General features: G+C 65.7%; 59 protein-coding genes (1 of these 59 cut by a window edge). 31 read left to right on the top strand and 28 right to left on the bottom strand.

Annotation, left to right across the window (positions count from 1 at the left end; translation table 11 throughout):
* The 5 genes from ACFWFP_RS31210 to ACFWFP_RS31190 all read left to right on the top strand — a co-directional run.
* Positions 1-297: the final stretch of a hypothetical protein gene (locus ACFWFP_RS31210; protein ID WP_379301054.1), read on the top strand. 330 nt of this gene lie to the left of the window's left edge; only the last 297 of its 627 coding nucleotides appear in the window; its start codon lies off the left edge, out of view; its stop codon occupies positions 295-297.
* A gap of 76 nt (positions 298-373) precedes the next feature.
* Complete coding sequence (locus ACFWFP_RS31205; RefSeq protein WP_379301052.1) at positions 374-838, top strand: hypothetical protein; 465 nt, start codon at positions 374-376, stop codon at positions 836-838.
* A 107-nt stretch (positions 839-945) separates the two neighbouring features.
* Positions 946-1,512 (top strand): hypothetical protein, encoded by a 567-nt coding sequence (locus ACFWFP_RS31200; protein WP_379301050.1) that lies wholly within the window; start codon positions 946-948, stop codon positions 1,510-1,512.
* Between the two features lie 146 nt (positions 1,513-1,658).
* A complete protein-coding gene (locus ACFWFP_RS31195) occupies positions 1,659-2,405 on the top strand; it encodes a hypothetical protein (protein ID WP_379301048.1) in 747 nt (248 codons plus the stop codon).
* 2 nt (positions 2,406-2,407) lie between these two features.
* On the top strand, positions 2,408-2,770 hold the full coding sequence (locus tag ACFWFP_RS31190; RefSeq protein ID WP_379301046.1) for a hypothetical protein: 363 nt from the start codon (positions 2,408-2,410) through the stop codon (positions 2,768-2,770).
* Between the two features lie 253 nt (positions 2,771-3,023).
* Here the strand turns inward: ACFWFP_RS31190 and ACFWFP_RS31185 are convergent, their stop codons facing one another.
* A complete protein-coding gene (locus ACFWFP_RS31185) occupies positions 3,024-3,476 on the bottom strand; it encodes a hypothetical protein (protein ID WP_379301044.1) in 453 nt (150 codons plus the stop codon).
* 150 nt (positions 3,477-3,626) lie between these two features.
* Here ACFWFP_RS31185 and ACFWFP_RS31180 point away from each other — a divergent pair, with 150 nt between their 5' ends.
* From ACFWFP_RS31180 to ACFWFP_RS31165, 4 genes are all read left to right on the top strand, one after another.
* Positions 3,627-3,860: a hypothetical protein gene (locus tag ACFWFP_RS31180; RefSeq protein WP_194829261.1), complete on the top strand. Its 234-nt coding sequence runs from the start codon at positions 3,627-3,629 to the stop codon at positions 3,858-3,860.
* 23 nt (positions 3,861-3,883) lie between these two features.
* Positions 3,884-4,177, top strand: a complete 294-nt coding sequence (locus tag ACFWFP_RS31175; protein ID WP_379301042.1) for a hypothetical protein — start codon at positions 3,884-3,886, stop codon at positions 4,175-4,177.
* Positions 4,178-4,182: 5 nt separating this feature from the next.
* Positions 4,183-4,548: a hypothetical protein gene (locus tag ACFWFP_RS31170; RefSeq protein ID WP_379301040.1), complete on the top strand. Its 366-nt coding sequence runs from the start codon at positions 4,183-4,185 to the stop codon at positions 4,546-4,548.
* Positions 4,549-4,708: 160 nt separating this feature from the next.
* Entirely contained in the window at positions 4,709-5,173 is a 465-nt protein-coding gene (locus tag ACFWFP_RS31165) for a hypothetical protein (RefSeq protein ID WP_379301038.1), read from the top strand.
* Positions 5,174-5,206: 33 nt separating this feature from the next.
* Here ACFWFP_RS31165 and ACFWFP_RS31160 read toward each other — a convergent pair whose 3' ends face one another.
* Entirely contained in the window at positions 5,207-6,133 is a 927-nt protein-coding gene (locus tag ACFWFP_RS31160; protein WP_379301036.1) for a helix-turn-helix domain-containing protein, read from the bottom strand.
* Between the two features lie 17 nt (positions 6,134-6,150).
* Here ACFWFP_RS31160 and ACFWFP_RS31155 point away from each other — a divergent pair, with 17 nt between their 5' ends.
* From ACFWFP_RS31155 to ACFWFP_RS31120, 8 genes are all read left to right on the top strand, one after another.
* Entirely contained in the window at positions 6,151-6,348 is a 198-nt protein-coding gene (locus tag ACFWFP_RS31155; RefSeq protein WP_379301034.1) for a hypothetical protein, read from the top strand.
* Positions 6,349-6,426: 78 nt separating this feature from the next.
* The gene (locus ACFWFP_RS31150) at positions 6,427-7,269 is read left to right on the top strand and encodes a hypothetical protein (protein WP_379301032.1); all 843 of its coding nucleotides are present in this window, start codon (positions 6,427-6,429) and stop codon (positions 7,267-7,269) included.
* 14 nt (positions 7,270-7,283) lie between these two features.
* Positions 7,284-7,700: a hypothetical protein gene (locus ACFWFP_RS31145; RefSeq protein ID WP_379301030.1), complete on the top strand. Its 417-nt coding sequence runs from the start codon at positions 7,284-7,286 to the stop codon at positions 7,698-7,700.
* Positions 7,701-7,727: 27 nt separating this feature from the next.
* Positions 7,728-8,234 carry a hypothetical protein gene (locus ACFWFP_RS31140; protein ID WP_379301028.1) on the top strand — a complete coding sequence of 169 codons (507 nt, stop codon included), beginning with the start codon at positions 7,728-7,730 and terminating at the stop codon, positions 8,232-8,234.
* A 1-nt stretch (position 8,235) separates the two neighbouring features.
* Positions 8,236-9,429 carry an MAB_1171c family putative transporter gene (locus tag ACFWFP_RS31135; RefSeq protein ID WP_379301026.1) on the top strand — a complete coding sequence of 398 codons (1,194 nt, stop codon included), beginning with the start codon at positions 8,236-8,238 and terminating at the stop codon, positions 9,427-9,429.
* A gap of 12 nt (positions 9,430-9,441) precedes the next feature.
* Entirely contained in the window at positions 9,442-10,854 is a 1,413-nt protein-coding gene (locus ACFWFP_RS31130; protein WP_379301024.1) for a cytochrome P450, read from the top strand.
* Positions 10,855-11,140: 286 nt separating this feature from the next.
* The gene (locus tag ACFWFP_RS31125; RefSeq protein WP_379301022.1) at positions 11,141-12,730 is read left to right on the top strand and encodes a ParB N-terminal domain-containing protein; all 1,590 of its coding nucleotides are present in this window, start codon (positions 11,141-11,143) and stop codon (positions 12,728-12,730) included.
* 93 nt (positions 12,731-12,823) lie between these two features.
* Complete coding sequence (locus tag ACFWFP_RS31120) at positions 12,824-13,333, top strand: hypothetical protein (protein ID WP_379301020.1); 510 nt, start codon at positions 12,824-12,826, stop codon at positions 13,331-13,333.
* 3 nt (positions 13,334-13,336) lie between these two features.
* Here ACFWFP_RS31120 and ACFWFP_RS31115 read toward each other — a convergent pair whose 3' ends face one another.
* The gene (locus tag ACFWFP_RS31115; protein ID WP_379301180.1) at positions 13,337-15,025 is read right to left on the bottom strand and encodes an enoyl-CoA hydratase-related protein; all 1,689 of its coding nucleotides are present in this window, start codon (positions 15,023-15,025) and stop codon (positions 13,337-13,339) included.
* A gap of 253 nt (positions 15,026-15,278) precedes the next feature.
* Here ACFWFP_RS31115 and ACFWFP_RS31110 point away from each other — a divergent pair, with 253 nt between their 5' ends.
* Positions 15,279-15,506, top strand: a complete 228-nt coding sequence (locus ACFWFP_RS31110) for a hypothetical protein (RefSeq protein ID WP_379301018.1) — start codon at positions 15,279-15,281, stop codon at positions 15,504-15,506.
* Positions 15,503-17,497, top strand: coding sequence for a zeta toxin family protein (locus tag ACFWFP_RS31105; RefSeq protein WP_379301016.1), 1,995 nt, complete (start codon positions 15,503-15,505; stop codon positions 17,495-17,497). The genes ACFWFP_RS31110 and ACFWFP_RS31105 overlap by 4 nt, the downstream gene beginning before the upstream one ends.
* Before the next feature lie 84 nt (positions 17,498-17,581).
* Here the strand turns inward: ACFWFP_RS31105 and ACFWFP_RS31100 are convergent, their stop codons facing one another.
* The 22 genes from ACFWFP_RS31100 to ACFWFP_RS30995 form a co-directional block, all read right to left on the bottom strand.
* Complete coding sequence (locus tag ACFWFP_RS31100; protein WP_379301014.1) at positions 17,582-18,052, bottom strand: DUF4913 domain-containing protein; 471 nt, start codon at positions 18,050-18,052, stop codon at positions 17,582-17,584.
* Complete coding sequence (locus tag ACFWFP_RS31095) at positions 18,049-19,875, bottom strand: type IV secretory system conjugative DNA transfer family protein (RefSeq protein ID WP_379301012.1); 1,827 nt, start codon at positions 19,873-19,875, stop codon at positions 18,049-18,051. The genes ACFWFP_RS31100 and ACFWFP_RS31095 overlap by 4 nt, the downstream gene beginning before the upstream one ends.
* The gene (locus ACFWFP_RS31090) at positions 19,872-20,426 is read right to left on the bottom strand and encodes a hypothetical protein (protein ID WP_379301010.1); all 555 of its coding nucleotides are present in this window, start codon (positions 20,424-20,426) and stop codon (positions 19,872-19,874) included. Before ACFWFP_RS31090 ends, ACFWFP_RS31095 begins: the two co-directional genes overlap by 4 nt.
* Positions 20,423-22,063, bottom strand: coding sequence for a peptidoglycan DD-metalloendopeptidase family protein (locus ACFWFP_RS31085; protein ID WP_379301008.1), 1,641 nt, complete (start codon positions 22,061-22,063; stop codon positions 20,423-20,425). The genes ACFWFP_RS31090 and ACFWFP_RS31085 overlap by 4 nt, the downstream gene beginning before the upstream one ends.
* A gap of 39 nt (positions 22,064-22,102) precedes the next feature.
* Positions 22,103-22,375 (bottom strand): transposase, encoded by a 273-nt coding sequence (locus ACFWFP_RS31080; RefSeq protein WP_194829279.1) that lies wholly within the window; start codon positions 22,373-22,375, stop codon positions 22,103-22,105.
* Complete coding sequence (locus tag ACFWFP_RS31075; RefSeq protein WP_379301006.1) at positions 22,372-24,339, bottom strand: acyl-CoA dehydrogenase family protein; 1,968 nt, start codon at positions 24,337-24,339, stop codon at positions 22,372-22,374. The genes ACFWFP_RS31080 and ACFWFP_RS31075 overlap by 4 nt, the downstream gene beginning before the upstream one ends.
* Before the next feature lie 107 nt (positions 24,340-24,446).
* Positions 24,447-26,135, bottom strand: a complete 1,689-nt coding sequence (locus ACFWFP_RS31070; protein ID WP_379301004.1) for an ATP/GTP-binding protein — start codon at positions 26,133-26,135, stop codon at positions 24,447-24,449.
* 8 nt (positions 26,136-26,143) lie between these two features.
* Positions 26,144-27,631 (bottom strand): SCO6880 family protein, encoded by a 1,488-nt coding sequence (locus ACFWFP_RS31065; RefSeq protein WP_379301002.1) that lies wholly within the window; start codon positions 27,629-27,631, stop codon positions 26,144-26,146.
* On the bottom strand, positions 27,628-29,250 hold the full coding sequence (locus tag ACFWFP_RS31060) for a hypothetical protein (protein WP_379301000.1): 1,623 nt from the start codon (positions 29,248-29,250) through the stop codon (positions 27,628-27,630). The genes ACFWFP_RS31065 and ACFWFP_RS31060 overlap by 4 nt, the downstream gene beginning before the upstream one ends.
* Entirely contained in the window at positions 29,238-30,062 is an 825-nt protein-coding gene (locus ACFWFP_RS31055) for a hypothetical protein (protein ID WP_379300998.1), read from the bottom strand. Before ACFWFP_RS31055 ends, ACFWFP_RS31060 begins: the two co-directional genes overlap by 13 nt.
* A complete protein-coding gene (locus tag ACFWFP_RS31050; protein ID WP_379300996.1) occupies positions 30,062-30,472 on the bottom strand; it encodes a hypothetical protein in 411 nt (136 codons plus the stop codon). Before ACFWFP_RS31050 ends, ACFWFP_RS31055 begins: the two co-directional genes overlap by 1 nt.
* 256 nt (positions 30,473-30,728) lie before the next feature.
* On the bottom strand, positions 30,729-30,980 hold the full coding sequence (locus ACFWFP_RS31045) for a hypothetical protein (RefSeq protein ID WP_379300994.1): 252 nt from the start codon (positions 30,978-30,980) through the stop codon (positions 30,729-30,731).
* Positions 30,980-31,273, bottom strand: coding sequence for a hypothetical protein (locus tag ACFWFP_RS31040; protein WP_379300992.1), 294 nt, complete (start codon positions 31,271-31,273; stop codon positions 30,980-30,982). Before ACFWFP_RS31040 ends, ACFWFP_RS31045 begins: the two co-directional genes overlap by 1 nt.
* 17 nt (positions 31,274-31,290) lie before the next feature.
* Positions 31,291-31,938 carry a DUF6668 family protein gene (locus ACFWFP_RS31035; RefSeq protein ID WP_379300990.1) on the bottom strand — a complete coding sequence of 216 codons (648 nt, stop codon included), beginning with the start codon at positions 31,936-31,938 and terminating at the stop codon, positions 31,291-31,293.
* Between the two features lie 18 nt (positions 31,939-31,956).
* Entirely contained in the window at positions 31,957-33,447 is a 1,491-nt protein-coding gene (locus ACFWFP_RS31030; protein WP_379300988.1) for a cutinase family protein, read from the bottom strand.
* A gap of 4 nt (positions 33,448-33,451) precedes the next feature.
* On the bottom strand, positions 33,452-34,201 hold the full coding sequence (locus tag ACFWFP_RS31025; protein ID WP_379300986.1) for a hypothetical protein: 750 nt from the start codon (positions 34,199-34,201) through the stop codon (positions 33,452-33,454).
* Positions 34,194-35,021 carry a hypothetical protein gene (locus ACFWFP_RS31020; RefSeq protein WP_379300984.1) on the bottom strand — a complete coding sequence of 276 codons (828 nt, stop codon included), beginning with the start codon at positions 35,019-35,021 and terminating at the stop codon, positions 34,194-34,196. The genes ACFWFP_RS31025 and ACFWFP_RS31020 overlap by 8 nt, the downstream gene beginning before the upstream one ends.
* Before the next feature lie 20 nt (positions 35,022-35,041).
* Positions 35,042-35,878: a hypothetical protein gene (locus tag ACFWFP_RS31015; protein ID WP_379300983.1), complete on the bottom strand. Its 837-nt coding sequence runs from the start codon at positions 35,876-35,878 to the stop codon at positions 35,042-35,044.
* 299 nt (positions 35,879-36,177) lie between these two features.
* Positions 36,178-36,570 (bottom strand): hypothetical protein, encoded by a 393-nt coding sequence (locus ACFWFP_RS31010; RefSeq protein ID WP_379300981.1) that lies wholly within the window; start codon positions 36,568-36,570, stop codon positions 36,178-36,180.
* A 4-nt stretch (positions 36,571-36,574) separates the two neighbouring features.
* Positions 36,575-37,477 carry an alpha/beta fold hydrolase gene (locus ACFWFP_RS31005; protein WP_379300979.1) on the bottom strand — a complete coding sequence of 301 codons (903 nt, stop codon included), beginning with the start codon at positions 37,475-37,477 and terminating at the stop codon, positions 36,575-36,577.
* Positions 37,474-38,907, bottom strand: a complete 1,434-nt coding sequence (locus ACFWFP_RS31000; protein ID WP_379300977.1) for an MFS transporter — start codon at positions 38,905-38,907, stop codon at positions 37,474-37,476. Before ACFWFP_RS31000 ends, ACFWFP_RS31005 begins: the two co-directional genes overlap by 4 nt.
* The gene (locus ACFWFP_RS30995; RefSeq protein WP_379300975.1) at positions 38,907-40,103 is read right to left on the bottom strand and encodes a lipase family protein; all 1,197 of its coding nucleotides are present in this window, start codon (positions 40,101-40,103) and stop codon (positions 38,907-38,909) included. The genes ACFWFP_RS31000 and ACFWFP_RS30995 overlap by 1 nt, the downstream gene beginning before the upstream one ends.
* Before the next feature lie 1,147 nt (positions 40,104-41,250).
* Here ACFWFP_RS30995 and ACFWFP_RS30990 point away from each other — a divergent pair.
* The 7 genes from ACFWFP_RS30990 (at position 41,251) to ACFWFP_RS30960 (ending at position 45,797) form a co-directional block, all read left to right on the top strand.
* Positions 41,251-41,808: a hypothetical protein gene (locus ACFWFP_RS30990; RefSeq protein ID WP_379300973.1), complete on the top strand. Its 558-nt coding sequence runs from the start codon at positions 41,251-41,253 to the stop codon at positions 41,806-41,808.
* Between the two features lie 534 nt (positions 41,809-42,342).
* Entirely contained in the window at positions 42,343-42,600 is a 258-nt protein-coding gene (locus tag ACFWFP_RS30985) for a hypothetical protein (protein ID WP_379300971.1), read from the top strand.
* Positions 42,601-42,709: 109 nt separating this feature from the next.
* Complete coding sequence (locus tag ACFWFP_RS30980; protein WP_379300969.1) at positions 42,710-43,180, top strand: hypothetical protein; 471 nt, start codon at positions 42,710-42,712, stop codon at positions 43,178-43,180.
* 181 nt (positions 43,181-43,361) lie between these two features.
* Entirely contained in the window at positions 43,362-43,910 is a 549-nt protein-coding gene (locus tag ACFWFP_RS30975) for a hypothetical protein (protein WP_379300967.1), read from the top strand.
* A 6-nt stretch (positions 43,911-43,916) separates the two neighbouring features.
* Positions 43,917-44,561, top strand: a complete 645-nt coding sequence (locus ACFWFP_RS30970) for a hypothetical protein (protein ID WP_379300965.1) — start codon at positions 43,917-43,919, stop codon at positions 44,559-44,561.
* A gap of 30 nt (positions 44,562-44,591) precedes the next feature.
* Positions 44,592-45,308 carry a hypothetical protein gene (locus ACFWFP_RS30965; RefSeq protein ID WP_379300963.1) on the top strand — a complete coding sequence of 239 codons (717 nt, stop codon included), beginning with the start codon at positions 44,592-44,594 and terminating at the stop codon, positions 45,306-45,308.
* Positions 45,309-45,467: 159 nt separating this feature from the next.
* Positions 45,468-45,797 (top strand): hypothetical protein, encoded by a 330-nt coding sequence (locus tag ACFWFP_RS30960; protein ID WP_379300961.1) that lies wholly within the window; start codon positions 45,468-45,470, stop codon positions 45,795-45,797.
* Here the strand turns inward: ACFWFP_RS30960 and ACFWFP_RS30955 are convergent.
* A complete protein-coding gene (locus ACFWFP_RS30955; protein WP_379300959.1) occupies positions 45,788-46,210 on the bottom strand; it encodes a hypothetical protein in 423 nt (140 codons plus the stop codon). The genes ACFWFP_RS30960 and ACFWFP_RS30955 overlap by 10 nt on opposite strands.
* A gap of 155 nt (positions 46,211-46,365) precedes the next feature.
* Here ACFWFP_RS30955 and ACFWFP_RS30950 point away from each other — a divergent pair, with 155 nt between their 5' ends.
* The 5 genes from ACFWFP_RS30950 to mobF all read left to right on the top strand — a co-directional run bounded on the left by ACFWFP_RS30950 (position 46,366) and on the right by mobF (position 53,993).
* Positions 46,366-47,364 (top strand): tyrosine-type recombinase/integrase, encoded by a 999-nt coding sequence (locus tag ACFWFP_RS30950; RefSeq protein WP_379300957.1) that lies wholly within the window; start codon positions 46,366-46,368, stop codon positions 47,362-47,364.
* A 135-nt stretch (positions 47,365-47,499) separates the two neighbouring features.
* Positions 47,500-47,862, top strand: a complete 363-nt coding sequence (locus ACFWFP_RS30945) for a hypothetical protein (protein ID WP_379300955.1) — start codon at positions 47,500-47,502, stop codon at positions 47,860-47,862.
* 63 nt (positions 47,863-47,925) lie between these two features.
* Positions 47,926-48,159, top strand: a complete 234-nt coding sequence (locus tag ACFWFP_RS30940; RefSeq protein ID WP_379300953.1) for a hypothetical protein — start codon at positions 47,926-47,928, stop codon at positions 48,157-48,159.
* Between the two features lie 79 nt (positions 48,160-48,238).
* Entirely contained in the window at positions 48,239-48,757 is a 519-nt protein-coding gene (locus ACFWFP_RS30935) for a single-stranded DNA-binding protein (protein WP_379300951.1), read from the top strand.
* Between the two features lie 1,009 nt (positions 48,758-49,766).
* Positions 49,767-53,993: a MobF family relaxase gene (gene mobF, locus ACFWFP_RS30930; protein ID WP_379300949.1), complete on the top strand. Its 4,227-nt coding sequence runs from the start codon at positions 49,767-49,769 to the stop codon at positions 53,991-53,993.
* Between the two features lie 22 nt (positions 53,994-54,015).
* Here mobF and ACFWFP_RS30925 read toward each other — a convergent pair whose 3' ends face one another.
* Both ACFWFP_RS30925 and mobC read right to left on the bottom strand, forming a co-directional pair.
* Positions 54,016-55,788, bottom strand: coding sequence for a relaxase/mobilization nuclease domain-containing protein (locus tag ACFWFP_RS30925; protein ID WP_379300947.1), 1,773 nt, complete (start codon positions 55,786-55,788; stop codon positions 54,016-54,018).
* Complete coding sequence (mobC, locus tag ACFWFP_RS30920) at positions 55,785-56,321, bottom strand: plasmid mobilization relaxosome protein MobC (protein ID WP_379300945.1); 537 nt, start codon at positions 56,319-56,321, stop codon at positions 55,785-55,787. The genes ACFWFP_RS30925 and mobC overlap by 4 nt, the downstream gene beginning before the upstream one ends.
* Positions 56,322-56,788 lie beyond the last annotated feature (467 nt).

Raw genomic sequence — 56,788 nt, 5'->3', positions numbered from 1 at the left:
GGCAACGAGCTGGTCGAGGAGATCGAGCAGGCCTGCGGCGGGGAGTACCCCCGCGAGCTGAGCTGGCACATCGAGGACATGGTCAGTGAATACGACGCCGGTGACTGGTACTCCGCCGGCGGGGACACCGCGGCCGAGCTCGGCATCACCGCTACCACGACCGACGCCGAACTGGCCACGATCGCGGCCACCGCCGAGTCCGAAGCCGCCACCGCGCTGGACTACGGCCACACGGTGCTGACCGGCGCCCTGGAATACCTCACCAGCCTGCGTGAGGAACTGCGCGAGCAGAACTGACCACTCCCCCAGACACTCTCGGGCCGGACCGGTACTCATGCTGGTCCGGCCTGACATCGAGAAGGACTCTCCCATCATGGCTTCCGAACGCATCGCCTTCCGCGCCGTCCCGCCGCTGGACACCAACCTCGCTCAACGCCGCCACGACGACGCCGTCGCGCTGGGCACCGTCGCCGCGACCCAGCTCGATTGCTGGTTCGCGTTCCTGGCCACGCAGCTGTCCACCGTGCGCCTGTCGCGTGGGCAAGCGCTGTGCCTGTGCGATGTGCTCAACTCCACCCTGATCGATCAGACGTGGATGCACACGCCCGGCGATCTGCTCGCGGATGAGCTCGATGACGCCGCCGAGGACGGTTTCGGCGAGAAGTGGGACATCGACCTGCCCGAGCTGATGGCGCTCGCGCGTTCCTGGCACCCGGGGCAGGGGTACGCGGTTCTCGATGCGGTGCAACGGTTCTGGAATCTCGACGACCGCGGTGACTACGACGCGGCGCTGGTAGCGGTCGGGCTGGTTCGCCCGTCGCGCACGCCCGCGTTGTGAGCCGCACGGCACCGCTATGAGTAGCTATCTCGACGACTATCACGACGCTCGCGCGGCCGAAGGTGACCTCGACGCATCCCGCTCACCGGCCGACCCTCGCAGGACCTGTGAGCGAGCTCGAGCGCCTACGTGCGTGGCGTGCTGCCCGCGTCGCGGAACGGGTCGAAATCGATGGTCGCCTCGTTCACCCCGACGCAGTCCACGGCACCGCCAGCGGCTACAGCGTCTACAGCTGCCGGTGCGAGGAGTGCACGACGGCGAAGGTGGTGAGCAACGCGGAGGCGGTGGATCGGGCGCGAGCCCGTGAGAGTGGGCACGGCATCGCGCGGTGGCGGCGGGGTTGTCGATGCGTGTTGTGCGCTGATGCGCACAACCTCGCTGAACGCCGTCGACGGCGGCGCCGCGCGCGCCGCGCGTTCGATCCCTACCTGCGCAAGCGTTTCCTCGACGCTCTCGCGCAGGGAGGCAACCCGATGTCGGTGGCTGTGCACTTCGAGGTGACGTGGGCACAGGTACTCGCCTTGGCGAAGTACGACCGCCGATGGGGGCCGCGGCTGGATGCGGCATTACTCGCTGGCCGCAATCCTGAGATCGCGCACGGCACGTACTACAGCTATCAGCGGCACCGGTGCCGGTGCCCGCAATGCCGGGCAGCGAAAGCGCGGTACAGGTGAGTTCGCGCACCAGCGAGTGGTGGAGCTGATCGATCCTGCCAGCAGGTATTGCTACGACATCAGTCGAGTCGCTTGCGTCGCGACCGTGCCGCGTATGGCAAAATCGAAAGCATGTTCGACTCGTCCGCTCCCCGGGGAGGCTGACGGTGATCCGCGTCGATGGTGCCGAGCTGAAAGGGCTCTCACCACAGCAGACCGCAGCCCTGGTCCAACGCAGGCTCACCCGCCGCGCCGACGACCTCGACGACTGGCGATCAACGGACCGGTTGCCGACAATCGCCGCCCTCGACGACCTACTGCCCGCCGGCTTGCCTCGTGGCGCGGTCGTGAACTACCAAGGCTCGATGACGGTGCTGCTCGGCATGCTGGCCGAAGCATCGAAATCCGGGCTGATGACCGCGACGGTCAACCTCCCCGCCCGCCCGGGATCGACAGCTGGGCTCCTCGCTGCCCACGAAATGGGCGCCCAGCTGTCCAACATCGCCGTCGTGACAGCCCCACCACAACGGACAATCGAAGTGCTCAACATTGCGGTCGACGGCCTGGCGCTTGTGATCGCCGACCCAGGAGCGGCCACGTTGCCCCCCAGCATTGCCAAGGTCCTTGTCCGGCGAGCACACCAGCACGAATGCACCCTCGTTCTGGCAAACGGGCAACACCGATGCCCGGGATCCGACCTGGACATGAGCGCGAAGTGCATCGCGACCGAGGGCCTCGGGCGCGGCCGCGGCTACCTTCGTGCGCAGCACTTCACCGTCGACGTCGTCGGCAAGGGCGGCTGGCGAGCCAGCAGCGTGCTTCGCCTGGGGGCGCAGGCCGGCCGCCCCGGCACCACCTGGACGACCGTCACGCCCGCCGCGCAGGTCATCGGCCTTCCCGCCCGAACGGGGTGACCATGCCCGACGACCACCCGGATGCTCCCGCCGACCGGCACCGCGCCGCACGGGCGGTCGTACCGCCGATCCCGATTCGCGTTTGGCCTGCACGAATTTGGCCTCCCACGATCGGCATCATCGGAACCCCGATATGGCAACGCGCAGCAGGGGCTCAGACTTCAGAGCCTGTACCCGGCCTGCTGACCGAATTACTCGTCACCCAGTCCGGGGACATTCTCGGAAGGGTCGAATTCCCGCTCGTCGTCGACTACTTCCCTCGTGTCGAGGTGATGCTGCTGCCCATCTCCGATATGTGGGAACTGCGCACCGATTCCGACAGGATGCGCGCACTGCAACTCGTGCGCGAGTTCGGCACTCGATAGTGTGGCCTGTCGGTCCGGGAGCGCTCCCGTGCGGTTGTCGCTACGTGGCCCCATCTCAGAGTCGGTCATCAGGTGCCCTCCTTCGGCCCCGACGAAGCCCCTCATCTGTAGACAACACGGGCATCCCGACCGCTCAACCAGGCACCTACGCCATATCCGCCCGATTTCCGGCGGATGCTACGGCTACCCCTGCAGACACAAAACCGGGCCGCCAGCGTGGAGCTGGCAGCCCGGTTTCTCGTTATCGTCTGGTCTACTCGCGCTTGGCGAACCGACTGGAGTAGACCGCGCGGATGCGGGCGAGCAGGCTCTCGAATAGACGTTGCGCCCTGCAACCCTTCATCAACTCGCTGGCGTTTACGCACTGATTGAAGGTCTCGAACGGATGAGTCGCGGGTGCCGAGGCTTCACATTCGGCGATTTCTGCATCACCGAATACCTCGCCGTCGAATACCAGGTCGAAGCCGTAGTGACGAAATCCGTCGACAACCTGCATGTAGGTCGGCCTGACGCTGACTCCCTCGGTGAACTTCGAGAACATCTGGCGGTATGCGTCCAGGAAAGTCATCGATTCGGCAAAGTCCACGAGGATGTCACCCATCGGCATCTCGTCCCGAGCGTTGGCTTGGACTTCCCATACCCTCGCTGGCTCGTCGACCGGCAACGCGTACGTATCGGTGGGGGTGGCAGTTGGTGGGAAGTGCATCGGAGCTCCTTAAGTCGTCTTAATAAATAGATTACCCGATAAATTCGATGCCTGCCACTCGAGCGATCGGGCGCTACTCGTCGAAGGTGAGATCAGTGGCAGGCAGCCGATGGCGCCCTCCGTACCTTCCTTGGCGGTACCATTGGCGGTATGGCTGGACATAAGACGTCGGTGAGCTTCGACCCCGACACTCTGGAAATTCTCGCCCGCCGAGCGGACGAGGAAGGCATTGGCAGGTCCGAGTACCTGGCATCGCTGGTCCGCGCCGACGACATGCGCCGGCGCCTGGCCGCCGACACCGCCACCCTCAACGCCGCGGGCTACACCCCCGACCGTGCGAGCGCGCTGACCGCGAGCCTGATCAGCCGCGCACGAGCCAGCTGATGCCCAACCCCAGATTCGGCGAGGTGTGGAACGCCCCGTCGGGATCGGTGCTGCCCGGTGGAATGCTCTGCCTTATCGTCAGCAGCGACGATTTCAACCGCATCCGCCGCCAGTACGTCATTGTCGAGGTCGTCTCCGATGCGCTTAGTGGCAACGCCATCATTTGCGACCTCGGCCCGGTCGGGGTTGCGCTCACCGGCGCCCCTTTCACTGTCGGATCGTCCTGGTTCGCTGAGGCCGAGAGCCCGATCGCGGTACTTGACGAATCGATCGCACGCCGCGCGGCCGACCAGATCCGCGCCATCCTCGGACCCTGATCCTGGTGGACGACATCGACGGCGGAGCAGAACGCCGCAACTTGCCTTGGGGTGCGGATCCGCGAGCGCACTGGACACCGGAGCAGCACCAGGACTGGGCTGACGCCGAACAGGAACTGATCAACCAGGGTTACCGACCCGCCCAGCCGGTCTGCGAGCTGATCGCGACTGTCCCCACGCCAGGCATCGACCGGCGGCTGAGCTGGATCTGCACCGAGTCGAACTTCGAGCTCCCGGACTGCACCACGATCGAGCGCGAGCTGCTCGGCGCGGAGATGCGCCTGGTCGCCCGCGAGGTCAACGGTCTCGACGACGACGAGGACCGTGCCCACCTCTTCGAACTGCGGCGGGCGCGCGGCCGCCTGAACTGACGACCTCGCTGTGAAGCGCGTGGATCATCGTCGGGCCAGCTCCCGACTCCATGCTGAGTCACCTGATCGAACAGGAATAACTGTCCGCCCGGCTGTCACAACACGTCAATTACGTTGCATGAGAGACTATTTCGAGTGAGCCGTCGAACAGGAGCCGACAGTGTCGAATGACCCGACGATGATTCAGGCCCAGGCCGAGGCCCGAATCCTACGCGGGCGCGCGCTGATCGCCTTGATCCAGCCGGTGGCGGTGTGGTCCGAAGACCCGGCCGGGAACCGGGTCGACGTCGTCGAGATGTTTATCCGGAGTCACGGCGGCGCCCCGATGGGCTTCCCGCTCGTTTCGTTGACGCCAGCGCCAGGATGGCAGGCAACACTGAACGTGGCCACTGACGAATTGACCATCAGCTCACCGGGCGGCTCCTTCTACGCAGGAACGATGCCGGCGAATGACGGCTGGCTCAAGGCCTTCGAGTTCTCGGCCGCCGCAGGAGACGACGACAACATTCTGGGTGTCGTCGAGATCGTCACCGGCGCGTTCGCTTCGGCGGACGATATCGACGACAAGATCGCGACGGGACGTGCCACCCAACTGTGCTCCACCCTGCTCGTGAGCTACCGCTAGCGCGCCCACGAGCAGAGGGGAGTCAGTGGGCTGCTACCGCGCCACCATGGCGGCCATGACGCCAGTGAGGCACTCTCCCTGATCGCCCGCCGGTTGACCCAGCGTCAGTAGTCGCGAGCGCGGTCCGGTTGTCTGGCCGCCACCGAGTTGCGCAGGCCTGGCCCCAGGCACGCCTTGTTTCACATTCAGCGGGCTGCTGTCGAGCCGTGTCATGTGATAGGTCACGTACGGGCCTGGCGGGTATTCGTCCCGGCTCATTTTGATCGAGTACCGGAACAAGGAGCCTGCCCTGTCCCTTACGCGCACGATCGGCGCTGCGTACGGTGACAAATCGCCGAGCTGGGAGTTCCAGAGGGTATCGAAGTCGGGCGAGACTCGCAGCGGCGCGAGCACCGCCTCGATCTCCTCCGGCGGAACAACCCCGGGCGCCTCCAACCGCAGCTGGCACAGCAACGACCGAATCTGGGCGAATCGATCTCGAACGTCATAGGCGACCCTCGCACCGGGATGAAAGAACAGCCACTCGAGCAAACTGGCTGGCCGATCGGCGTCGGCGGACGCCGGCTCTAGTCCTGGGAACAGCTCCCGGCATGCCGCGTTCACCGCGTACACGTAGTGCAGCGGCACCGCCTGGATCATCGCCGGACCCCGGAAATCATCGAGGTGGCGTTGCGCCAGTTCTCCTAGCTCCGATGGCCACGCCGGTACCTCGGGCGGGTCCGGATAGCCGACGAGCTGCCGGATCTTGCGGCGGAAGTAGTACGGCACCTCCAGCTCGGAGAAGAAGGCGGTCAGCCGTTCCGGTGTTGGAGGTCGCTCGCCGAGCTCCCACTTCTCCACGAGCGACTTGGAGATGTTGAGCGCGGCGGCGAGTTCTTCTCGGCTCATCGGCCGATGCCCGGACTTGCCCTGGATCACCTTGTGGCGGGTCCGCATCAGCTGGATGTACTTGCCGAACACCGGATTCGGGCGGGGCGGTGGCATCAGAATTCAGCTCCCTCTCCGGTCATGCTCGGCGATCGATCGAGCAGACCATCGGTGGTGGCCGAAGCTCGGGTCTCGTCGCCGACGAACCCGCTCCGACGCCAACCGCCGGTGTGGCCGAACCGTCGACGCTCTCCCCGTGCGTCGACGGTTCGCTCGCACACCGCACCGCGGGCGCCCTGAACTTCTGAACTGTGGGGCCCGATCTGTGCGCGTCGCGATGGACCGGACCGACTCATCCTGCTCTGCCTCTTCGACATCTCTCCCCCGTGCATCGATTCTTGTTGTCGCCCATCACCCTTCGGGCGAACCCGGCAGGTGATGCCGCCGAGCCTAGTCACGACCAGGACCACCAGCAAGAAAATTCGGTTAAAAATGACCAAAGACCCTTGGCTGTTGGGCAAGAACAGAGGGATGTGGGAGAAAATTCGGTCAACTATCGCTACGATGTGTCCATGCCACGAGGACATGCTGAGATCCTCGCGGGGTTCGTCCACGAACGCCGCGAGAGGGAGCTCAACATGTCCTTTTCCGCCATAAAGGCTGCGGGCGGGGTATCGAAGCCGACGATGGTCAAGATCGAGGCCGGAAAGATCACCAACCCGAAGACTGTCACCTTCGACCGACTCGACAAGGCCTTGCGGTGGGTGCCAGGCTCAGCGGCGGCGGCCTACTGGAAAGCTGCCGAACCGGCCCGGCTGGAAGATGCGCAGCGAGTTGGTGAGCCACTGAGATTGACCGGCGGGTCTGTCGAGATACCGCTCGAGCGGGTTTCGAGCCTGATGGAGATCCAAGCCGCGCTGCATGCTGCTGTTGATCACGGCGGCGAACTCAAACCTGCCACATTACGTGGGATCGCCGCGGACCTTGATCACGAGGTCAACCTCATTGTGGGCCAATGGGTCTCAGATATGATGGCGCGCAATCGAACTCAGGGAACTCTCCATACCGGTTTGGAGGTCGTACTCGGAGAAGCGCTGTCGGCTCCCGTTGCGAGCGATGACCCGAACGCTGAGGATCGGTTGTATCGGCGATACCTCGCCGGAGGTAAGTTCGCCGAGAATCTCTCTGCGGACATGCAGCAGAGGTTCGAGCGTCGGGCCGAGCAGTAGAGGAGGTGACACGCATGCCGAGCGAGAAGCCACCATTGCCGCCCCTGAGTGTCAGGGTCAACCAGTTGTTCCGGACGTTTCACTCGAGGTCGGAGCCGGAACAATCCGTCACGACTGTCGCACGGTCTGTCAGCCACCTCATTCGCAGAGATATCGAGGACGTGGAGATCATCCGTCTTCGACAAGGTGAGTATGACGACGGAACTGCCGCCCCGGATCTGATTTCCGGTGTCGCGCAACACTTCTCGGTGCCCGGAATCTATCTGGGCACCGAGCCTCGTCTTGTGGCCGGCATCGACCAAGAACTGCGACTTCTCGCGTCCGCACGTGACGCCGGTGCCAAATACATTGCGCTCAGAGGCGCCGACATCGATTCCGGACGGCTCGCTGCCGCGCTGTCCGATCTGGCAGAACTCGACGAGAAGAGATAGTCGGCCGCAGCCGACACGGGGGTGACGATGAACCAACAGAAATTCGACGAACTGATCCGTGCTGCCCCGATCCCCTACCCGTGGGATCCGGTCGAATACGTGCGCCGCGTCGCCGAACACCGCGGCCGCCCGATCGTTCTTTTCCCGATCGACCCGCAGGCTCTGGCGGGGAGCGGGTGCGGAACCGGCAGCGGGCTGTGGATCGCTCGCGAAGACGACGACGTCATCATGTATGGCGGCGAGACCGAGTCCCATGCCTATCACATCATCGCCCACGAGATCGGGCACATGCTGCTCGGACACGATGAAGCAGACGCAGACCCCGCCGAGGCCTCGGACGCTCTGCCGTTGAACGATCTGATGCCCTCACTGTCGGCAGAAAGCATCCGCAGCGTGCTGCGCCGCCAGGACTACGGCACCGACCGCGAGCGCGCAGCCGAGACCTTCGCCGACCTGTTGATGGTCCACGCGATGCTGCCTGAGCGGAAGCCGAGCCGGATCCGATCGACATTCTTCCGCGGCGGACATCGGTGAGATGACCTCTCCCATCCCGGGTTTTCTGGCCTGGCCGATGCTGGTGGGCATCGCAGTAGTGCTCATCGGCCGGTGGCGTTTTCTACGTGAATCCGATGTCGATCGGTTGATCAACCGCGCTCTCGCGGCCGCCTTGTGCGGGTTGCTACTGCGAGAAGCTTGGTTCGAAACGTCGTTGGCCTGGGCACTGCCCTTCGACGACCACCACACGGTGAACTTCGCCCGCCAGCTTTCACTCGCCGCGATCTTGTTGATCGTCGCCAACCTCACCGGTATCGCCCAGCTGTGGGCAGGTGCCGATCCCGACCGGACATGGCCACGGCAGCGATGGCACTACCTGGCCACCTTCACGGTGACCGTGATCATCATGATCGCGGGGACACCCGCACGCAACGCTGACCTGCTCATCGACCAGGCCCTCGGCTGGCCTGTGGTGGTGCTGTGGGTCGCATTCGCAGTGCCGGTCGGCGCCACGTCGGTGTTGATGGGTCGGATCTGTGTGCGCGAGCTGCGCAGCGGCGGTGACCTCACCTGGCAAGAGCGAGCGGTCTACATCGTGATCTTCGGTGTCTCGGCCGCGCTCCTGCTCGACTCGACGACCATCATCGTGGAAACCACGACCTGTGTCCTCACCGAAAGTCCTGTCCGGGATCCGGAGATGCACAGGAAGGCCTGGGCATTCGCCACCGCGACGTTCTTCGCCAGCAGCTGTTCGGCAGTTCCGTTGATCTCGATCGTCATCACCCGACTCGGCTGGGATCAAACCGGGCGATACTGCCGACGCCTGCATCCGCTCTGGGCGGATCTGACGGCGGCAGTTCCCGAAATCGTGCTCGCGCTTCCACTCCAACGTGAGCGACGTATCGACTCCGCCCTGCGCCTGCACCGGATGACCGTCGAGATCCGCGACAGCATCCTGCACCTCAAGCGCTACACAACCGCCGGTGCTGAACTCGCCTTTGCCGGTGCCGACCCTCACCTCGATGCCGGCCGAATCGCCGAGGCCATCACCGCCAAGAACAGCGGCGCCGATCCTCGCTTCGACCTCACGCCTTCGCGCACCGAAATCCAGCCAGGAGCACGCGATCTCACCAGCGAGCTTCTGCAACTGCTGGCGCTCGCCGACGCATGGCCGCGCGCTCGCGGCTTGATCACCACCCACGACCACGGACGTCACGTTCAGTCCGTGGCCTGATAGGAGCTCTGCATGGCCACCACGACATCGACCACACCATCCAAACGTGCCCTCCCTCACCCGCGGTGGCGGGTGTGGGGGCTCGGTGACCTGTTGACCAGCAACCCGATCAAGCCGGTTCAGATGTCATGGCGTGACGCCCAGGCCCTCGGCCCGATCTTCGAGCGCAAGATCGTGGACTGGCCGATGGTTGTGGTCTCTGGCACCGACATGATCAACGAGATCAACGACGAGCGGAATTGGCGCAAGCACGTCGGTGTGCTGTTCAAAAAGATCAGGCCTGTCGCACGCGACGGTCTGTTCACCGCCTACAACCACGAGCCGAACTGGCATAAGGCGCACAACATCTTGGCCCCGAGCTTTTCCGGCCAGGCGATGCGCAGCTACCACGCCACGATGGATGGTGTCGCGGACGAGCTGTTGAACTACTGGGACGAGCGCGCCGACCGGTGGGTCGATGTTGCCGAGGACATGAACCGCTTCACCTTGGAGGTGATCGCGCGAGCCGGGTTCGGCGGCTACGATTTCGAATCGTTCACCCGGGACACGCCCCATCCGTTCGTCGCGGCGATGTTGCGCGGTCTGCACTACATCAACTCCAACGCCAACCTCCCCCCGATCCTGCAGAAGACGGTGGGTCGCCGCGCCGCCGCCCAGCACAAGCGCGACATCGTCGCAGTGCACTCGATCGTCGACGAAGTGATCGCCGCGCGGAAGGCCTCCGGCACTATCGGCGAGCATGGCGATCTGCTCGACCGCATGCTCACCGTGCCCGATCCCGACACCGGGGAACGGCTCGACGACACCAACATCCGCAACCAGATCGTCACGTTCCTGGTCGCCGGACATGAGACCAGTGCGGGTGTCCTCGCTTTCGCTCTGTACGAACTCGCCCGCAACCCTCGCGCGCTCGCCTCAGCACGCGCTGAGATCGACGAGCGGTTCCCGGGGCGCGACCGGCCGACCATCGCGTTCGAGGACGTGGCCAAATTGCGGTCGGTCCGCCGGATCGTCGATGAAACGCTGCGACTGTGGCCGGTAGCGCCGGGGTATTTTCGGGAAGCGATCACCGATGTCACTATCGGCGATGGCTACCATTTCAAGCCCGGCGATTGGGTTTTCGTCCTCACGTTGCAGGCCCATCGCGATAAGGGCGCTTGGGGCGAGGACGCGGACCAGTTCGATCCCGATCGATGGCTCAGGGCCAACCTGGCCGAGACCGACAGCCGCCGCGTGTACAAACCGTTCGGAACCGGGCTGCGCGCCTGCATCGGGCGCCAATTCGCCTACCACGAGATCATGCTTGCTCTGACTGTCATCCTGCATCAGTTCGACTTCGAGCACGATCCCGCCTACGAGCTCGACATTGCCGAACAAATCACCCTCAAGCCACGAGGTTTCAAGCTCCGGGTCACACGCCGTTAGTCGCTGTCGCTGAGGTCGGCGCGCAGACGGCCGTCGACCTCAGCGGTCGCCCATTTTCCTACTGCCTCGATTTGGCTACAGCCCTTTGATCGGGTAAACTATTAATTAGATCAACCGGGTCGGACACCTCGGTTGATCTGGGAAAACACTCCCTGACACGAGAGTGGGCGGTCGATGAATCGCGGCAGAAGCCGCGACCGGACACATCGACCGCCCAGAACCCCCAACCCGAGAAGGGAGGGATGTTGCGAATCGTAGCAGCATCCCTCCATGCGAGAGGAATGCCTTGACCGACACCATCACCACCACCGAGCCCACCGTGAATCCGACCCCCGGCACCGTTGCCTCCGTCTCGATCTGGGTCGAGGTCGAGCGCCTGGTCCTCGGGCCGAACCGTGAAACGAACCTGGATCTGGTCCCTGGCCTGGCCGAGTCACTGGCCCGGTTCGGCAACTTCCAGTCCGTGCTGGCCATGGAGCGCTCCGACGGCAACTACGACGTCATCGACGGCGCACACCGCGTGAGCGCCGCCCGCGAACAAGACGTGGCCTGCCTGAAAGTCGAAGTGCTCGGCGCCGAACAGGGCAAGTTGGCTCGCTTGCAGCTGCAGTTCAACACCGGCGAACACGCGCGCAAGCTCTCCGATACCGACAAGATCTACTTCGTCGGCGAGATGCTCGATCTCGGCGTCGACTATGACGAGATCGCCGCGCGATATGCGATCGAGCTGGCCGAAGCCAAGCGCATCGGCCGCGTCGCACGATCTGCACGAGCGCGCGCCACCGTCGACAACGGGCTGGACCTGATGCAGGCCTCGATCGTCGATGAATACGCCGAGGCAGGCCGCCCCGAGGTCGCCGAGTCTCTTGTCGCGGCGGCGGCGGAAGGTCGCTTCGACCGACAGCTCCGCATCACCCAGCGCAAGGACGAGGTCGCCGCCGAGTTCGAAGAGCAGGCGAAGCCCTACCGCGACCGAGGATTTCGAATCATCGACACCGAGCCCGCCTACAACAGCACCGAGTACTGGCGCCTGTGGAGCCTGCGGACCAAGAAGGGCAAGCAGGTACAGGAAAAGTTCATCACCGACAGCAACGCATCAGCGTTCGCCGTCTACTTTGAGCAGGGCGAAGCATACTGCCGGGTCAGCGACGGGGAGCGGCTCGGCCAGTACCAGATCGACTTCGAAACTCGGTGGTCGCCCCAGTTCGCCGCGACCGAGGATCGGGTGCACTTCGACGACATCGAGGTGAAGCTGGTCTACAGGCCGGTGTTCTACTGCCATGATCTCGAAGCGGCCGGTCTGGTTCCCGGCTCGTCGAGCGATACCGCTTCGGCGACGTCGAGTGACGAAGACGAAGCTGCCCAGCGGGCTGCCGCGAAGGCCGCCCGCCAGTTGGTGATCAAGACCAACCAGGCCGCACGAGAAGAGACCGCCGAGCGGCGCGGCTGGTTGACCAAAGAGCTCCAGAAATGGATGAACCCGGACAAGGAGATCCCGGCTGGGTTGCGGCGCTTCGCCGCGACCCGTACTGCTGCCGACCCGGAATCATTGTCGAAGTACCACGGCCGCAAGCTGGCCCAGGAGTGGCTCGGCACCACCGATCTGGTGACACTGGCCGACACCCTGCCCGAGGACCGCGCCTTCGTGATCTCGCTGGTGCTGGCAGTCGGTGCGCTCGAGGCGATGATGGTGACGAACAACGACCCGAAGTACTGGCGCTACAACCCAGCCGAAAAGCGCAGCCAGTTCGACTATCTCCGTGATTGCGTCGATTACCTGCGGCTGCTGGGCAAGCTCGGGCACGAACTCAGCCCTCTCGAACTCGTGATGCTGGGCAAGCTCACGCACGCCGAGGCGATGGAAGTGCCGGAATAGAATCCGGTCACGCGGGGGTGGACGGTCCGATCCGTCCGCCCCCTTTTTCCGGTCTCACCGACCGAACCATGATCAGGACAGAAAGGAGCTGCCGTGACTTCGCCGCGCGACGACACACAGCTGAGCCCCACCAGCGCCGACACGTTGGTCACCTTGGAGGAATGGGCAACGGCCATCGGTCGACATCCGATCGCCGTGCGGTCACTGCGGACTCAGCCAGACTTCCCCCAGGACAAAGGCACACGCCCCCGGCAGGGGCGAGGCAACCGGTACATCCTCTACTCACGTGCTGAGCTGGACGAATTCCTGAACGCGTGGGAGCGGCGCCTCAAGCCCGACACACTGGCAATGCCCGAGGGCCCCGACGAGTTCCGAACATTGGGCGCCATCGCCAGCTTGGTGGGTCTGGGAGGCAAGTCGATCACTCAATACCGAGAACTCCTCGATGCCGACCCCGAGATCGAGCACAGCGACGGCGGTCGCTGGCGCACCTACCGCACATCCGGGGTGATCGCCTGGCTCAACGAACGGAAGGGCCACGGCGTCGCGCGCGACCCCGACGCGACCCAGCGCCGCGGGCGCCGACCTCGCCAACCTGAGTGATCGTCACCGCCGTGGAGAGGCTGCTTTCGGCGGATGAACCGCGCGGTGGTAGGTGCGAGGACTGCTACTCCGTTTGAACATCAGCGCAGCCCGTTTGCTGTCGAAACCGCGCCGATCGCCGAAGATGTCGTGCGACATCTCACCCAGCTCGGCGAATTCGTAGGCCGAGAGCGGGTTGTGGGAAAAGTCCATCGTCAACCGGACGCTCTTGTCGCTGATCTGCTTGTTCCACACCGGTGGCGCCGCCGTACGCGTCGCGAGATCGGCGACCCACTCGTCGAAGTCGTCGCCGGGCCCGACCTGGTCGACCAGTCCGATCGCTGCGGCGCTGTCCGCGTCGATCGGTGCCGGTTCGGAAAGCAGCTCGATAGCTGTTCTGCGGCCTACGCGTCGGGGCAAGGTGTAGCTGTGCAGCTCGCTGCCGGTCAAACCCATCGGCGAGTAGCTGGGTGTCAGCACGACGTCTCGACGGGCGACTGCGATATCGGCGCCGAGCCCGAGCATGAGCCCGCCGGCGGCCGCGTTCGCGCCGATCGCGGCGATGGTGATCTGACTCGAGCACAACAGCAGCGACCGGCACACGTCGTTGATGGCGCAGATGTTGTGCCATGCCTCGTCGTGAGGGCGCTCGACGATTTCGATCTGACCGAGGTGGATTCCAGTGAGGAAGAAGCTGCCCCGCGAGCGCAGCACCAGTACCCGTGTGTCCTGGCGGCTGGCGAATCTGATCAGTTCGGCGAGCCGCAGGCACATGTCGGTCGAAAGCGCGCCGTTGTAGGCCTCGACCGTGATCGTGCCAACCGCGCCGCAGCGTTCGTAGCGCATGTCGGTCCACGCCGGGTCAAGAGTCGGCGGCGTGGCCGCGAGGCGGATACCGGCGGCGGCGAGCACCGCCGAGGCCGGTGCCTTGCAGCTCATGGTGTCGCCGATGCGGGCCCGCAGGTGTCCGATCCATACGCTGCTGGATTCACCGCAGGCCACCTCCACACCGTGATGGTGGCGGCCGATGATGTCGCCGGGCTGGCCGCTCTGTTGCTCGCGATGGCTGGGATGCGCATCGTAGAGATAGACCGGGAGCTCGGCCAGGGTCGAGCGCACACCAGGAAAGCCGTCACCTGATCGGATGTGGCGTAGGACTACGTCGGCGTGCTCAGCCCAGTCGAAGGCGCGATCGGTCTGGGTCATCAGCGGCCGCTCGCTCGCGTGGGCGACCGGGCGGTGCGCTCGATCCTGCGCAGTGGGTACGAACTCCGGATCCAGGGCTCGGTCAGCCGCTTCGAGCAGGCACTGCAATCCCGCGCTGGCGATGATGCCGTTGTAGGCGTCGCTCTTGCGCTGGACTGGCAGAATGAATGTTCGGCTGGCCCACACCGCGCCGCCGTCCATTTCCTCTCCAGCTTCCAGAACAGTTACGCCCCAGACCGGATCTTCGTTGATTATCGCCCAATCCAACGATGACGGTCCTCGGTCCCCGACCGGACCCGGATGGAATATCAAGCATGAGCGCGTCGAATAAATTCGAGTCGGAATTCGTGCGGTCAGGTACGGGCACAATATGAGGTCAGGGTCAGCAGCGGTGATCGCGGCGTCCATGTCCTCACCAGTGGTGACGACCGAGGTTGACACGATGCGCCCATGCCGTTGAAGCATCGCCGAAACACGCTGCGTGAAGCCATTATTGGCTGTCACCATCAGCAGCACTCGCTGATCAGGCACCGATGGACCTCCTGGGCACAATATGAGAAGCTACCGAAGTACGGCTCGAATTCCGAGCCTGATCCAGGTCGGACCTGTAGTCAACAGAACTGATTCACACAATTCTGTGCGAGCGATGGTGAGAGATATCACCAAGGTCCGAAAGTGTCGGCGCGGATCTATACCGGATTGATAGGCGCTCGATATTCTGTCGGGAACGGATTATATCTTTTCGAGTATGGAGAACAGGATGCAGTCAGTCCAGGAAACCGCCCAATACGAGCAGGCCATGCAGATCCTCGCCGACCTCATCAGCATTGCTGCCACCCGCGCACCCGCGAATCCGAAGTACCGCCCGCTGCTCGACGCGTGGAAGGACCGCCGCCAAAGCCTGCGTGTCAGTGATATCCACGCCGTCCAGGACGTGCTTGCCCGCGACGGAGCGCAGTTGGCCACCCTCATCGGTTCGAGCCGATGACCTCGCCGACCCCTGTGGGCGGGGCGTACCTGCTACCTGCCGCGCAAGCCCGCGAGATCTTCGAAACGCGGATCGCGCCCGCGCTGCTGTCCCACGCCGTCACCAGCGATAGCCCGCAGGTGGTGTTCGTGACCGGGCAGGCCGGCGCGGGCAAGACCGCTGCGGCATCGGAGGTAGCGCAGGAGATCGACGGTCACGCTGCTCCGGTGAGGCTTGACATCGCGATGTTCCGCGGGTTCTATCCCGACTTCACCGAGCTCGCGCGGGATCTGGACCTGGTCGGGCTGACCGAGCGCGTCGGCGCCGACACCCATCGCTGGCTCGATATGTCGATGCAGTACCTGCATGCGCGCCGCGCTGACGTCATCGTCGAACACCCGATGGACACACGCGCGACCGCCGATCACTTGATCACGATGTTCGCCAAAACCGACGAGGGCCCGAAGTACAGGATCGAGATCGCCCACGTCGTCGCATCGGCGGCCGAGAGCCGCCTGAACACCTTGCTGCGATACCAGGACTCGGTCGACCGCCTCGGCTTCGGCCGGTACCTCGGCGACGATGCCCATGATGTTCGATTCGATCAGGCCCTGGTGTCGGCGGACTGGCTCGACGACGATCCCCGCATCGATGCCGTGTCGATCTATCGGCGCGGACTCAGCGGCGCCCAGGCTCGGGCATACCGGATACCCGACGGTGACTGGTCCTCGCCGACGGCGACCGCCACAGTCATTGAGACCATGCGTGCGCGCAGGTGGTCTGTCGAGGATTCGCGTGAGTGGGTGCGCGGGTTCGCCAGCCTGTGGGCACGGATGGAACCCCCGTTCCGCCAGACGCTGTCTCGGACGTGGCAGCAGGCACAAGCGCATCTGGATCCGGCCTGGGACTCGGGCAAGTCGACGTCGACGGCGGTGACCTTCGGCCGGTACCAGGTCCCGACCATGCAGCAGTTGGACACGATCGTGGCGATGCTGCAAACCCACCCGCGCGTGGTGATCGGGGTGATCGATATCGAGAATTCGCCGATGCCGCCGAGCTCGGCGTATCCGCAGTGGGCAGGGTTTCTCGCCGAGCGCGACCGTGAAGCTCACCCCGACCGCAACCCGATGGCCATCGACACCGTGGTGTCGATGTGGCGCGACGTTCTCGAAGACAACGGTCTGTCCGATCGGGTTCAGCTGATGGGTATTCCTCGCCCGGAATCCGACCCTGCGGCATTCACCGCGATGTTCCCACGCGACCGGTTCGACGTTGCCCTGCCCACCCAGGACGGCAATATCGCTCACCGACAGCGCAACGAGGCATTCGCCGATCTTCTCGCGCGGCCGGTGGTCGCGGTGGAACCGATGACGCGGTATCAGCCAGACCCTGCGCAGCTCTACAACGCCGGAAACCCCCGGTGGGAACGGGCGATCCCCCGCGCGGCACTGCCCGCGTTCCACGCCGCAGACGGACCGCGGCAACTGTTCGAGAGCCGCCCGAAGTACCTCGCACCCGACACCGAGCTCGGCTGGGGGATGAGGGCCTCCCGCGACCAGATGCGCGATTCCGTCAAGGTGCTCGACCGCTGGCTGGCTGTTGCTCAGTGGCACAACGATCCGCAGACGCGCGCCATGATCCGGACCGAGTCTGTGCGCTTGCGTGATCAAGCCGAGCAAGGAACTCTGGCCCCCGCCGAGCTGACCAGGGCCAGGGTGATCCTGGATTCGGTCGCCAGCGGCGCCATCCCCAAACAGGCGCTGTGGCAGGCGATCACCGATCCTCGAGTGTTTCAGCAGACGCAAGCGGCGAACGCGCACCATGGCCAGTCCGTGCCGGGCGAGTACGCGGGCGTGATCGATGCCCTCGGCGCGGTGGGTACCGCAGTCAGGCCGAACACCGATCCACGTCCCCAACGGGAATCCGGCAACCCGTTATCGTCTTCACCATGGGTGGAACCGGACCCAGGTCTGGAGGGACCAGCTGCGGGCGGGCCGGCGGTCGGCGCGTAGGCGCGCCGAAGTGAGCCACGGCCAGCATCACCACGATCATCGTCACCAGCACGGTGGCGATGGCGGCCGCGATCAGGTTGTGGCTCACTGTTTCCCCGGCGAAACGAGGTAGGGACGCAGTTCATCCGGTACGGCTGAGATCGGCATCGGCGGATGCCCGTGGAACCCGCTGTCTTTGGCGGCCAGCGACATCGGTCCGGTGTCGCCGTCGAGGATCACGCGCAGATGCGGTTCCAGGTGCTGAATCCACCACGAGGACATCGCCGATCCGGAGTCGCTGGCTCGTGCCTCCTCCCAGGCCTCGTGCAGCGCGAGCAGCCTTGCCACGACCTCGGGGTACATCCACCAGCGCTCATCCCAGGACAGGCCTTTGCCTGCGAGCGGGTTGAGCTTGCGCCGCACGATCTTGACCAGATAGCCCTCAACCCAGTCGATGACCGTGGCGAACTTGCGTTCCGGGGGCGCGGGCGCCTCCTCCTCTGCCGCCTCCTCCTCATCGGTGAAGGGATCGACCTCGTCATCGCCTGTCCAGTCGATGGTGTCGGTGTTGATCATTCGGTCTCCTTTGTCATCTCCACCGCCGCACCCGCGGCGGCTTCGTCGGCGCCGTGGTCGTCGATGGAGGCGCGGATCTGCTCAGCGAACGGGCCTTGGGACCAATAGGATTTGCGCAACAGCAGCGGCTTGGAACTGGGCAGCATCATCAGCGCCCGGTCCGACGGCATCGCGGCCAGCTTGTCGGGAGTCAGGATCCGTTCGTTCTGCCACGACGAGCTGCGTGAGGCGCTCCCCCCGGAGAACCAGCCTGTCGGTGTCGAGGTGGAGTCATGGCGCACGACGTGCTCGCCGACGAGGTTCGAGATGTTGTCGAGAAACTCGCGGTCGGTGATGTTGCCGCCGTACCAGATGCCATTGCAGGCATCGAGCATGATCTGGAACTTGACTTTGCCCCAGACCGATTCGCCCTGGGATGGGGACTGCAGGATGGTGATCGGCAAGATGCCGCGTGAACCGAAGTGGCTGTACTGATCCGGCAAACTCTGCAGTCTGCAGACGTTGGCGGCCTCGTCGAGCACCGCGACCAACGGCACTGGCAGTCGTCCGTGCTTGGTGCGCGCGCCGGCGGCTTCGGCTTGGTCGAGGACCTGCCCGACGAGCGCGGTGTTGAGCGCGGTCGCGGAATCGGGCCCTTCACGGCTCAGCGCGTAGAGGGTGTCGTGGCCCAGTGCGAAGGAGACCGGATCGAACTCGGGCAGGTCGTGGATCTTCTTGCCGGGCCGCACGGAGAGTTTGCCGTCGGCGCCGACGCCGATGATCACCCGCTCGTTGGGCAGGATCGCCTTGGCGTAGCGCTGAGCATCGAGGGTTTCCAAGAACCGGCGGGCCATGTCGAAGAAGCCGTCGCGCTGGCGTTCGGTCACGCCCTGCTTGGTGGTCAGCGTGCGCCCCGCTGCGTCTTCACCATGGATCTGGAGGATGTGGGCAGCCATCGTGTCCTGCTCGGAGGCCATCCATTCGATCGCGTGCACCAGGTCACCGCCTCCCAGGGCGGCGGCGAGCATGTACACGGCCAGCAGGTCTTTCGCGCTCCCGTCGAAATAGGAGTCGACTTTGGCGCCGTCCTCACGGGACGCACCGACGAAGTAGGCGGCCACCTTCTTGGCACTGGGCAAGTCGTGGATGGGCTTGAGCGGGTTCCACCAGAAACTGGCCTGCCCGATCTCGCCGGTGGTGACGCCTTGCAGGTCGAACAGCCAGCAGGTGCCCATCTGCTCTCGGATGCCGCGGGTGTGGGTATAGAGGTCGGGCTTGTTGCTGGTCGCGATCAGCGCACCTGGTGCGGCGCAGGCCGCCGGAATCGCCAGCGCCGCGGTCTTTCCCATGCGGGTCCCGGCCAGCGCGACCACAACCCATTCCCACGGTAGGAACACGGGCAGGTTGCGGCGCACGGTGACACCCATCGGAACCCCGCGATAGGACGGATGGGCGGCATCGATCCCCGGCGCCAGCCGGGCGGCTTCCTCGGTCGACCACTTGGGGTCGAGGATCTGGACGGTCGCGGGATCGGTCATCGTCTTGGCGAGCACGTCGACTTCGCGCTGCGGCCCCCGACGGCCAGCGAGGATTCGCGCGATCCCGACTGCGACGGCGGTGACCGCGATCAACTCGATCATCAGCGCCGCAGTGGCCGTCATCGGCCACGTGCCTCGCCCCGCCGCGAGTTCCATCAGCAAAGTCGGGCTCCAACCGGGCAGGTCACCGCCGCCGAGGCGGTAGGCCACCACGACCAACCCCACGACCAGTGCCAGCGCGGCGGCGCCGACGCCGAGTATGACCTCGCTGGGAATCGGCGATGGCCTCGTCGAACGGGCCGTCATCGCAGATCACCACGTACGTTGTAGCGCGCCATCAGCCAGGCGTCGCCGAGCTGCTTGAGCTCGACCTGCATCACCTGACTCGAGTACGGGGTGCTTGCCCCACCCGCGTGCAGCACGGTCTGGGTGACGCGCACCAGCACGCTCGCTGTATCTCCGTCGACGGTGGCTGGTGCCAGCGGCGCGGCCGCAGCGCTGACCTGGTCACGGCTATCGACCCATGATGACCACTGCTGCAGCGGCTTTGGTGCCGGATCCGGGCGGGCCGCGGCGGCACGCGCCAGCGGATCGGTCAGCAGCGCCGCGGCACGGTGCAGTGCCTCCCAGGTGGAGGCATCTGTGCCCGGCCGCCAGGTGTAGGCGATGGTCAGCGCGTTGATCGCGACGGTGTCCGGAGCGGCGCCGGTGGGGTCGAGCGGGTCGATGTGTGCGTGGCTGTCGCCGCCGGCATGGTCGTGACCGGGCGGATCGGTGACCATGTGGCGGGTGATCACCACAATCACCGCGGCGACAACGACGACGGCTATCGCGGCCGCGATCGTTCGGATTCTCATTGTGCGATTCCTGCTTCCATGAGCTTGGCGTTGGTCGTGATGACCTGCACGTAGTGCTGGGTTTCGGCGAAAGGCGGGACTCCGCCGTAAGACTCGACGTTGCCGGGGCCTGCGTTGTAGGCCGCGAGCATCAGTTCGGTCGGATCGCCCTGGACGGCGCCGGAGGCCAGGCTGGGGCGTAGCTGTTCGGCCAAGTCGCACATGTAGGCGCCTTGCGCCATCACCGCGTCGCCGAGGTCGTTGGGGTCGCCCGACCCTGCCGGTCCGGTGGGGTTGCCGTCCTCGTCGACCGGTCGCCCGTAGGCTGCCCAGGTGTCGGGCATGAACTGGGTGTACCCCTGCGCACCGGCGCGGCTGGTGAGCCCAGCGACGAACCCAGATTCCTGTTTGATCTGCGCGCCCAGCAGCGCCGGACTGATCTCGCTGCATTGGCGCGCTGAGATCTTGAGCCAACGGACGAACTCGGTAGGTACGGCGCCATCGGCCAGTTCGGCTTCGCTGTCGTCGTTGAGCCCCCCACCTGGCTGTGTTGCCGAGCGTGAACACGTCGTCGACGCCGCCGAGGTCGGAGCTGGCGATGTTGACCCGTCGAGTTCTGGTGCAGCACCATAGGTTTGGCCGTCGACGGGGAGCCCGTGACCTTCTGTGGTGACGTGGATGTGGTCGAAGTGGCCATCGGCTGCCTGCCTCTCACCGTCGACCGGGATGTACTGGCCACGCCAGATCAGGTCGGCAAGCTCGAACTGCTCGCGGTGGGTCCACAGGTAGTCCAGGATCTGCTCGCCCAACGCGCGGCCGCTGTCGCTGGTGTGGTCGGGGATCATCACGTCGACCGCGATCCCATTGGGGTGATAGGGCAGCGTGTCCTCGCGCCACCCGTACATGGTCGCGATCTGCGGAAACCGGGTGTGGACTGCGCGCGCCACCCGAATCGTGTCCACCTGCAGCTGAGCTTCCGAGCCCACCGACTCGGGCAGGGCAGCCATCTCGGTTCCGTGGTCTGCAGCCAGCACGGTCGGCGGCACCGTGGTGGTCGGTGTGGGCGCCGTCGGCGACGTCGTCACGGGGCTTGCGCTGCCGGGCTCGGCCGCGCCGTCGATCCAGGTGTTGGGGTCGATATCGGATCCGCCGGAGAACTTTCCGCCCTTCCAGACCTCAAAGTGCAGATGTGGGCCGGTGGATTCGCCCGCCGATCCCTCATTGGCGATGTGCTGGCCCGCCACGACCGACTGGCCGGCGGACACGAGCAGACCGTTCTCCCACATGTGTCCGTAGACGGTCGAGTAGACCTCGCCGTCGACGTTGTGGTCGATCACGATCCAGAAGCCGAAACCCGACGCCGCACCCGCGGCCACGACAGTGCCCTCGGCAGCGGCGAAGATCGGCGCACCTTCTGGCCCGGCCAGGTCCACGCCCAGATGGCCTGGCCTGTCTGGGGACCGATACCCCGACGACTCGCGGGCATCTTGGCTGCGCATGGGCCGCGACCGCTGCCCCGGCGAAACCCCTTGGGCCACAGTGCCAGGTGCTGTGGCGCTGGCGCCCGAGTCCGTGGACGCGCAACTGCTCTTCGCTTTGTCGTCGGCGGCGGGTTCCTCACCCAGCACCGAGACGAACACCACTGTTCCTATCGCCATGGCCATCAGTGCGGCGGCGCCTCTCGCGGCTGCCTGCATTCACGACACCCGTGCTTCGCTGAGCTGCTGGTTGGCGGCTCGCAGTCGCGTCACTTCGGCCTGCAGCGCCCGGATCTTGCTGGGCACCTCTTCTGTCGACAGCGCTCGAGTGGTGCCGAATTCGGCGTTGACCCACCGGACCACGGTGTTGACGTGCGCGCCCAGATCTTTGGCGATCTCCGCGCAGCACTCCATGCGCGATCGATGCTGTTCGCGGGTCTCGCGATAGGTGGTGATCGCCCAGCTACGCTGCCGCGCGGTGTAGCCGCTCATATAGGTTCTGCCCGAACCTGTCGAGTGCAGGCTCCGCTACCTGTGGATTTGGCAAGTCTTCTAACAGTTGTGTCGGTCGTTTCTTCTCGTCGAGTTGCCGCATTCCTCGACAACACCGCCGACGACAACTGCTGTTCGGGTTCGTGGGTCACCGGGCCCCCCACAGGGCGCGTTTGCGGCCAGCCGGCGTACTTCGTCCACCAGGTGAGGTAGTTCCCAGCGATCGGTGCAGGCATGTCGTCGGGCAGCGCGAATGACTGGGCCAGAACCGGCAGGTGCGGTGCCACACCGTCGACGAGGCTGTTCAGTTCAGCCTCGATGAGGGCCGCACGTTCGTCGGGAAGGGCTCCATTCGCGGCGAACCACACACCTTGCGCTCTGACTCTGCGCAGCGCGTACACCTCGGCAAGGTTCGTGAGTATCTGTTGTGTGGCAGTATCATTCGTGGCCTCGGCCGCTGTGATCATCGCGTCCACGGTGGCCCGGTCCGTGACAGCGGTCGCGAGATCGATCGCGTTGGTGTCGGGGTGCCCCCACATCTCGATGCCGTCGAGTAGTAGCCGCTCACGCTGGGCAAGCAGCTGATGCCACCATGCCCGCGCACCCTTGCCGGGGATGCTGCTGGTCAGGGTGGGAACTCCGGACCGACGGATCGCGCGGCCAGCCGCGCCCAGCATGGCCCAGTTCTCGCCTTCGGCGGTCAATGTGCCCTGGCACAGGCTGATCCAGTCAGTCAGGTAATTGGCGCGGAGCATGCCCTGCGCAGCGGTGCGCTGTCGGCACACCTCGAGCGATTCCCACGCCGTGCGCGATGCGACAGGTTTGACCAGCATCGCCCATAAGGCCGACTCCTCGGCGCCAGCGTCCTCACATTGGCTGCGAACGCTGTTGACCAGGCATGTCATCGCCCATACATCAGCCATCGCCCCCACCAGATGCTGTGCGACATGGTCGCTGGACAGCATGGTTGCTCCGTTTGCGCGGATGACGCGCCGACTGGCGTAGCCGATGGTCAACGCCAGCCCGGCACGAGCCGCAGACACCGCAGCACCGCCCATGCACAGCCGCGCTGGAGTCAACGGGCTCATCGTGCGCGCGAACCGTTGCGCCGCAGTCAGCTCGCAGTGGAACCTGCCTTGCTCATCGAACCAGGCCACATTCCCGCCGAGCAGACCCGACTCCGCCACAACGGCACCGTCGAACCGTGTCTCGGCGTTGTCCATCGCCAACCCGTATCCATTGTCGGGCAACGCCGCTACATCGACGCCGTCGACGAGGCCCTCAACTGTGCGCAGCGGCAGCAGAAACGGCCACACTCCCTCATCGGTGCCATTCACGATCAGTCGGGCGATCACGATCACGGTCTTGGGCACCCCCGTCGCGGCGACGTTGGGCATGAACTTCACGCTCGCCGGGGTGGGACTGTTCAGGCGGTAAGCGCGTTCGCGTGGTTGCCAGGTAGCAGTGGTCTCCATGTTGAACGCATCAGTGCCGTGCCCCAACTCGGTCACCATCGCCACACCCACCGTGCGGCCGCTGTCCAGTTCTTGCAGGCACGAGTGCTGATACCGGCTCCCGTTACCCAGTTCCTCGATCGCTGCGACGGTCAACTTCACATGCCCGGACAGATACGGCAGCAAGTGCGGGGCCAGCGCGGCTGCCCAGTCGAACAACGCGTACGAGTCGCGGTCCTGTGCCGCGATGGCCCGCGTCGATCCGCCCAACGCGTCGATGGCTCGTTCCAGCAGCAGATATCCCTGGCGCGCCTCGTCGGCCTGGGTCGACCCGGTGCCGGGTGTGTCGCCGAGTGCGGCCACCACATCGCGGAACCGCATCTGGTGCTCATACGCGTCTGCGTCGCCGAAGACGACTCGCCCCAGCGCCGCAGCAGGCTCCGGTGCGCACCGGTTCCGATCTGCCGGTGGAGCGGCAGCTGAGTGCAATGATGTGTTCAAGATCGTCATCGGGGGTTGTCCCTGTCTCGTTGCGTCGTGCCTAGCGGCTGGAGGTTTGTTGGGTGCGACGGAGGTATGGCGTGAAGCGGTGTAAATGCGACGCCGCGCTTCGGAGCTCACCGCACACCCTGGAGCTCGAACAGCTCGTTGAACCGCACGTTGGTGTCGTGCAGTTGTTCGTCGACCTCGATCGAGGTCAGCTGGGTTTGCACCGGGATCCCCGGCGCGCCGTCTTTGCTGATCTTGATCATGAATTTGCCGATGCCCGCGGGCTTTTGGCGGCGGCCGCGACCATGGCGGCGCAGGGGCGCACCACGCGACCAGGAGGTGATCATTCCCTGCTCGGCGGTGGTGAACTGCAAGACATCTTCGAGCCTGGTCAGCTCGCCCGCAGGCAGCCCACCACAGATCACCATCCCGGCCCGCTCGATGAAGCCCTTGGCGGTCTTGACGTCCATCTCGGTGGGTAGCGACTCCAGATCGCGGCCGGTGTGGGTGATCATCAACAGCGCGGTGCCATCAGTGCGGTTGAGACGGGTCAGTTCGTCGATGCGTGAGACCATCCCCGCGCCGGCGCCGAGGACCTGCCACAGCTCGTCGAGGACCGCCAAGAAGTAGCGCTGTGGGGCCAATTTGACCTCGGCCAGCAGGTGAGCGGCCTCCATGGTCCCGTAGGCATCGCTCCAGCACGCCAGCATCACGGCTGCCTTGAGCTTCTTGTCCCCACGGGTCAAGGCGCTCACATCGATGCAGATGCCGGGCGCGGTCAGATCCAGTGGCACCGTGGTGTGGTCGGCGAAGATCTCACCGAGGGGACCATCCAGCAGAGCTTCCAGCGACCGGCGCAGCGGCTTGATCGTGTCGATGTACTCGACGATGGAGTCCGCCGCGGCGACCTTCTGCAGTCGCTCGGACCCTTGCGAGATCTGCGCAGCCAGGTCGCGCACCAGTGGCGGGGCGGCGAAGCTGAATCGTCCCGAGGCGCGCAGCTCGCGCAGCGCCGCCGACACCAGTGCGTGCTCCCAGTCGGCGACCGGCGCCGAACGGATCAGCTCGATCAACGCGGCGACCATCGTGACCTGGCGCGAATGCACCAGTTCTTGGGTTTCGGCGATCACTTCGAGCTTGCCCAGCCGGGCGAGGTGCTCGCGATTGGCTTCCAGCACCGGCAGAGTCGCGCCCAACGACCCGGCGGAGAGCGGATTGAGGTGGCCTTTGCCGGGGCCCAAGGTGATGACCTGGCCACCGATCTTGGAGATCAGCGCGACGTATTCGGGCTTCATATCGCCAGCGATCAGGGCGATTTGGCCTTGGGCGACGGCGCCGATCACCATTTTGCGGATCAGCGTCGACTTGCCCAGGCCTGGCAGGCTCAGTACGAAGGCACTGGGGTTGGAGATCAGCCCTGCAGCGAACCATGCCAGCAGATCGCAGGTGGCGGGCTCCCCGGTGGTCAGATGTGATCCGACCGGGGTGCCGATGAGCGGGGCGGCGGCGCCGACGACCCACGGGTTCAGACCACACGCGTGCGCGGTGGTCGCCTGCCATTCCAGCGGGCCTTGCACTGTCTCCATCGTTCCGGCGCCGGGCCCGCGGTAGCCGCGTGGTGACGCGGTGTATGCCCGCCGCCATTGCGGCTCCTGCTCTTCGGCGTCGACCGAAGCGATGGCAGCGCGGTTCTCGCGCCGCCACCGTGCCAGCGCACGGCCTTTGCCCGAGAAAAGAGCGGGCTCGACCGCCGCGCCGCTGGCGATGTCGTCGTCGAGCTGGGCGAGTTCGTCATCGGAGAATTTCGATTTGGCCATGTCGCGCCCTATCCGTTGGCCGCGATCGAGGTCATCGACGAGTGGTCAGCCAGCAACACGCCCACACCCAGACCGGCCGCGAACGCCGCGTCCTGGGTGCCGTAAGCGCGGTGGAGCCGGATGCGCGCTCGCGCTGCCAGCGACTCGGTGACCGCCGCTGCGGTGGCCATGTCATCGGTCATGGTGACGGTCAGCAGCATCGAGTACCGGAGAAGGCCCGCACCACGGACCTGTTCTTCGCGCTGCTGTTCGGTTGCCTGCAAGCGCAATTCGCTCGCCGCGGACTTGACGGCTTTGCCCTGCTGCATCGCGACCAGCGAGTCCTTGTACTCACGGTCGACTTTGCGGGTCGCGTCGCCCGCGGTGAACGGTCGGTAGACGATGGCCAGACGCTTGCGGTGCAGCGCATCGTGCGGGTCGAGCAGCGGCTTGAGCACCGTGTCGGCGAAAACCGACTCGGGCGGTGAGGCCATCTCCCAGACGATCGAGCGAACACCGTTGTGGCGGTAGTGGTCCCATTCGGCTTTCGCGGCCGCTGGACCGGCGTCTTCCCAGTCCAGGCCGTGTTCTTCGCGGAGGACTTCCAACGCCTCGAAGTCGGACTCGGCGCTGGGGTTGTAGCTGCGGTGGGTGAAGGCCACGATCTGCGCGGCGGCCATCGGCAGTGCTTCGACTCCCGCGCCGAGCAGATCCTCGTAGAGGGAGGGGAGTCGGCGGGCCAGCTCGGCGGCCATCTCGTCGGCGTCGACCCGCCTGGCTTTGGTGGTCGCCTTGAAGGTGATCGACAACCTGGCCATCTGCTGCAGCTTCCCGGCCGGGAATTCGATCGCCGACTCGATCATCACCTCGGAGGCGAGCGTGGAGTTGGAGTTCTGCACCATGCGCGAAACCTCGCGCTTGAGCCGCAGGCCGGACGCTGGAATCGTCTCCACGACCGCAACCGCGGCCACAACATCACCGGGCAGTCCCAACCCGGCCAGGTAGGCACCCCAGTCGGCCGTCATCAGGTCGCGCTCGGGCTGAGTCAGTGCCTCGTCACCGCCGGGCCAGCATTCGAGCACCACGGTGTACTCGTCGGTGCGCCGGCGGTGGATGAGCCCGAACGGATTGCCGAGCCGGTCGGTGGCCTCGTGCAGCCGAGTTGCTGCCAGCAGCCCGGGCAGCCGGTAGCGGCCTCCGGGGATGCGGGAATGTGGGCCACCTCGATAGACGGTGCTGCCGTTCGCGCGCCGCCGCCACCATTGAATGCGCAATTCGATTCCTTCATACAGACTTCGGCGGCCGAAGGTGATCACCATCGGCGCCAGGACGAGGACACCCACACCTGCGACGCAGATGCCGGGCAGGAAACCGGCGGTCATCATGGTCATCAGCGCCGCGATCATCGCGACGCCTCCGAACATCGACGCGCGCAGCGATAGGCCGAAAAACCCTGTGCGCTGCGGGAAGGTGCCAGAGCTGTAGAGCGGTCGTTCGATCAGTTGCTGTGCGCTCATCGCGGCACCTGCCCGTGCCCGACGGCGCCTTCGGCGAAGTTCGCCAGGCCAGAGACTCCACGTGCCGGTGCGCGCATCGCGCTGGCTCCGCGCGAGAGCGCCATTCCCACGCCGGTGCTGGCGGTTCCCGCTATACCCGCGGCCTGGCGGGCTCTACTGCCGGATCCGCCGCCACTGGACCCGCCCCCGCCACTGGACCCGCCCCCGCCACTGGACCCGCCGCCACTTCGGCCGCCACCACCACCGCCCGAGGAACCTACTGCGCCTGACGCTGGGGCCGCGCCTCCGCCGCCAGCGGAGCCGCCCCCCTGGAAGGACTTCATGAAGTTGCCCGCGCCACGTGCGGCGGACCCGCCCATCGCCGCACCTGTCGCTGCCGCGCCAGCGGCACCTCCGGCGAGGGCTGCCACCTGACCGCCGCCAGCTGAGATCGTCGATACCGCCGGCGCGATCACCCGGATCAGCGACGGCAGAGCGAGCCCGGCGAACGCCAGCAGGATCGATCCCGCGATCGCGTCGAACGCCGACTCCGATTGCGCGACCGTGAATGCAAACGCGTATAACAACGCGGCCACTGGTTTGAACAGCAGCGCCGCGATCGTGTAGGAGATCATCGACGACCACGTCTGGCGGCCCGCACCGGTGGCACTGGCGGCGGCCGCGATCGGAGCCAGCCCCACTGCCAAGGTCAAGATCGCCTCGCGCACGAACATGGCCACCAGTTGGGCGACCGAGCCGAGCAGGCCGACCCCTGCGAGCACCAAAGACACCACTGGGCCCAGGCCGGTCTTCTCGTCAATCCAGGTCAGCGCGGTGATCCGGGCGTTGGGGTCTCCTCCCATCGACTCGGTCAGCACCCAGACCGAGAACGCGTCGGTGACTTGGTGCAAGACCAGCACCATCGTGGGGAGCGTCCAGATCGAGAACAGCGTCCGGACCAGCATCCGAGCGGTTTCGTCGGCGCCCTCGGAAACGGCGTGGCGGCGAGCGATCGCTACTCGCAGCGCACCGGTACCGATGCCGAAGGCGAGGGCGAATATCTGTAGATCCCAGGTGAAGCTCTGGATTCCGTCGATCTTGGCGGTGTCGACCAGCGAGACCGGCATCTGGATCCAGAACGCCATCACGGTGTGAAAGGCGTTGACGTTGCCTTCCATGACCGCTTTGGAGAACTTGCCGACAGGGTCGCCCCAGAACAGCGACACCACAGAGGAGATCGCGGTCGACGCGGCATCGACAGGGTGCAGGGTCACCGCGACCTGGTTGCAGCCCCAAGTGTTGATCCCGTCGATCGCGCCGTTGACGATGTCGGTCAGCGGTCCCGCGTCGACGTTGACTTCGACTAGCTCTTTGCACTCCTCGCGGGTCTGGGTGTATTCGTTGTCCTCGTTGGCGTAGCCAGGCAGCTCAACCGAGGGCGCGGTCGGCAGCGGTGAGGATGTTGTGGGCGCGCTCGGTGTGGTCGAGGGTGAGCTGGTCCGTGAGGTTGTCGTCGGCGCCGGGGTGCTCGTCGTCGGGGTCGGTTCGGTTGTCGGCTGGGCGGAGGCAAGGCCAGCGCCGGTGCCGAACAGAATCAGCAGCAGAACCGCGATGGCTGGAAGCTTCTTCACCAGGTCCATGTGGTCCACCCCTCCAACGAGGCGTACCGCTTGCCAGAACCGATGCTCTGGTGCTCGCGGATCATCTGCGCAGACCAATCGCCGTTGCGCCACAACAAGTTCAGGCGATGTCCCACCCATTTCTCGGTGGTGGGTCGACCAGCTGCGTCGGCGTCGGCCCGCAGCGCCCACTCGACCGCGACGAAGTCCTGGTCGCAGCTGAGCACACGAAATGCTTCCGGTGCCAGCATCATCTGCAGGTAGGCGGCAGCCTTGTCCGAGGTCGGTGCGGCGGTGGCGGATAGTGCATCCAGCTGGGTTCGCTCGGCCTGGGTGAGCACAGCAACCTTGTCCAGGGCCTCGTGTTGCGGGGCGCCGCCGGACATCAACCGGGCCGCGAAGTTCCATCCAGCCAGGGCTGCGCCTTGTGGGCTGCGCTGGTATCCGCGGGGAGTGAGTCCGTCGAGCCGAGCAGGCCCGTCGGTGGCCGAGGTCAAGATCGAGATGTTGAAGCTGCGCTGGATCTGCACGCCCTCGGGCGAGGTGATAGGCGTTGAGGGCGAGCACTCGCTGCGGACACCTCTCGGGTCGCGCTGCGTTTGTACCTCGCCGGCGGGGTTGCGCGGCATCAGGACTTTGCGGCCGAGCTGATCGGTGACAGGGTCATCGAATCCTGTCTGACCACCTGCCGATACGGTTGTCGTCGCCGCCGCGACCGACGATGGAACATCGGTGGGTTTGCCCTGCGGGCGGAGCGCGACCAGCGTCGCCGCCAGCCCGATGAGCACGGTCGCAGTGGCCAGTCCCACGATGATGGTGCGAGGTCGGGTCATCAGCTGCCCTCGAGCCGTGTGTAGCCGTCGAGGCTGGTGACCTCGGTGGCGTCGATCGCCTCGGCGCTGGTCGGAAGCACGATCCGCCAGTCGTTGTCGATCCATGACAGCGCCACCGGGTAGTCGAATGTCTGTGTCGGAGCGCCGATCTCGGTGACGATGTGCACGGCCGCCGCGGTATCGCTGTAGTGGCTGACCTTGAACGCCACGTACTTGGGTGCCGCCCCCGCGGGCACTGATCCCGAGATCGACAGCACGACGCGTTGCGCGGCGAACTCCTCACGGCCGGGCCCCGGCGCCGACACCAGTGCGACAGTCCGGCCCCATTCGGAGTCTGACGCCATACCCAGATGCACCTGGCCACGGATCGCGGCCAGCACGGCACCTTGCGGACTGTGCCGGTACCCCATAGCCACGACCTGAGCAGACTGCGAGGGCCCATCGATCGAGGATCGCGGCAGGCGAACCCCTCGCCAGGTGTCCCAGCTCAGCTTCGCGGGTGCTGAAGTCAGGTCGGGAGGTGAAACCGACGACGGGACAACAGATTCGGGGTCGGAATCGCTGCCGCACGCCACTGTTGAAAGGGCGAGAACGGTCAGAGCGAATCCGACCATGGCACGACGGCACACCGGGGACATGAATACTCCTGAACAGGGTCGGGGCGGATTAGCGGAGCAGCGTGAGCGCGAGGACTCCGGAGGAACTGGTGATGATGGTCGCGATGAGAATCCGCATCAGCACTGATTCCTCGATGAGATGGGTCGAGGACGCCGAACGGCGTTGCCAGACCAGGGTCATCACGGTGGCCACCAGCGAGGCGACCGAGAAGAGCGCGGCGAACCACAGGAACCAGCTGAATACCTGCTCGAGCCCGCCGGTGACTTCGTCGGGAAGCGTTCGGCGCTCGGCGAACAACATCAGAACGCGAGTAGGTTGATCGTCGAGATCGACATCGACACCAGGACAGCGCCGATCATCGCGCCGACCAACTTTCCCTGAGCGTCGCCGCCGCCGCCCTGCATCCGCTGGTAGGCCAGCATCGCCGCAGCGACAATGAATCCGCCGATGCAGGCGATCACGGCCGCCCACAGCAGCCATTCCAGGATGGTCATGAACTTGTCCGCGCCCGGTGGTGCGGAGGGTTTGCGGTCGTCGATCTGCGCGAGAATGTCGACCGACATCGCGTAGTAGGTGGTGCTCAGGGCAGACATGGTCCTGGTACTCCTGCTCAGTGGCTGATCGCCGCACGCGCGGCAGTGAAGATGAGGCCGCCGATTTCGGCGAGCTCGGGGTGGATGGTCTGGGTGGGGTCCGCCCGGCGGGCAAAGCGCTTCTGCTCGGGAGCGGGTTCATCTCGAGGCGACCACTGCGGCATCTGGGTGATCGCCAAACACCGGAAGTCGGGAATGAAGGGCACCCGCCAGGCCTGGGGCGCAAGCTCTTCGACGATTTCGAGCTGGCGGCGCAGCGTCGCGGGCAACGAACCGTCGTGGTCGACGACGGTGACCAGGCCCAGCAACCGTGCCTGGCCGATCTGATGGGCGGCAGCCTGGCGTAGCAGCACGTGCGCGGCGGACAATCCTGCGCGGTGCGTGCGTGCGCAGATCACCACGTTCGGGTAGCTGTCGGCCGCAGGCCACCCGCCCAGAGCATCAGCCGCTGGTGCCCATGCTCGTTCGAGCGTGGATACCGCAGCACCGCCGTGTGCACCGAGCAGCCAGAACGCCGGGTGTGGCCTGGTCTGTGACAGTGGCTTGTGCCAGATAGGCCGCTGTTCCTGCGCGGTAGGAACGTTGAGCCCGGCGGGCCCGGACTTGGCGGTGCTCGATGGTGCGTGACCGACCAAGTCGTCACCGCCGGCGTCTGCTCGTTGCATGAAGGCGTTCACCGCGGATCAGTTCGCCTGCCCGGCCAGGATCGTCGACGCGGCAGGGGTCTGCTGTCCCGGCGCGGCCGACACCGGCCCGGTGGGCTTGGGTGCGCTCTGTTTGGGCGCGGCGGCTTGAGCTCCCGCGATGTCCTCGGCAGCTGCGGCTACCCATTCCGCAGTCAGGGTGACCGCGGTCTGGCCGCCGACACCGATTGGTGTGGTGGTGTACCCGGTGTTGCGGGTGCCCTGCCAGTACGAGGAATCCAGTGCCATTCGTACGAGTCCGGCATTGTTGATCACGCCGCTGGAGATCTCGTTGAACGCCACTGTCACCAAGCTGGTGAGGTTGGCCGGGCTCACGAGCTTGACCACCGCCGAGCCGAGCTTGACCGCGAGTGCTCCCAGCGCCGCCTCGGGCCCGGCCAGCATCGCCGCCCCGACCTCGGCGATGGTGGATGCAGTGAGCACGTCTTTGCCGACGGCGACGGCGGCGTTGATTCCCATCCCGGCGATCTTCGTCAGCGCGGTGATCGCGGTGGTCAGGCCATCGCTGGGGTTGGAATTGGGATTGGACGCCTTCACCATGCGGTCGATGACCGTGGTGCCGCCGGTATTGATCTGCAGCTTTCCGTCGCTGGAAGTACTCAGGTGGTCGTTGACGAACCCGCCGCTGGCCGAGAGCACTGAGGATCCGATCGCTGTCACCGCCGAATTCAAGATCGCGAGCGGATCGGAGGTGTCGGTGGAGGTTTGGGCGGTGATCCCCGCGATCACCTTGGCCAAGGCGGCGTCCTTGGGAATGTCACATGACAGATCTCCATGGCTGCAGAAGTTCGCCACCCGCGCCGCCAGCGACCCATAGCCGGTAGTGATCGGCGCGACCCCGGACCCGTCCGGCGCGGTCGCGGAGTTGATCCGAATACCGTTGACCTTCGGGTCCGTCCCGTCCTTGCCGGTCTTGGCACCGGGCACGGCTCCCGGAGCGGTCGCCTTGTTGGCGAAGATCGTCGCGCCCGCCGCGCGAGTCGGATCTGCGAACACCGCGACGCCAGCTATCTGGTCGGCTTTGACCGGGCCTTTCCCTGCACCGATATCGCGTGCCAGAGCGGACATGATCTGTCCGCCCGACCCGTAGCCGACCAGGAACACCTTCCGCTGGGGGCACTTCGCGGCCAACTCGGTCAGCTGGTTCACTGCGCTGGCCTGGCCCGCCACGACCGCCTGCTTCTGCACGTCACTGGCCTTGTAGGGCACATACGATCGCGACAGCAGCGGGCTCTTGCCCTCGGTATTGGCCTTGGACATCGCCGGGACAGCAATGCCCGCACCGAAGCCACCATCGACGTCGGTCGGCACGTCGGGCGATGTCTCGCCGACACCGTTGGCCAGCAGCAAATGCAGCGGCGCGCACGCGGGCGCGGTGTCCTCGGCGACCGCCGTTGGTGCGGTGGTGCTGAGCGCAGCAATGCTGAGCGCGGCGATGGTTGTGGTGGTGAGGAACCTACGAACAGTCATGGCCTCATTTGCCTTCCCGCGCACTGATCGAGGTGATCAATGCGCCCTTGGGTCCGGTGGGCGAGTCGACGGTGGTGATGGTTTGGCGGATCTGTTCCAGAGCCCCGCCGACTGCGGTGCGGGTGAACAGATCGACCGCGTACAGCCCTGGCTGTAGCCGTGTGGTGAGCACGCAGTGTCTGGTGCCGCTGGGCACGGACGCGATGCCCGCCCCGAGCTCTTCGATGGAACCGACGTGGGCATCAGCAGCGACGTAGCTGCGTGCCAAACCGGCGTCTCTTCGCTCGTAGTACGCGGTCTCGAAACCGGCGATCGTTGCTGCGCCGGGGTCAGATGCGCTGGTGCTGGCCGGTTCTCCCGCCGCCAGCCCGCTGCACCACGGTGGTGCCGGAGTCGGAGTGGCTGGTACCAACGTCGGCGTCGCCGATTCCGGGATCGTCAAATTCTGGGTGTCCCCGGGCATGGCCGCCGCGACCAGAACCGCCGCGCCGCCGGCCAGCGCGAGCAAGGCTGCCAGCGCACCGACAGCGACAACCACCCCACGACGGCGCGCAGGCGCCGAAGCCGTTCGCGGCGTGGGGATCTCGGCTGTTGTCGGCGCCGCGGGCTCGGGCGCGGCGGCAGTGAACCAATCGTCGTCGCTGTCGGTGTTGTTCACCACCGACAGCGCACGAGCTGCCGTCGGATCCGAGTGGGTGGTTTCGTCGGTGTCACCGACGTCGGAAGTGACATCGGTGTCGAACCAGTCATCCATGAGTTGCCATCTCCTCACCGGGTAGACCGAGTTCGGGCAGCAACCAGCGCGCCAGATCCAGATAGGCCCAACGGGTTTCGGGCAGCAGGGCATGGTTGGTGATCGTGCGGCCGATCGCCAGATGTGGGTCGAAAGGAACTTCGATCACTCCCGATATCCACCCGCCGTAGTGCTGGGACAGCGCAGCGGCAACAGTGGGTGTGTGAGCGCTCTGATGGCTGATGACGAGCACCGTCGAGGCGATCAAGGACTCACCGAACTCTTCATCGAGCTGGCGCAACGTGATTGCGACTCGGTTGGCCGCGTCCATCCGCGCCGGGATCGTCACAGCTATCCGCACATCGGGGTGGTCGAGGAGTGGGCGCAGGTCGCGCGCGGCCACGGAGGCCCCGCCGTCGACGATCGGTGCCAAGCCTTCGGCCAGCAGCCGATCACACACCGTCGCGATCGTTTCGCGCCGAGGCAGCGCCGAAGCATCGCGGCGCACAATGGCGGCGCCGCTGCTGGCCAGCGACAACGACGATCGCAGCGCAGCACCAGCAGGAGTGCTGGCTGTCGCCAACCACGACTGCAACGTCGACCCAGCAAAGCGCAGATCAGCTCCGCGCAGCGCAAGATCACCGCCCGCTGCTGTGCCGTCGACAGCGACCGAACACACCAGATCGGCGATCTGAGACGCCATGCCCAGGGTGGTGGTGGTCGCACCACCACCACCGCACCCGCCGATGATCAGCACCGGCGGCCACGGTGGCGGATCCGAACGCACCAGATGAACGATGGTGCCGAGATCCGGCACCGCGGCCGCGTGCGCCCCCTGCACAACCCACTCCCCGACCACGACTACGCCCCGGCGGCCTGGAAAGTCGGCGGCGGCACCGGGGCGCTCAGCTGCGCCCAGAACGCGTTCGCTGCACCGGAGACCGAGGCCACCAGGTCATCGATCGGATTGGTCGGCACCACAAGCGGTACCGGCTGCACTTCGCTGCTGACCTCGACAGCTTCGATGACCTCACCGTCTTCAGCGACCGGCTCTTCGGCGACCGGCGCCTCTTCGACGGCCGGGCCGCCCAGCTCAGCGGGTGCGGGTGCGGGGTTGTCGCTGTTCCCGCCACCGAACGCAGCGCCCGCCGCGCCGCCGACCGTGCCGCCCGCGACCATGCCCGCGACCATCGCCGGGACACCGACGACGAGGCCACCGGCGATGCACCCGGCCACACCGCCCACCGCCGCGCCCAGTGGTGAGCCGACACCTCCGCTGGGGATACCTGCGGCGACGCCACCGATCACACCGCCGATGGCCATGCCACCCAGGCAGCCGGTGAGCGAACCGACCGCGCCCGCAGCGGTGCCACCGAGGTAACCACCTGCGACCATGCCGCCGGCGCCCGCTTTCGCCCGTCGATCGGATTCCTCACGCGGAAGTCCGAGCGCATCACCAGCGAGCGCGATCTGGTACACGCCGTAGTCGTTCCATTGGTTCCACTTCTCCACCAGCGAATCCGGCACACCTTCGGGGGCCGTGGTGGTGTCGGCGCCGAGGTGGAGCTGGACCCTCGCCGCTGGCGCGGTTTCGGGCTGCACCTCGGGCTGCTCGCCTTCGGATTCCTCTGTGTCGGTTTCGGGCTGGTCGTCCTCGATCTGGGGAGCGGACTGAGGAGCCACCCAGAAGTTCGGCATCGGGCGGTCCTGGCGAGGTGCCGGCGCGTCGGGAATGACCGCCGCAAGAGCTGTTCCAGCGTCTGGTGCAGGAGCGGGCTTGGGTGCAGGGGTCGCGCCCGCTTGCGTTCCACCGCCTTGCGGGGTGACCCCGGCTTGGCCCGGCGACGCCTGCGGGGTGACCCCGGCCTGTGGGTCGGCTACCGCCGTCCCTGCAGACACCGCGAGCACTGCTGGCACTGCGGCGGCGGCGATCACTCGCCGCATGGTTTGACCTGTTCGGGTCATGTTGGGTGTTCTCCTTCCGGATTTCTGTGTGGTCACAGACCTGCTCGCGGAGGCATCAGCGTCACCAGCCCGCCGGGGTTGCTGTGATCGAGCAAGCTCGTCCAGATCACCCCCGCCTGCAGAACCGGGACGTGCACGCACAGCCGCACGACTGTGTGCTCGGCGCGCAGTCGGTCGACGAGGTCATCGGCACAACCGATCGCGCGACCGGCGCTTCGTGTGTCAGCGACGACGACCAGCGCGACTTCGTCCGCCCGACTGTTGGCGACGAATTCACCTACGGCTGCCACGTCGGGAACCGGCCACCCTGCTGCGGTGACCGCGCGGCCGCTGCGGATCGCCACCGCAATCACGCACGGCGCGGTCGCGGACACGGTGTGGGCCAGCCCGAAGATGGGCGCGGTGACCTCGTCGGTGGCAAGCACCGGATCACCCGGTCCGCGCCGCGGTTGGGTATATCGCTGGCCGTCGCAGGGAACTGATCGCTGAGCGCACTGTGACCGCGGCAGACGCGGGATCGGAGTAGGGCAGCGAGTGCGCTGAGTCCGAATCCACGCGCAGTCGTGCGTTCCCGCCGAGCAATTCGATCAGCCGATGCGCCTGGCCGAGGGGGGTTACGCGGTCGCGGCCGCCGGTATGAACCCATACCGGAACCGTCGAGATGACCTGGGCGGCACAGTGATCGAGCTGATAGTCGAGCATGATCGTCACCAGATCTGCCAGAACACCCACGTCGATCGGCGCACCGGCGGGTACGAACTGTGCCCGGCCCGGTTTCGCGCGGGCAACCTGCGCACGGAACTGGCGTTCCAGCAGGCGGTGACCACCCCGGTTCACGATGTCGAGCGCGCCACCGCGCCACCGACGCAGCACCCCAGTGACCGTGAGTAGTTTCTTCTCGGCCACGACGTAGGACGGGGTCTCGCTGGCTGGATTGAACAGCACGAGCCCACCGACGCGGGCGCGGAACTGCGGCGCGTGCCGGTAGGCGTATTCCTGGACAACGAATGTTCCGACCGAGTGGCCCACGATCACTACCGGCGCCGGGCCGACCCAATCCACCACTGCGGCAAGGTCGTCGGCCATGCGCGCGACGGTGGTCACCGAACGTTTATCTGGTCGCGTGGACGCGCCGTGGCCGCGTGCGTCGAAGACCACCAGATCCAGCTCGTCAGCTAGATGATGGCTCTGCAGCTCGAGCACAAGCGGATCCCAGAAGCGGCTGTCGGCGAGGAAGCCGTGGACGAAGACGACCTTGATCGGCGCGCGGCCGTGCGCCGTTGCACGGACCGCGAGCCCAACACCGTCGTCGGTGTGCACGGTCGCCTTCACGACGCGAAGTCCCCGAAGCTCGACACGGACTTGTCCCGGACAGGAATGCGCAACCGCACCGCGGCGATCGCGCCGCAAGCGGCCACCGCCGCGAGCACAGCGAACAATCGATGGAACGAGGCGAGCACGTAGTGGTCATCGGTCAGCACCGCGGCCAGGACCGCTACCCCGATCGCACCACCGATCGAACGCGCGGTGAGGTTGAGCCCGATGGCTGACGCGGCGGAATCAACTCCGCCGGCGGCGGCGGTGATCACCGACAGTGCGGTGATGGCCAATCCCATACCGACACCGAGCAGGACCGCGACCAGAGCCCAGAGCCCGAAGGAGCGCTGCTCACCGAAGCATCCGGCGACCACCGCGAAACCTGCGGCCTTGAGCATGAGACCGACGCCGGTGAACCAGCTGGCGTTGTGGATCGTGATGAAGCGGCCCCCAACACCAGCGGCGATCATCGCCAGCCCACCGGCGGCGCCGACGCAACCAGCTGCTTGCATCAAGCTCAGGTGCCAGATCGCGGTCAAGAACATCGGCGCGGCCAGCAGGTAGGCGAACAGGCCATGACCCAGCAGCGCTGAAATCACGTTGGCCCATGCGAAGGGCCGCCAATGCCACAGCGATACTTCCAGCGCCGGGCGTGGGTGCATCGAGCCGCGAATCACCACGGTGCACAGCGCGGTGACACCGACAAAAACCAGCATGACGGTCACCGGGTGCGACCACCCCCATCGGCCCGCTTCGCTGACTGCGGCCACGATCACCCCGACCCCGACTGCCAACAGCGCTACGCCGAGCATGTCCGGCAGGCGGGATCTCCTGTCTTCGACCGGGTCGGAAGTGTGTGCAGGTATCCACAACACGACCGCAGCGCCCAGGAGCACGCACGCGGCGGCCACGGCGACAAAGGTCGCCCGCCAGCCCCAGAAGTCGACGATCACCGCACCGGCAGCCGGACCGATGGCCGCAGCGAGCGCCCCCGCCGCGGACCAGGCCCCAATCGCCGCTGGCACTTTCGACGAAGGCATCGTGGCCAGGACCGCGCCCAAGGACGCGGGCAACAGAGCGGCACCGGCGATGCCCTGCACCGCACGAGCGGCGATCAGCCACTCGATTGTCGGCGCGATCGCGCAGCCCAACGAGGACAGTGCGACCACGAGGACACCGACCAGCAGTACCTTCTGATGGCCGAGTGCATCGGCAAGGCGGCCGAAGGCGGCCAAGAACGCCGCGAACGCGACGGTATAGGCGCTCACCACCCAGGTCAGCGTGGAGATGCCGCCGGGGAAGTCCGCAGCGATCTGGGGGAACGCCAAGTTGACCAGCGCGAGATCCAAGAAGCTCACGAACGTCGCCGCACAGGCCACCGCCAGGACCGCGCCCGCCGGCACCGAACGACGGTTGGCGACAACACCTTCTACTACGAGGGCCATCAACGACCACCCCCGCTGATCGGCAGCGCCGAAACACGGCTGACCAGTGCGGCCACCGCGACCGGCAGGCCGAGTGCGGCGCCGCTGACGTGTTCGGGAGCAGGGCACGGAATGTTGGTCACCGACACCCCACCAGCGCGCCAGCGCGCCATGGTGGCGTCCAGAGAAGCAACTGGGATCAGCGGATCGGTCGCCGAATGCCATTCCAGGATCGGCACACTCGGCAGATCAGGGAAGAACTCAAGCGAGTTGGCCCGCAGAATCTCTCGGGTGCGATCGCTGTAGAAGAGTTCGAACGAGGTGCCCAGCCCGCCCACCGAGCGGTTGTAGCCCAAGCGCAAGATCTCATTGGTGCAGGCATTATTCATGTCGGCTCGGAATCGGCGGCCCTCATCGGTCAGGTACTCGCTGATCGGAAGTTGCTCGCCGTACTCACGCTCCAAACCGAAAGCGGCGGCCGCCGCGAGCCCGAATGCCGGGTGCGGATTGTGGCCGAGCGCTTCGGCCATCGTTTCGAGGTTGGTGGGTACGCCACCGATCGCGGCCGCCGTCAAGGACAACTCGGGGGCATAGGTCGGCTGCAGAGCGGCCGCCCAGGCGACCGCCATGCCGCCACCGGAGTAGCCCGCCATGGTGATGGGGCTGTGAGCGAGGTTGAACGGTGTGTGACGCTGCGTGGCGCGAATCGAATCCAGGGTGATCTGACCACCCAGCCGGGCTGCGCCGTAGGCAGATCGCGGGCCGAGGTGGTCAGGGATGATCACGGTCCACCCCAGGGCCAACAGTGGGTCCAGCGCGGGTGCTTCGCGGATGACCAGGTCGCTGTCGGCCGACCACAGAGTCTGCGAGGGGGCGCACCTGAGCCCGAGTGCATTGGCGGTGTGCCCGTATACGAACACAGGCCCGTTCGGTGCAGCGTGATCGGGACGGATGACCGTTGCGACCGCGGGGATCGCCCGACCCAGTGTGTCGGTCGAGGCGAACTGCAGTTGTGTCACCGCGCCGGTCACCGCGAACGGTGCAGGCATCGGCCGCGTAGAGATGATGTCGCCGGGCTGACCAGCAATCGGGGCTTCGGCGGGCAGATAGAAGGAGTCGGGTATCGACGGCATCGCGGGATCGGCGCCAGCCGGACCCGCAGTCATGGCGAACGCGACGGCCGCCGCGATCATGGTGAGCGCCAAGGTCTTCTGCATCACTTCGACCTCCGGTACCGGCAGGTCGAAGTGCCGAGGATCTGGTCGCCCTGGGCTCCCAGCCCATGCGAGGAGGCTGGGAGCTGCAAGGGCAATGCAGAGCGACCCGGTGTCAGTGCGGCAGGAAGGGCAGCACCGCGTACACCACCTGATTGGCGGCGAAGGCCAGGTTCGCGGCGATGTTGGCCAGGCTTCCCACCAAGCTCAGGATTCCCATGGGTGTTCCTTTCGATATTGACGCGCGCCAGTCGCGCGCCAAGCTGAGGGCTCGCTGCAGGCGCGGCGAGTCGTTGCCTCGGGCAGGCCGAGGACAGATAGCGGGCGAAGGGAGCCGCACCGCTCCGGCTGGTCGATGACCGAGAGCCGGAGCGATGCGTGCTCGGGTGCGGGGCGTCCTGGATGACTCCCACCGGACCCCTGCGTGCTTGGTCAGAGCACATCGGGGGAAAAGTTGAATGAGCGTGGCTGTGTGCCTGCGCGTGGTCTACCGTGGTCACGGCAGAGAACCGCCTCTCTGCAAAAGGAAGACTCTGCTGGCCCCAAACCAACAGAGCTGTGGTTACAAGGGCAGTTCGACCTGCCCGCATGGCTGCATGTCCCCCAGTCGCCGCAAACGGCTGGGGGTCTTTCACGTCAGCATGAAAAGGGCGCGCATTACAGCTGCGCAGAACAGGTGTCCATGCCTACATCAGTGGTGCCACCAACACGTGTCATGTCCTTCCCCCGTCGAATTTCGGCGGCCGCGGCCGGCCCTGCCCTGATGGTGTTCACAGAGCCGACCGCGAGCGCCTTTCTCCCTCCGCCAGCTCCACCGAGTACCCGCATTAAGGCGCGGTTCGATCGAATATTCGCGATGCGACTCGATCCGGTGAAGCTGTCGAAACAGAGTCAAACCGGTAGGCCCATTGGTGTCAATCAGGGCCGTTCCCACAGATCTGTGAGAACGCGAAATTCGGGTGCGGGAATTTTCCAGCTGCGCAGCTCACAGGGCCCTACTCACAAATTTGTGTGCGCAGCTGCATCTACACACAATTGTGTGTGTGCCAGAGCGCTGTAATCCAGCCGGACCATCGCGGGCCACATCACTTCCGCGGATCGATCACCACTCACCAGCGCCCGGGGATATGCCCAGAACGGACCGGAAACGATGCGCCACCGCCCCCACCTGAAATCCGGACGTCGTCGCCGTCCGCCCTGGCACGCCGAGCTGGCCCAACGACACCTCGACGACTTCCAGGGTCCGGCGATGATCCAGACACCACCGCTGCACTACGTGTACGCGGTGAACGCGGCCTGTCGTGAGCTGTTCCCAGGTCTGGAGCCTGCGTCATCCACCGATGCTCGGCCGGCGAGCATGTTGGAGTGGCTGTTCTTCCACCCCGGTGCGAAGGCTGCGTTCGAGGATCGAGACCGGCGCTGTCAGATCCGTTCGTTGCTGTGTCAGCTGCGGTGCGAGGCGCCTGCGGTCGCTTCGCCGGAAGAGATCGAGGCGGTGCTCGCGCCGTTGCGAGCCTCCCCCGACTTCAACGAACTGTGGAACTGCGCGGATCGCTGTGAACCGCGCACGGCCACAGTCGTCGAATTGCGAGACCGAGCAGGAGTATTGCGCCGGTACGCGGTCAAAACGAGCCGGGACGAATACCCGCCCAGCCCGTATGTGACGTATTACCTCACCCGGATCGACTCCGCGCACGGAACTGTGTGAACCGAACATATTGACCTTTGGTTGCGGAGAAACAATTCTTGGGAGAGCGGAGATGGCTGGTGATGGGTTGCAGCGTCGGAACACATCACAATCGGTAGCCGCTATTTCCGTCCGATGGATCCACCGGCCGCGCGTGACAGTTCCCCGAGGATTGTGACAATATGCCCAGGATCTGCAGGCCCCGATCGGTGAGTTCGCAGTCTGGACCATCGAGCAACGGGGCATAGACCACCCGACACAGGTACCCGCCCACCCCCCTGCGACGGGCACCTGAGCGGTCGCTGTCCCCTCGGCGACCCTACCGGCCCCCTGGCTTTCGATACCCCACGTCGAAAGCCAGGGGGCCGGTCTATTTCACGCGGTGTGAGACAAAGCGAATCCCCGATTTAGCTGGCACGGAATGGCATTCGACGTGCCGATTCGACAATACGAATTTGATCGGGTAATCTATTTATCAGTAGGGCGGAAGTTCTACCGAACCCCCGCTGGCGGCACCCGGACCGCCGTCAGCACCCGATCTCGAAGGAGTCACCCATGACCGTGATCACCCGCGCACAGCTCAAGCTGATCGAAGCAGCACTGATCGGAAACTCTGTCGGGGCTGATCTGAGCTACTCGATCGTCGACGGCACGCTGAAGGTCTGCACCGATGAGATGTCGGCGGTGGTCTCAACGGCCAACACGATCGCAGCGATCACCGGCGCGCACGTCGACGACATCACCGACCAGTTGATGTCGTGGAGCGCTGACGGAAATCTCTACCGCTTCCCCAAGGTCATCGTGGCCGCCTAGCTCGTGATCGCCGCTGTGGGCGGCCAGGCTCGCCCGGCCGCCCACACGCGTCGCTCCATCACAAGTAGCCGCCACGAGAGTGCTTGTGGCACAACCGAAAGGTGGACCGGTGACGGTACACACAGCCACCCTCGTCTGGCCCGCGTGCGACCACTGCGGCGCCGAACTCCGCAGCATCGCACGTCCGAGTGCTGAGGCAGCGATCAAGATCGCGGTCAGCGAGCACGACTGGCAGTACTGGCCAGAATCTGGCCAGCTGATCTGCGACTTCGACAAGTACGACTACGACTCGGCAGGCAATTGTCTGCTGGAGTGCATCGAGCCGATTCCCACCGAGGTCACCGACAGCGTTGCTGAGAGCCTCGCCGAGGGCGAAGCAGAACCCGTTCAATTCATCTTCGCCGACCCCGAGGGGTACCAGCTCGAAATCGGAGCCCTCGCCGACGGCACACGTCGCGCCCGCATTGTGGCTCCCTGGCGTCACTACCTGTCGGTCGACATCCCGGCCGGACTGATCATCCAAGACCGCGCTGGCGCAAGGCTTTCTGTCTTCGAGGACGCGCCCAGAGCTCGGAACTGACCCACGGTCGCGGTGGTGGACCGGACACCCACCACCGCGACCGATCTCAAAGAACCCCCCATCCCGAAAGGCACTGATGTTCGACGCAGAACTGCTCTACGACCGACTGCTCGACAGGCTGGCAGCCGACCCGACGACCACGATCAGCGAGCTGGAAGCCAAAGCTGTGGCATTGCGGTGGATGACCGATTTCAGCGGCGCGATGTTCTGGGGCAGCGACCCGTACCACTCCTTGTGCATGTGGGCAGATGACGATTACGACGTCGAAGCCGAAGGCGTCTCGATGTCGACAGTGATCAGCCAGGCCGACCGACTGCTCGACGAAATCACCTCGGCTCGCCTCGCTGCCCGCTGGCCGTTTTTCGCCGAGGATGTCAGCTATGACGCTGCGGTCGCCGCCGCCGATGCTCTCGTGCGCTACCTGACCGGCGAACCGTTCACCTACAAGGGCACGGTCCACCGTCTCGCCGCGCGAGACCCAGAAAACACGACGCTGACCTACGACGAGGCAAAGATGATTGCCACCGCGTGGGCGACGCGCTCGGACTACCCCCATCTCGAGGCTTGGACAAACGGGCGCGTTGTCCAACTCGCTGCGCTGCGGGCCGAGGCCGAACAGCTCGCCGACAACCTGGAGATGAATCGCGACAGCTGGCTGCACGAGGGTGCACCCGGACCCAACATCGCAGCCGCCCACCTGCTGACAAGCTATTTCGAACAGAACGACTGACCGCCCGTGATCGAGCCGAACTACCCGATCTACATCACGCCGCCCTGCACCGACAGCATCCGCCAACACATCCGCACCGGCGAGCTCGGCGCAATCGCAACCCCCGCCCAGGGCAACCGCATCGATCGCGCCTGGCCAGCATGGTGCGCCGACAACGGCGTGTTCACCGGCGCTTACCCAGGCGACGACGAGTACCTGCGCTGGCTGGCGAGGTTGCAGCCTCTCGCTGACCGATGCCTGTTTGTCACCGCCCCCGACGTCGTCGGCAACCACTGGGAGACCCTGGCCCGGTCCCGGGACATGCTGCCCCGCATCCGTGAACTCGGATTCCCTGCAGCGTTCGTCGCCCAGAACTACATGGAGTTCGACAGCTGGCATCCCTGGGACGAGATCGACGCCCTGTTCATCGGCGGCTCCACCGAATGGAAGCTCAGCGCCGAGGCAGCCAACATCGCCTCCGTCGCAGCGAGTTTGGGCATCTGGGTCCATATGGGCCGGGTGAACAGTCGGCGCCGCTACCAGTACGCCGCCGCGATCGGCTGCCACAGCGTCGACGGCACGTACCTCACGTACGCCCCTGATGCCAACCTGCCCAACGTCTTGTCCTGGTCCCGCGAAACCGCCGCCCAGACCACCCTCTTCTGGATCTGACCGACCGCGCCACCACCACGAAGGAGCCCCATGAGCATGACCGTCGAGCTCAAAGCCCTCACCGAGCCCTCGAACCCGATCGTCGTCGCCAACGCTCGACATTCGACCGGCAGGTGGAGCAGCGAACAACTCGCCCTCATCACCACCATCGCGCAGGCACTCGCCGAATTGGTCGCGAGCGACTTCGGCACGCCTGGCACCGCCGAGGTCAGCGTCACTGACGACGACGGTTACACCGTGTTCGCCTACGTGGCGAACTGCAACACACGCTCGGTCGAAGTGTCTTACGCGCTCGCCGAAGTGGGCCCGCGAAGCGTCGTGTGGCCCCGTGACGACACCCAACCACCACCAAGGAGAGGAGCTATGCCCGATCCCATCACGACCTTCACCGACCGCTACAGCGCCGAGATCGCGTTGGTGGACCACCACTGCCCAGCCGGTGCCCAGCTGGACTGTCTCGGCGGCACGAGTTTGGCGATCGTGGGAATCCTGCCCTGCGGTTTGCGCGTGGAGGTGAGCAACGCGTTGCTGGACCACGACGGCGACGACGACAGGTTCGTCTCGGTCCTGCACGACCCCGATGGCGACCAGCTCGCCTGGATCGAAGACGGCCCGCTCCGCGACCAGCTCGCCGTCGTCGCCGCGATCACCACCGAGCAAGCCGACATCCTGCGCCAGCACAACGCTGCCAACCCCGGACGGTCGGTCGTGCTGACCACGCGCGCCCCCGACATCGAGCAGCACTGACGTAATCGTGCGCGCCGGGCCGATGCAGTCGACACCTGGCGCCCATCACACACCAGGCCGCGGGGATCGCCAAATGATCCCTGCGGCCTTCCCGTAGGCGGTGACGCGGACCGGACACCCGCGACCCGGCTACTCGATGAACCCCTTCGAGGAGCACCCGTGACCGAACTGGCCGACAAAATAGCCGCCGACACGAGCAAGGCCCGCGAGCTGTACAACGAGCGTGCCGCGCTGATTTCTGTGCTGGCCTCGCTGTTTCCCGCAGCGATCGCCTACAACGACCCCAAAGCCCCCGATGTCCCGGTGATCTACATCGACAGCCCGTGTGGCCAACTGAGCTGGCACATCAATCCGGCCCACCTGCGTACGCACTTCGCGGCCGTGCCGACAGTCGCACCGCACAGCATCCGTTGGGACGGTGCATCGAAAGATGTCGTGCTGGAGCGGGTCGCGTTGATCCGTCAGCAGTTGGCCGCTACTCAGCGCTGACGAGCTGCCGTGTGAGCTGATCGTGCAGCCCTGTCGGTGAGCCCGGCCAGCTCGCGCAGCTCCGCGATCGTGGCCCGGCCGGCGAGTGCCAGTAACGCGGTATCCAGATCCCGCTGCGCGACAGCAAGATCAGCGGCCACCGCGTTGCGTGCTCGTTCGAGCTTGAGGTCTCTGAGCGCGCCGAGACGTGCCAGCGCAGCTGCGTACCACTTCTCGATCCGACCCTCGTGCCTTGCCAGCCCACGCGCCACCGCCGCGTGGGCTTTCTGGGCACCATGCACGATGTCGACGAGTTCGGCGAGGTCATCGCGTCGGGCAGCTCTGCGTTCACGCGCCTTCGTCTCGGCCTGGTCGAGTGCGCGGCGGGTATGTTGTCGCGTGGATCGTGCGACCGCTGACTTCGTGTTCCTCACGCCCGTCGAGTGTATGGGCGGTGGGTTCACTGCGCCGTTGTCACCACTCCACAACGAGTTACCCGCAACAAGGGCTTTGTTGCGGGTAACTCTCGGTCGGTCTGTCAGTGCCAGTTGGCATCCTCAAAAGATCGCAAGGACACCGGGAGGCGCGCGTGCACGACAACGACACCAACGAGCAGGCACCGCCGACGCCGCTCTCGGTCGCGATGTCCAGCGCCTCACTCGAAGGCTTCGCCGAATCTCTCGGCGGCCGCCGGTTGTCCCCCAACACCCGCAGCTCCTATCTCAAGTTCGCCAGCCACTACCTCGCGTGGATCAGCACCGTCGCCGAAGACCATCCCGAAGCCCTGCTGACCGAGTCCGGCCGTGACCGCGCCGTCGCGGCCTATCGCGCTGATCGCCCCGATCTGGCCAGCGGGACAACCAATGTCAGCGTCGCCGCCTTAACCCACTTCTACGACTACCTCGGCCTCGGCCGCCCCATCGACCAGCGCGTCGACCACGACGCTTCACCGGCACGCAGCCTCAGTGCGCCCGAGCAGCGCGCCTTGCTGGCCGCTGCAGCAGCCGAAGCGGACAGGAACGCGGAGGTGGGTGCGCGTGCGCTGGCGATGCTGGCACTCGGACTCGACGCCGGACTCCGAGAACTGGAGTTGCTCGCGCTAGACGAAACCGACCTCAACAGCGTGGGTGCCCAGGTCGTTGTCACCGATACCCGAGGCCGGCGGCGCCTCGTACCGTTGCACCGCCAGACGATTGTGTTGATCCAGCCATGGCTCGCGATCCGGCCCCGCGTGCTGGGCGCCCGCGATCAGGACGCGACAGCTCTTTTCGTCACGCTGCGACCGGGCTCGCTTCGGCGCACCGAGCCCGAGGCACGACGGCTGTCGGCCCGCAGCGTCGACCAGATCGTGCGCACCGCGGGGATCGGCGCGGGTCTCGACATCTCGCCGAATGTGTTGCGCGCGACCGCGAGAGATCGCATGTTGCAGGCGGGGATGGACCCTGCTGAAATCGCGGCTCGGTTGGGACAGCAGACACTGCGACGAGTACCGACGAGCCCGGTTGGCTCTGCACCTGGTCGCACTGTTCGGCAGCCGTTGACGGTCGCCGAGCAGCTCGATCTATTCGGCGACCGCGGAAACAGCTGAGCGCCGAAAACCGCTGGTGAGCTGAGGATTGCACCAGAACTTCCAGTCATTCGAGTCGACAGAATCCAGGTCATCGGGTAATATATTTATTGAGTGGTTGTCGGACACCAACCACCCCCAACCCGAGGAGAGAAATTGCGCTACTTCCCCGACCTGGACCCCGACCAGGCGGACGTCTACCTGGAAGTCCACGCCCCTGAAATCGAACAGCTGCGCACGCTCGGCGTGCGTGTCGGAGTCGTCAGCGAGAGTCCCCAGTGGGTGGCGATCGAGGTCGACACCAACATGCTCTGGATGCTGATCGGCACCGGCGATGGCGACCTCGCCACGAGCCGCTCCGAGATCACCCAGTGGCGGGTCTCGATGTACCACCACGCCGACCACGCATGCGACGGCGCAGATGCCGTCGCCAGCTCTGCAGGCCCCGATCTGATGACGGCACTGCTTATCGCGACCGCCGACTACATGACCGCTGCCAATGCGATGGCCCCCCAGTAGTGCCGACATCCCAAGGCCCACTGGTCCTAACCTCTGCATTCCACTAAGGAGATCCACAACCACATGACCTCCCCCTACCCGCCAGCATGGAACGACCTGCTCGAGGCGCTGGCACTACTAGCGAAGCATGGCACCGCCGAAGCCGGGCCCTTCTCCTGTCACCACGACGTCCTCGTGGTCGGCTCCGACCCAGACGCGTTCACCCCCGAGGAGCTCGCACGCCTCGCCGCACTGGGGTTCATCGCCGACATCGAGGACGGCGGATCGTTCACCTCGTTCCGCTTCGGCCGCCCGTAGCAGCCCACCGCTCACTCACTCACTCACTCACGGTCTGACACCAACTCATGCACAGACCACAACCTTTGGAGGAAACACCATGGCAGGCGACACGATCATCACGGTCATCGGAAACTTGACCGCAGACCCGGAGCTTCGACACACACCCGCAGGTGCAGCGGTGGCAAATTTCACCGTCGCGTCGACTCCCCGTGTGTTCGATCGCAATTCGAACGAATGGAAAGACGGCGAGGCTCTGTTCCTGCGCTGCAACATCTGGCGTGAAGCAGCGGAGAACGTCGCCGAGAGCCTGACCCGAGGCGCTCGCGTCATCGTGAGCGGTCGGCTCAAGCAGCGCTCCTACGAAACCCGCGAGGGTGAGAAGCGCACTGTGGTCGAGCTCGAGGTTGACGAAGTCGGTCCCTCGTTGCGTTACGCGACGGCGAAGGTCTCCAAGGCCGGTCGCGGTGGAGGAGGCGGCGGCTACAACGCCAACAATGGCGGCGGACGTCCGGCAAGCGGCAGCAATGCCGGTGGGGAAGACGATCCGTGGGGTAGCGCGCCTGCGGCCAGCTCCTTCGGGAGCGGCGGCCGCATGGATGACGAACCGCCGTTCTGATACCCAGCTCTGTGGCGTCCCTCCCCCAAATCGAGAGGGACACCACACATCGGCCGCGAGCACCAGGAGCGGCTGACCTTCCCCCAAGCCCCGTACCGCCGCCCCGTAGAAGGGCAACGCGGTACGGGGCTTGTGCTTTGAGCGCCGAAACGCCCAGCGTCACTCCCGCCGAGCTCCACCGGCCTTGCCGCCGAGCACCTACCCGGGGACCGCCGCGAACCACTCAGTCTCGTTGCCACCAACCCGCCGACCGTGGGTTGCGTGCCCGCCGAGCACTGTCCGTCTGTGCTGCGAACCGCCGAACCGCCGAACCTCGAACACCGAACCGCCGTGCACCGAACCGCCGACCGTGCCGCCGAGCATCTACTGGCGTCCGGCGGGGCCAGGGCTTCCGAACCGCCGAACCGCCGAGTGGCCGAGGCGCCGACCATGGGTTGCGTGCCCGCCGAGCACTGTTCGTCCGTGCGGCGAACCGCCGACCGCCGTGCGCTGAAGCACGGAGCGCGGGAGATGCGGCGAACCGCCGAACCGCCGTGCGCCGAACCGCCGACCATGCCGCCGAGCATCTACTGCCGGCGGGTGGGGCCAGGGCTTCCGAACCGCTGAACCACGCCGAACCACCCAGCCTCGCTGCCGCCGAACCGCCGACCGCCGGACCGCCGAGGTGCCGAGTGCCGGACCGCCGAGGTGCCGACCGCCGACCGCCACCGCCGAGCGTGGGTTGTGCGTCGACGACCACCCCCAACGAAGCCAAGGTGCCGTGCATGGTGATCGCGCACTCGCGTCTGCTCACACGAACAAGGTCGAGCTCTCGATGCCGCGGATCACTACCCCAGGACCACACGAAACCCGCAGGAAACGAATTCCCATACATCGCTGCAGCATCAGAGCCGACACCCTCACAATCCATGTCAGCTCCCTCAATCCCCCGCCACAGCCAAAACTTTCCACACACCTCTTGCACTCTGGAGTGAAAAGCGGCCATTTGGCCGCTACATTGGGCGTAGTGATGACCGTCCATAAGCTCCATGCGGGGGACGGCTACGTCTACTTGACTCGTCATGTTGCTGTGGGCGACACCACTGAGCAGTCGAAATCGAAGATCGTCGACTACTACAACGCCAAAGGCACTCCCCCAGGCCAGTGGTTCGGCGCGCTGACAGCGGCCGCAGGAGTGCGATCAGGTGAACAGGTCACCGAAGACCAGATGATCCAGGTCTTCGGCGGGGCGTGGCGGCCGAATCGCGGAGCCGACCTTGCGGCGCTTGCAGAACAGCACCGCCGGAACCCAGACCGATGGGAGCTGTCCGCCAACGCATCCCGCGCCGCCGCGCTGGGACGACCTTTCAGTGCCTTCGACAATTCCAGCGAGCTCGTCCAGGAGGTACTCCGACACAGCGCCGAGCACAAGGCCGCTCACGGCGAGTATCCGGATGCCGCGATCTCGCTCACGCTCAAGCGTGAGGTAGCCACAGCCATCCTCACCCGCACAACGCCGAAGTCGCTGCTCACCGTCGAAGAGACGGATCGGTTCATCGCCGAGGCATATTCGAAGGTCCGGCGCCCGGTGGCTGGATACGACCTCGTTTTCACGCCAGTCAAGAGCATCAGTGCGATCTGGGGTCTCGGCGACGCGAGAATGAAGGAAGCCGTCGAGCGTGCTCACCGCGAGGCCGTCGACGAAACCCTGGCCTACATCGAGGACAAGGTCATCTACACCCGCCGCGGCGCCGGCGGCGCGAACCAGGTCAAGGCAGATGGTCTACTCGTCGCGCGATTCGACCACTGGGACAACCGCGCATCCGATCCGAACCTTCACACACACTGCGCAGTGGTCAACCGCGTCATGGCCAAAGGAACGTGGACCAGCATCGACGGACGCGTGTTGTACAAGGCCGCAGTCTCGGCCAGCGAAACCTACAACACCCTGGTGATGGACAAAGTCGCACGTCTACTCGGTGTCACCTTCGGACCGCGCTCGGACACGTTGACCAAACGCCATCCTGTCTACGAGGTCCAAGGCGTCCCGCTGTCCTTGATAGAGGAGTTCTCACGACGCGCCCAGATCGAGGCCCGCCAAGCGGAACTGGCTGAGATCTATCGTGCGCAGCACGGCAAGAACCCGCCCAAGCGCACGCAGTACGCCCATGCCCAACGCGCAACACTCGACACTCGCAACAGCAAGAATCCGCCGCGCAGTCTGGCTGAGCTGCGCGCGGAGTGGCGCAGTCGCGCTCAAAAGGTGATCGCCGCAGGCCACGTCCACGAAACGCTGCTCGACCTTGACCCGCTCACTACGGTCGGATCGGCCGGGGACCGTCGACCGCGGTTTCACCGCGACGCCGTCGGTGATCTAGCCCGCATGACTGCGGACAGGCTCTCGCGTGAGGCTGGCACTTGGACTCGATACACGATCGTCGCCCAGGTCCAGCGCACATTGCGCGCCTATTCATTCGCCTCGCCCGAGGATCTTCACCAGGCCTCTGAGCAGATCAGCGATCTTGTGCAGGACACCCTGAGCCGACCCATCCATGTGGAGAGGCACGCGGCACCACCAACGATCGCCGAACAGATCTCCGATACCCATCACCGGCTGGAGTCCGAGGAGTACGCGACGATCAAGTACACCTCCGAACAGGTGCTCGAGGCCTGCGACTACATGCGCACCGCCGCGGCCACCGACAGCGAGCTAGCGATATCCACCACGGCAATCCGCCGACACGTCCAACTGGTTCAAAACCGCACTCGCCGCGAGTCTGGGCCCGACGATTTCGCGCTCAGCGACGACCAACTCGCCATGGTCGATCACTTCCTCCAGTCGCGGACGCTCGTAGCGGTCGCCGTCGGTGCGGCCGGGTCCGGCAAGTCCACCGCCGCCGAAGTCGTAGCCCGAGCGTGGGAATCGACCGGAGCCAAAGTCATTGCGCTCGGCCCTTCCGCCCAAGCAGCCGAAGTTCTCGGTGACCGACTTGCCGTCACCGGACGCACGATCGCCCATGTGCTCACGTGCGCCGAAAATGGGCTACCCACCGGAATCAGCACAGGTGACATGCTTTTGGTCGACGAAGCGGCCATGGCCTCAGCGCGCGACCTGGCCGATCTCACCGCGCTCGCTGAATCCAGCGGCGCAGTCGTGCGACTCCTCGGCGACCCACAACAGCTGGCCGCCGTCGAATCCAGTGGCGTGCTGCGCGATCTCGCCGAACTCACGAACGCCCCGTTCCTCAGCCGAGTACATCGATTCGTCAATCCGGAAGAAGCCCAGATCAGCCTCGCGCTGCGCGCAGGCAGCGCTGACGTTGTGGACTGGTACGCCGACAATGACCGAATCAAGTCGGCGATGAAACACCAACTCCCGGAACAGCTCTTTGCCGACTACGCCGCCGACATCGCTGCAGGCACCGTGGCCATCATGATCGCACCCACCCGGGAGATGGTCGGCGCCCTCAACGAGCGCGCCGCGCTGCACTACCGCAGCACAGGCCATGTGTCCGGTCCAGAAACCGAGTTGTCCGATGGCTCGCGTGCGGCCGCAGGTGACATCGTCGTCAGCCGCAGAAACACCTCCGAGTTCCCGGTCAAGCGACCCGGGCGAAAGAACTCGCGGGTCCGCAACGGCGACCTTTGGACCATCACGACCGTCCACCCTGACGGGGCTCTCACCCTGATCAACAACGCGAACTCCGGACACGTCTACCTGCCCTCTTCCTACGTCCACGACCACGTCGAATTGGGCTACGCGAGCACAATTCATAGAGCGCAAGGCCTCACAGTGCAGGTGTCGCGGGTCATGGCCGATCAACACGCGATGGACCGGCAAGGGCTCTACGTCGCGATGTCTCGCGGTACGGAATCGAATGTCGTCTACGTACCGGACGATGCGCTGCCCGACTACGACTTCGAACATCGCCCAGATCCGCACCCTGACCACATTCAGGTACTGCAGACCATCATCGAACGCGACGGATCCGAAGAGACCGCGCTCGTCCAGCTCGAGCGCGCAGCCGCACTCGATCGGTCACTCCCTGAACAGATCCGCAACTACCTACACGCGGTAACCGCGCTCTACGACACCTACACGCGCACGCAGCTCAGCCGCCGATTGACACCTCAACAACTCGCATTCGTGGTCGAATCCGATGGCTGGAGCCAGGTCGTGAAGCTCATCGCCGCCGCAGAGACTCGCGGCCAGCCGAGCCGAGAAATGCTCGATCACGCAGCGCGTGCTCTCAAGCAGGCTGGTGCTCAGCAACAGTTCGACGAGGACGACAACACCCCCGCGAAAGTGCTCGCGGGCGCCCTCCGCGCTGCTCGCCCCCAAACCCGCTACCGGCGCGACGATCCGCTCATGGTGCTCAATGTCCCTGCGGTTTCCTCCGCTGCGGCCGTCGCAGACGAAGAGTTGGCAGCCTATGCACGGGGCCTCGGCCGGCGGATGCTCGCGGACGTTCACGCTGGCGCTGCGGCAGTCGAGAACGCTCCGCCGTCCTGGGTCGAGTCCCTTCCGGATCCGGGATCAGATCCGCGACGGGCAGCGATTCACCACGAACTGATCACCCGGGTGACGGCACACCGGCTCGCCCGCGGAATCGAACTCGATGAACCCGACATCATGGCGGGCCTGCCGGTCAGCGGCGCTGTGTCCAAGCTGATCGCCACGCTCGAAGACCCAACCCCGGCACAGCGGACATTCGCCGCGATGTCGGACAAAGACCTCGCACGCTCGACAAAGGCCGCACACGCTCGGGTGGCGCAGAGCAAGCAGATGGTCCGGCTACTGGAGTCGGCGCTCACTGAGGCTCAACAGAGGCCTCGCGAAGCCTTCGCACGAACGCATCTGACCGAGATCGTTCAACGCGGGCAAGACGTCAAAACGGCACAGGCCGAGATCTCCGATGCCGAGCTCATCGCAGCTGGGACCTCGGACCCAGCGACGGTCGCCGCAGCTCGTGACTCAGCAGCGGCCGCTGTCGCAGCAGCTCCCGCCCTCGCCGACTGGGAAGCGGCTCAGTTCGCCGCGGAAACACTCGATGAGCAGTACCACCGGATCGACCGCGCATGCGAACTCGATTCCGAGCTCGTCGAAACGGCGACTGCTGCCCTCGCTAGGGCAACGACGGCGTTGAGACTCAACCGTCGCCACGCTGCGGTGTTGGATTCCGAGACCCAGCTACGCGGCAGTGGAACTACCGACGCGCAGCTGGGAACCGACCTCAACGCAGGGCCCGCCCTGTAGTCAGACGACCAGGGCCGGGCACCTACCGCTCGAACTCGTCTCGCCTCTGCTCTGCTTGTCTCTCGGGCGCGAGCGGATCCCCGGCGACCCGATAAGCCTGCCCACCGGCACGCGGCACGCTCCCTGGGCGAGCGGCCCCGGATTCTGCCGCCACGATCTGGCCGATGGTGTCCTCATCGAGCCCGGCCGAGCGCAACCGCTCGGCTCGCTGCTCTTCGTCCTCGACCACGCGCGTTGCCGTGGAGGGTTTGTGGGCATAGAGCTCCGCGTAGCGCGCGTGCATCGCGGCCAGCGGTTCGACCGCCCGGTCACGCAATTGCAGCGCGCGCCCTAGCTCAGCGCGAGCCTCGTGCGCCGATGCGAGCGCTGCCAGCGTGAGCAGCAGTTGGCGCATCAGCAGAATCGACTCGTACAGCGGGTCGCCGCCAGTGCGGCGACGCAATTGAGTAAGGGTTACCGCGACCCAACCCAGATCCGGCATGCTCTCAGGTCGTGCAGAACTCGACTGCCGAGTCGAGTTGCGTGGCTGTGCTGACCGGGTCAGCTCGTCGGCGGCGTCGGTAAGGACCCCGCCGTCAGGCTCTACACGCGCCGACCACGCCGAGAACACCCCAGCTGCCCGTCCAGCCGCCCACGCATATGTCTCACGGTCATCGGGCGAAATCTGCCGCAGCTCTTTGTTCCACGTTTCCAGGTCACGGGCCGCTTGCAGCCACAGCTTCGGATTGTCGAGGTCAAGGCTCTCCCTACCCTGCTCTCCCTCACCGCGCAGCGCGGCCACTGCCGCCTGACGCTCCTCCGGCGTGTCATCCCACTGCTCACGCAGGGCTGGCAGTCCAAGTCCGCCCAGACCTTTGGCCCCGCCGAGCCGAGGCCCAATGGGGCCATCCTCACCCTCGAGCTGATAGCTGTACCCCACCACCTTGCCGCGACCGAACCGAGCCGTCACCGCGACACCAGACATCTGGCACCGTCGCACGAACTCAGCCTCCGTTTTCGACGCGACCGCGCAGGACCGAACTGTTCTCCTCAGCACTTCGCGGTCAGTGGAGTGGCTTCCAGTCCGCGCCGCGCGCTCTACTTCTGCCCGCGAATTTCCTGACAGCGCCCCACCCTCTTCGCGTGACGCCAGAACCTGCAACCCGTAACGGTGCTCGAGTTTGTTGGCGACAGCTTGCGCCATCGCGAAGTCGCCCCGCGGGCGGCCGGTCTTCGGATCTCGGAAGTAGGTGTCAACGGCCGACCCGTCCTCACGCACCAAGCTGGCAGCGATGTGGATGTGGTCTTGCCCGTCCCCTTTCTCACCGGAATGCCCGTGGCGAATCGCAACCCAACGTGCTTCTGCCACATCACCATCGCCTATGAATCCCATCTCGGCCATGAACTCATTGATCAGGTCGCTCCACTGCTCATCCATGAGCTCTTCACCCGGGTTCAGCGAGAGGATGCAGTGCCAGACCGGCGCGTCCCGAAGCACACCCTTCGCGCCCTTGTCGGGGCGCTCGATCACATCGGTGCCTTGCCCGCGCTGTCCCTGCGCGGGCTTCGCGCGCATCTTCACCGTGGTGCCGTGAAGCCTGCGGGGAATCTCGATCTCATTCGCGATCGCGAGCGCGGCGTCACGAGCAGCTCGCTTGTCGGCGGGCCCATCGAACGTCGCCAACCACTCCGGCCGCATCACGGTCGCAGATCCCGCAATGACATGTCGGTGACGATGTTCATTGGCGCGCCCCTCGCCCAGCAGGTAGACCACCAACCCGCCGAGCTTCTGCCCCCGCTTGATCTTCGGGATCAATGGCGCACGACCTCCTTCGCGGCCTCATCCATCCGCGCCGCGATCTCGCGAACCATGTCCCTGACCTTCCGGTGCTCGACGAGAGCCGCCTCCAGATCGTCCAAGATCTCCCCAGTGATTCCTGCGGCATTGGCCGCATGGGCAATCTGATTCATGTTCGCGCCGAGGTGCGACAACTGGTCATTGGATGCTCGATCAAGAGCGCTCGTGGCCGAGAGCAAGGTTGCAGCCAACACCTGCCGCTGCGGCCACGGCAACCACGGTCCTGACTCACTGCTCGTCTTCGTCGGATTCAGCGCGCACTTCACCAGGTACCACTGCACGGTCATGCTGGCCTTCGTGGCTGCGGCCTTCAGCTTCTTGAACTCCGGCCCCGACACGACGACCTCTAACTTGTGGATTCCCAACTCACGAGGGATGTTCGGCCGACGCTCCCGCTTCTGATCGCGCCGCACACGCTGCGCGCGGCGCGCACCGGAACCCCCACCGGAACCCCCGGGCGCCACCACATCACCATCGCCGGTATCGGCCATCTGATCCCTCCCAATCTCCTCGAAAGCCCAGTGCAACGCCGTTCACCACGACGTGGAGAACGGAACCTCGCCCCTGCGAGGTGCACATTTACCATGGGTAAATGTTAACTTGCTCTGCCGGGGCTCGCCACAATAGGAACCAGATTCACCCTCTCACTCGGCCCTGATCAACGGCGCCCAGCTCGACACGCATCAATCACCGGCCAGACCTGGAAGAACCGACAACGGACACCTCGGAAAACGTGACAGCCGCGGATTTCACACGCCATGCACCAACACACATCCCCCCGCAGCTCATCTCGGCGTACCCACCAGTCGGCACGTCGGCGCGGTCGGCGGTCGGCACGTCGGCGCACGGCGCGGTCGGCGCACGTCGGCGGTCGGCACGTCGGCGCACGGCGCGGTCGGCGCACGTCGGCGGTCGGCACGTCGGCGCACGGCGCGGTCGGCGCACGTCGGCGCTCGGC

It is taken from the genome of Nocardia sp. NPDC060249 (genome assembly GCF_042728755.1).
In the GTDB taxonomy this organism is placed as follows: Bacteria; Actinomycetota; Actinomycetes; order Mycobacteriales; family Mycobacteriaceae; genus Nocardia.
The sequence above is the reverse complement of the archived record's forward strand: the minus strand, read 5'-3'. Positions and strand labels throughout refer to the sequence as shown.

Coding starts and splice junctions, on each gene's coding strand:
- ACFWFP_RS31205 (WP_379301052.1), top strand. CDS start 374: ATGGCTTCCGAACGCATCGCCTTCCGCGCCGTCCCGCCGCTGGACACC.
- ACFWFP_RS31190 (WP_379301046.1), top strand. CDS start 2,408: ATGCCCGACGACCACCCGGATGCTCCCGCCGACCGGCACCGCGCCGCA.
- ACFWFP_RS31185 (WP_379301044.1), bottom strand. CDS start 3,476: ATGCACTTCCCACCAACTGCCACCCCCACCGATACGTACGCGTTGCCG.
- ACFWFP_RS31180 (WP_194829261.1), top strand. CDS start 3,627: ATGGCTGGACATAAGACGTCGGTGAGCTTCGACCCCGACACTCTGGAA.
- ACFWFP_RS31145 (WP_379301030.1), top strand. CDS start 7,284: ATGCCGAGCGAGAAGCCACCATTGCCGCCCCTGAGTGTCAGGGTCAAC.
- ACFWFP_RS31140 (WP_379301028.1), top strand. CDS start 7,728: ATGAACCAACAGAAATTCGACGAACTGATCCGTGCTGCCCCGATCCCC.
- ACFWFP_RS31135 (WP_379301026.1), top strand. CDS start 8,236: ATGACCTCTCCCATCCCGGGTTTTCTGGCCTGGCCGATGCTGGTGGGC.
- ACFWFP_RS31130 (WP_379301024.1), top strand. CDS start 9,442: ATGGCCACCACGACATCGACCACACCATCCAAACGTGCCCTCCCTCAC.
- ACFWFP_RS31115 (WP_379301180.1), bottom strand. CDS start 15,025: ATGGTGACAGCCAATAATGGCTTCACGCAGCGTGTTTCGGCGATGCTT.
- ACFWFP_RS31110 (WP_379301018.1), top strand. CDS start 15,279: ATGCAGTCAGTCCAGGAAACCGCCCAATACGAGCAGGCCATGCAGATC.
- ACFWFP_RS31105 (WP_379301016.1), top strand. CDS start 15,503: ATGACCTCGCCGACCCCTGTGGGCGGGGCGTACCTGCTACCTGCCGCG.
- ACFWFP_RS31100 (WP_379301014.1), bottom strand. CDS start 18,052: ATGATCAACACCGACACCATCGACTGGACAGGCGATGACGAGGTCGAT.
- ACFWFP_RS31095 (WP_379301012.1), bottom strand. CDS start 19,875: ATGACGGCCCGTTCGACGAGGCCATCGCCGATTCCCAGCGAGGTCATA.
- ACFWFP_RS31090 (WP_379301010.1), bottom strand. CDS start 20,426: ATGAGAATCCGAACGATCGCGGCCGCGATAGCCGTCGTCGTTGTCGCC.
- ACFWFP_RS31085 (WP_379301008.1), bottom strand. CDS start 22,063: ATGGCGATAGGAACAGTGGTGTTCGTCTCGGTGCTGGGTGAGGAACCC.
- ACFWFP_RS31080 (WP_194829279.1), bottom strand. CDS start 22,375: ATGAGCGGCTACACCGCGCGGCAGCGTAGCTGGGCGATCACCACCTAT.
- ACFWFP_RS31075 (WP_379301006.1), bottom strand. CDS start 24,339: ATGACGATCTTGAACACATCATTGCACTCAGCTGCCGCTCCACCGGCA.
- ACFWFP_RS31070 (WP_379301004.1), bottom strand. CDS start 26,135: ATGGCCAAATCGAAATTCTCCGATGACGAACTCGCCCAGCTCGACGAC.
- ACFWFP_RS31065 (WP_379301002.1), bottom strand. CDS start 27,631: ATGAGCGCACAGCAACTGATCGAACGACCGCTCTACAGCTCTGGCACC.
- ACFWFP_RS31060 (WP_379301000.1), bottom strand. CDS start 29,250: ATGGACCTGGTGAAGAAGCTTCCAGCCATCGCGGTTCTGCTGCTGATT.
- ACFWFP_RS31055 (WP_379300998.1), bottom strand. CDS start 30,062: ATGACCCGACCTCGCACCATCATCGTGGGACTGGCCACTGCGACCGTG.
- ACFWFP_RS31050 (WP_379300996.1), bottom strand. CDS start 30,472: ATGGGGTACCGGCACAGTCCGCAAGGTGCCGTGCTGGCCGCGATCCGT.
- ACFWFP_RS31045 (WP_379300994.1), bottom strand. CDS start 30,980: ATGTTGTTCGCCGAGCGCCGAACGCTTCCCGACGAAGTCACCGGCGGG.
- ACFWFP_RS31040 (WP_379300992.1), bottom strand. CDS start 31,273: ATGTCTGCCCTGAGCACCACCTACTACGCGATGTCGGTCGACATTCTC.
- ACFWFP_RS31035 (WP_379300990.1), bottom strand. CDS start 31,938: ATGCAACGAGCAGACGCCGGCGGTGACGACTTGGTCGGTCACGCACCA.
- ACFWFP_RS31030 (WP_379300988.1), bottom strand. CDS start 33,447: ATGACTGTTCGTAGGTTCCTCACCACCACAACCATCGCCGCGCTCAGC.
- ACFWFP_RS31025 (WP_379300986.1), bottom strand. CDS start 34,201: ATGGATGACTGGTTCGACACCGATGTCACTTCCGACGTCGGTGACACC.
- ACFWFP_RS31015 (WP_379300983.1), bottom strand. CDS start 35,878: ATGCCGAACTTCTGGGTGGCTCCTCAGTCCGCTCCCCAGATCGAGGAC.
- ACFWFP_RS31000 (WP_379300977.1), bottom strand. CDS start 38,907: ATGGCCCTCGTAGTAGAAGGTGTTGTCGCCAACCGTCGTTCGGTGCCG.
- ACFWFP_RS30995 (WP_379300975.1), bottom strand. CDS start 40,103: ATGCAGAAGACCTTGGCGCTCACCATGATCGCGGCGGCCGTCGCGTTC.
- ACFWFP_RS30990 (WP_379300973.1), top strand. CDS start 41,251: ATGCGCCACCGCCCCCACCTGAAATCCGGACGTCGTCGCCGTCCGCCC.
- ACFWFP_RS30985 (WP_379300971.1), top strand. CDS start 42,343: ATGACCGTGATCACCCGCGCACAGCTCAAGCTGATCGAAGCAGCACTG.
- ACFWFP_RS30975 (WP_379300967.1), top strand. CDS start 43,362: ATGACCGATTTCAGCGGCGCGATGTTCTGGGGCAGCGACCCGTACCAC.
- ACFWFP_RS30965 (WP_379300963.1), top strand. CDS start 44,592: ATGAGCATGACCGTCGAGCTCAAAGCCCTCACCGAGCCCTCGAACCCG.
- ACFWFP_RS30940 (WP_379300953.1), top strand. CDS start 47,926: ATGACCTCCCCCTACCCGCCAGCATGGAACGACCTGCTCGAGGCGCTG.
- ACFWFP_RS30935 (WP_379300951.1), top strand. CDS start 48,239: ATGGCAGGCGACACGATCATCACGGTCATCGGAAACTTGACCGCAGAC.
- mobF (WP_379300949.1), top strand. CDS start 49,767: ATGACCGTCCATAAGCTCCATGCGGGGGACGGCTACGTCTACTTGACT.
- mobC (WP_379300945.1), bottom strand. CDS start 56,321: ATGGCCGATACCGGCGATGGTGATGTGGTGGCGCCCGGGGGTTCCGGT.